This is a genomic window from Saccharopolyspora sp. NFXS83 (assembly GCF_026241095.1).
Lineage (GTDB): Bacteria > Actinomycetota > Actinomycetes > Mycobacteriales > Pseudonocardiaceae > Saccharopolyspora_C.
Map to the genome: position 1 here is coordinate 1 of NZ_JAPFGB010000021.1, position 56,647 is coordinate 56,647.

Annotated in this window: 52 protein-coding genes and 1 tRNA gene; 25 read left to right on the plus strand and 28 right to left on the minus strand. The window is 72.1% G+C overall.

Annotated elements, in window-relative coordinates; translation table 11 throughout:
• Positions 1-99: 99 nt before the first annotated feature.
• Complete coding sequence (locus tag OOZ19_RS21460) at positions 100-1,164, minus strand: NADH:flavin oxidoreductase/NADH oxidase (RefSeq protein ID WP_266091943.1); 1,065 nt, start codon at positions 1,162-1,164, stop codon at positions 100-102.
• 441 nt (positions 1,165-1,605) lie between these two features.
• On the opposite strand from OOZ19_RS21460, the gene OOZ19_RS21465 reads away from it, so the two are divergent.
• Together OOZ19_RS21465 and OOZ19_RS21470 are read left to right on the plus strand one after the other, a co-directional pair.
• Positions 1,606-3,474 (plus strand): ABC transporter ATP-binding protein, encoded by a 1,869-nt coding sequence (locus tag OOZ19_RS21465; protein WP_266091944.1) that lies wholly within the window; start codon positions 1,606-1,608, stop codon positions 3,472-3,474.
• Positions 3,475-3,547: 73 nt separating this feature from the next.
• Entirely contained in the window at positions 3,548-3,745 is a 198-nt protein-coding gene (locus OOZ19_RS21470) for a DUF1059 domain-containing protein (RefSeq protein WP_323055166.1), read from the plus strand.
• Between the two features lie 117 nt (positions 3,746-3,862).
• Here OOZ19_RS21470 and OOZ19_RS21475 read toward each other — a convergent pair whose 3' ends face one another.
• The gene (locus tag OOZ19_RS21475; RefSeq protein WP_266091945.1) at positions 3,863-5,707 is read right to left on the minus strand and encodes a prolyl oligopeptidase family serine peptidase; all 1,845 of its coding nucleotides are present in this window, start codon (positions 5,705-5,707) and stop codon (positions 3,863-3,865) included.
• A 174-nt stretch (positions 5,708-5,881) separates the two neighbouring features.
• On the opposite strand from OOZ19_RS21475, the gene OOZ19_RS21480 reads away from it, so the two are divergent.
• The 4 genes from OOZ19_RS21480 to OOZ19_RS21495 all read left to right on the plus strand — a co-directional run bounded on the left by OOZ19_RS21480 (position 5,882) and on the right by OOZ19_RS21495 (position 9,553).
• Entirely contained in the window at positions 5,882-6,295 is a 414-nt protein-coding gene (locus OOZ19_RS21480; RefSeq protein WP_266091946.1) for a hypothetical protein, read from the plus strand.
• Positions 6,277-6,900 carry a hypothetical protein gene (locus OOZ19_RS21485; RefSeq protein WP_266091947.1) on the plus strand — a complete coding sequence of 208 codons (624 nt, stop codon included), beginning with the start codon at positions 6,277-6,279 and terminating at the stop codon, positions 6,898-6,900. The genes OOZ19_RS21480 and OOZ19_RS21485 overlap by 19 nt, the downstream gene beginning before the upstream one ends.
• 393 nt (positions 6,901-7,293) lie before the next feature.
• On the plus strand, positions 7,294-8,877 hold the full coding sequence (locus OOZ19_RS21490; RefSeq protein ID WP_266091948.1) for an alpha/beta hydrolase: 1,584 nt from the start codon (positions 7,294-7,296) through the stop codon (positions 8,875-8,877).
• A gap of 445 nt (positions 8,878-9,322) precedes the next feature.
• Positions 9,323-9,553: a hypothetical protein gene (locus OOZ19_RS21495; RefSeq protein ID WP_266091949.1), complete on the plus strand. Its 231-nt coding sequence runs from the start codon at positions 9,323-9,325 to the stop codon at positions 9,551-9,553.
• Positions 9,554-10,909: 1,356 nt separating this feature from the next.
• Here OOZ19_RS21495 and OOZ19_RS21500 read toward each other — a convergent pair.
• From OOZ19_RS21500 to OOZ19_RS21515, 4 genes are all read right to left on the minus strand, one after another.
• A tRNA-Pro gene (locus OOZ19_RS21500) sits at positions 10,910-10,983 on the minus strand.
• Positions 10,984-11,032: 49 nt separating this feature from the next.
• Entirely contained in the window at positions 11,033-11,986 is a 954-nt protein-coding gene (locus OOZ19_RS21505; protein ID WP_416309477.1) for a metallophosphoesterase, read from the minus strand.
• Positions 11,987-12,123: 137 nt separating this feature from the next.
• A complete protein-coding gene (locus OOZ19_RS21510) occupies positions 12,124-12,906 on the minus strand; it encodes a siderophore-interacting protein (RefSeq protein WP_266091950.1) in 783 nt (260 codons plus the stop codon).
• Between the two features lie 23 nt (positions 12,907-12,929).
• A complete protein-coding gene (locus OOZ19_RS21515; RefSeq protein ID WP_266091951.1) occupies positions 12,930-15,356 on the minus strand; it encodes a transglycosylase domain-containing protein in 2,427 nt (808 codons plus the stop codon).
• Between the two features lie 246 nt (positions 15,357-15,602).
• Between OOZ19_RS21515 and OOZ19_RS21520 the strand changes: the two genes are divergently transcribed.
• A complete protein-coding gene (locus OOZ19_RS21520) occupies positions 15,603-15,902 on the plus strand; it encodes a WhiB family transcriptional regulator (RefSeq protein ID WP_184483638.1) in 300 nt (99 codons plus the stop codon).
• A 136-nt stretch (positions 15,903-16,038) separates the two neighbouring features.
• Here the strand turns inward: OOZ19_RS21520 and bagB are convergent, their stop codons facing one another.
• From bagB to OOZ19_RS21535, 3 genes are all read right to left on the minus strand, one after another.
• Positions 16,039-17,169 (minus strand): ATPase BagB, encoded by a 1,131-nt coding sequence (bagB, locus tag OOZ19_RS21525; protein WP_266091952.1) that lies wholly within the window; start codon positions 17,167-17,169, stop codon positions 16,039-16,041.
• Positions 17,166-18,167 (minus strand): ATPase BagA, encoded by a 1,002-nt coding sequence (bagA, locus tag OOZ19_RS21530; protein WP_266091953.1) that lies wholly within the window; start codon positions 18,165-18,167, stop codon positions 17,166-17,168. The genes bagB and bagA overlap by 4 nt, the downstream gene beginning before the upstream one ends.
• 239 nt (positions 18,168-18,406) lie before the next feature.
• Positions 18,407-18,658 carry a hypothetical protein gene (locus tag OOZ19_RS21535; protein ID WP_266091954.1) on the minus strand — a complete coding sequence of 84 codons (252 nt, stop codon included), beginning with the start codon at positions 18,656-18,658 and terminating at the stop codon, positions 18,407-18,409.
• Positions 18,659-18,809: 151 nt separating this feature from the next.
• Here OOZ19_RS21535 and sp36 point away from each other — a divergent pair, with 151 nt between their 5' ends.
• The 4 genes from sp36 (at position 18,810) to OOZ19_RS21555 (ending at position 21,812) form a co-directional block, all read left to right on the plus strand.
• On the plus strand, positions 18,810-18,968 hold the full coding sequence (sp36, locus tag OOZ19_RS21540; RefSeq protein ID WP_221315950.1) for a Sp36 family protein: 159 nt from the start codon (positions 18,810-18,812) through the stop codon (positions 18,966-18,968).
• Between the two features lie 2 nt (positions 18,969-18,970).
• Positions 18,971-19,429, plus strand: a complete 459-nt coding sequence (locus OOZ19_RS21545; RefSeq protein ID WP_266091955.1) for a RidA family protein — start codon at positions 18,971-18,973, stop codon at positions 19,427-19,429.
• 410 nt (positions 19,430-19,839) lie between these two features.
• Entirely contained in the window at positions 19,840-20,448 is a 609-nt protein-coding gene (locus OOZ19_RS21550) for a hypothetical protein (RefSeq protein ID WP_184483628.1), read from the plus strand.
• Positions 20,449-20,483: 35 nt separating this feature from the next.
• Positions 20,484-21,812, plus strand: coding sequence for a hypothetical protein (locus OOZ19_RS21555; RefSeq protein ID WP_266091956.1), 1,329 nt, complete (start codon positions 20,484-20,486; stop codon positions 21,810-21,812).
• Between the two features lie 187 nt (positions 21,813-21,999).
• Here OOZ19_RS21555 and OOZ19_RS21560 read toward each other — a convergent pair whose 3' ends face one another.
• Positions 22,000-22,890 carry a Gfo/Idh/MocA family protein gene (locus OOZ19_RS21560; RefSeq protein ID WP_266091957.1) on the minus strand — a complete coding sequence of 297 codons (891 nt, stop codon included), beginning with the start codon at positions 22,888-22,890 and terminating at the stop codon, positions 22,000-22,002.
• A 148-nt stretch (positions 22,891-23,038) separates the two neighbouring features.
• On the opposite strand from OOZ19_RS21560, the gene OOZ19_RS21565 reads away from it, so the two are divergent.
• Positions 23,039-23,878 carry an NUDIX hydrolase gene (locus OOZ19_RS21565; RefSeq protein WP_266091958.1) on the plus strand — a complete coding sequence of 280 codons (840 nt, stop codon included), beginning with the start codon at positions 23,039-23,041 and terminating at the stop codon, positions 23,876-23,878.
• A 5-nt stretch (positions 23,879-23,883) separates the two neighbouring features.
• A complete protein-coding gene (locus OOZ19_RS21570; protein WP_266091959.1) occupies positions 23,884-24,672 on the plus strand; it encodes an MBL fold metallo-hydrolase in 789 nt (262 codons plus the stop codon).
• Positions 24,673-25,013: 341 nt separating this feature from the next.
• On the opposite strand, the gene OOZ19_RS21575 is transcribed toward OOZ19_RS21570, so the two are convergent.
• The 4 genes from OOZ19_RS21575 to OOZ19_RS21590 all read right to left on the minus strand — a co-directional run bounded on the left by OOZ19_RS21575 (position 25,014) and on the right by OOZ19_RS21590 (position 28,386).
• A complete protein-coding gene (locus OOZ19_RS21575) occupies positions 25,014-26,234 on the minus strand; it encodes an MFS transporter (protein ID WP_266091960.1) in 1,221 nt (406 codons plus the stop codon).
• A 767-nt stretch (positions 26,235-27,001) separates the two neighbouring features.
• Entirely contained in the window at positions 27,002-27,676 is a 675-nt protein-coding gene (locus OOZ19_RS21580; RefSeq protein WP_184483618.1) for a Crp/Fnr family transcriptional regulator, read from the minus strand.
• 93 nt (positions 27,677-27,769) lie between these two features.
• Positions 27,770-28,024 (minus strand): hypothetical protein, encoded by a 255-nt coding sequence (locus OOZ19_RS21585; RefSeq protein ID WP_029621632.1) that lies wholly within the window; start codon positions 28,022-28,024, stop codon positions 27,770-27,772.
• Positions 28,025-28,179: 155 nt separating this feature from the next.
• Positions 28,180-28,386 carry a hypothetical protein gene (locus OOZ19_RS21590; protein ID WP_266091961.1) on the minus strand — a complete coding sequence of 69 codons (207 nt, stop codon included), beginning with the start codon at positions 28,384-28,386 and terminating at the stop codon, positions 28,180-28,182.
• On the opposite strand from OOZ19_RS21590, the gene nth reads away from it, so the two are divergent.
• The 4 genes from nth to OOZ19_RS21610 are packed head-to-tail and all read left to right on the plus strand — an operon-like array spanning position 28,385 to position 31,705.
• Positions 28,385-29,122 (plus strand): endonuclease III, encoded by a 738-nt coding sequence (nth, locus tag OOZ19_RS21595; RefSeq protein ID WP_266091962.1) that lies wholly within the window; start codon positions 28,385-28,387, stop codon positions 29,120-29,122. The genes OOZ19_RS21590 and nth overlap by 2 nt on opposite strands.
• Complete coding sequence (locus OOZ19_RS21600) at positions 29,119-29,772, plus strand: TlpA family protein disulfide reductase (protein WP_266091963.1); 654 nt, start codon at positions 29,119-29,121, stop codon at positions 29,770-29,772. The genes nth and OOZ19_RS21600 overlap by 4 nt, the downstream gene beginning before the upstream one ends.
• Positions 29,769-30,464: an NUDIX hydrolase gene (locus OOZ19_RS21605; protein WP_266091964.1), complete on the plus strand. Its 696-nt coding sequence runs from the start codon at positions 29,769-29,771 to the stop codon at positions 30,462-30,464. Before OOZ19_RS21600 ends, OOZ19_RS21605 begins: the two co-directional genes overlap by 4 nt.
• A gap of 56 nt (positions 30,465-30,520) precedes the next feature.
• Positions 30,521-31,705: a MarP family serine protease gene (locus OOZ19_RS21610; protein WP_266091965.1), complete on the plus strand. Its 1,185-nt coding sequence runs from the start codon at positions 30,521-30,523 to the stop codon at positions 31,703-31,705.
• Between the two features lie 133 nt (positions 31,706-31,838).
• On the opposite strand, the gene OOZ19_RS21615 is transcribed toward OOZ19_RS21610, so the two are convergent.
• The 3 genes from OOZ19_RS21615 to acs form a co-directional block, all read right to left on the minus strand.
• Positions 31,839-32,351 carry a phage holin family protein gene (locus tag OOZ19_RS21615; protein WP_266091966.1) on the minus strand — a complete coding sequence of 171 codons (513 nt, stop codon included), beginning with the start codon at positions 32,349-32,351 and terminating at the stop codon, positions 31,839-31,841.
• A 72-nt stretch (positions 32,352-32,423) separates the two neighbouring features.
• Positions 32,424-33,647, minus strand: coding sequence for a Na+/H+ antiporter NhaA (gene nhaA / locus OOZ19_RS21620; RefSeq protein WP_266091967.1), 1,224 nt, complete (start codon positions 33,645-33,647; stop codon positions 32,424-32,426).
• Between the two features lie 201 nt (positions 33,648-33,848).
• Positions 33,849-35,828 carry an acetate--CoA ligase gene (acs, locus tag OOZ19_RS21625; RefSeq protein ID WP_266091968.1) on the minus strand — a complete coding sequence of 660 codons (1,980 nt, stop codon included), beginning with the start codon at positions 35,826-35,828 and terminating at the stop codon, positions 33,849-33,851.
• Positions 35,829-36,098: 270 nt separating this feature from the next.
• Between acs and OOZ19_RS21630 the strand changes: the two genes are divergently transcribed.
• Both OOZ19_RS21630 and OOZ19_RS21635 read left to right on the plus strand, forming a co-directional pair.
• Positions 36,099-36,854, plus strand: a complete 756-nt coding sequence (locus tag OOZ19_RS21630; RefSeq protein WP_184483604.1) for a Fic family protein — start codon at positions 36,099-36,101, stop codon at positions 36,852-36,854.
• Between the two features lie 118 nt (positions 36,855-36,972).
• Complete coding sequence (locus OOZ19_RS21635; RefSeq protein WP_266091969.1) at positions 36,973-37,905, plus strand: nucleoside hydrolase; 933 nt, start codon at positions 36,973-36,975, stop codon at positions 37,903-37,905.
• Between the two features lie 39 nt (positions 37,906-37,944).
• On the opposite strand, the gene OOZ19_RS21640 is transcribed toward OOZ19_RS21635, so the two are convergent.
• The 6 genes from OOZ19_RS21640 to OOZ19_RS21665 are packed head-to-tail and all read right to left on the minus strand — an operon-like array spanning position 37,945 to position 41,653.
• On the minus strand, positions 37,945-38,271 hold the full coding sequence (locus tag OOZ19_RS21640) for a hypothetical protein (RefSeq protein ID WP_266091970.1): 327 nt from the start codon (positions 38,269-38,271) through the stop codon (positions 37,945-37,947).
• Positions 38,268-38,402, minus strand: coding sequence for a hypothetical protein (locus OOZ19_RS21645; protein WP_266091971.1), 135 nt, complete (start codon positions 38,400-38,402; stop codon positions 38,268-38,270). Before OOZ19_RS21645 ends, OOZ19_RS21640 begins: the two co-directional genes overlap by 4 nt.
• Before the next feature lie 16 nt (positions 38,403-38,418).
• Entirely contained in the window at positions 38,419-39,645 is a 1,227-nt protein-coding gene (locus OOZ19_RS21650) for a hypothetical protein (RefSeq protein WP_266091972.1), read from the minus strand.
• A 3-nt stretch (positions 39,646-39,648) separates the two neighbouring features.
• A complete protein-coding gene (locus tag OOZ19_RS21655; RefSeq protein ID WP_266091973.1) occupies positions 39,649-39,777 on the minus strand; it encodes a hypothetical protein in 129 nt (42 codons plus the stop codon).
• Positions 39,778-39,800: 23 nt separating this feature from the next.
• Complete coding sequence (gene murQ, locus OOZ19_RS21660; protein ID WP_266091974.1) at positions 39,801-40,730, minus strand: N-acetylmuramic acid 6-phosphate etherase; 930 nt, start codon at positions 40,728-40,730, stop codon at positions 39,801-39,803.
• Complete coding sequence (locus tag OOZ19_RS21665; RefSeq protein WP_266091975.1) at positions 40,727-41,653, minus strand: MurR/RpiR family transcriptional regulator; 927 nt, start codon at positions 41,651-41,653, stop codon at positions 40,727-40,729. Before OOZ19_RS21665 ends, murQ begins: the two co-directional genes overlap by 4 nt.
• Positions 41,654-41,834: 181 nt before the next feature.
• Between OOZ19_RS21665 and OOZ19_RS21670 the strand changes: the two genes are divergently transcribed.
• Together OOZ19_RS21670 and OOZ19_RS21675 are read left to right on the plus strand one after the other, a co-directional pair.
• Complete coding sequence (locus tag OOZ19_RS21670) at positions 41,835-43,484, plus strand: hypothetical protein (protein WP_266091976.1); 1,650 nt, start codon at positions 41,835-41,837, stop codon at positions 43,482-43,484.
• Entirely contained in the window at positions 43,481-45,295 is a 1,815-nt protein-coding gene (locus OOZ19_RS21675) for a hypothetical protein (RefSeq protein ID WP_266091977.1), read from the plus strand. Before OOZ19_RS21670 ends, OOZ19_RS21675 begins: the two co-directional genes overlap by 4 nt.
• Positions 45,296-45,298: 3 nt before the next feature.
• On the opposite strand, the gene OOZ19_RS21680 is transcribed toward OOZ19_RS21675, so the two are convergent.
• The 5 genes from OOZ19_RS21680 to OOZ19_RS21700 all read right to left on the minus strand — a co-directional run bounded on the left by OOZ19_RS21680 (position 45,299) and on the right by OOZ19_RS21700 (position 51,998).
• On the minus strand, positions 45,299-45,688 hold the full coding sequence (locus OOZ19_RS21680; RefSeq protein WP_266091978.1) for a PPOX class F420-dependent oxidoreductase: 390 nt from the start codon (positions 45,686-45,688) through the stop codon (positions 45,299-45,301).
• A gap of 107 nt (positions 45,689-45,795) precedes the next feature.
• On the minus strand, positions 45,796-47,544 hold the full coding sequence (locus tag OOZ19_RS21685; RefSeq protein WP_266091979.1) for a serine hydrolase domain-containing protein: 1,749 nt from the start codon (positions 47,542-47,544) through the stop codon (positions 45,796-45,798).
• A 21-nt stretch (positions 47,545-47,565) separates the two neighbouring features.
• Complete coding sequence (locus tag OOZ19_RS21690; RefSeq protein WP_266091980.1) at positions 47,566-48,813, minus strand: exo-beta-N-acetylmuramidase NamZ family protein; 1,248 nt, start codon at positions 48,811-48,813, stop codon at positions 47,566-47,568.
• A gap of 4 nt (positions 48,814-48,817) precedes the next feature.
• Complete coding sequence (locus tag OOZ19_RS21695) at positions 48,818-50,623, minus strand: glycoside hydrolase family 3 protein (RefSeq protein ID WP_266091981.1); 1,806 nt, start codon at positions 50,621-50,623, stop codon at positions 48,818-48,820.
• 535 nt (positions 50,624-51,158) lie between these two features.
• Positions 51,159-51,998, minus strand: a complete 840-nt coding sequence (locus OOZ19_RS21700; protein WP_266091982.1) for an HAD-IB family hydrolase — start codon at positions 51,996-51,998, stop codon at positions 51,159-51,161.
• A gap of 695 nt (positions 51,999-52,693) precedes the next feature.
• Between OOZ19_RS21700 and ssd the strand changes: the two genes are divergently transcribed.
• The 4 genes from ssd to OOZ19_RS21720 are packed head-to-tail and all read left to right on the plus strand — an operon-like array spanning position 52,694 to position 56,530.
• Positions 52,694-53,812, plus strand: coding sequence for a septum site-determining protein Ssd (ssd, locus tag OOZ19_RS21705; RefSeq protein WP_266091983.1), 1,119 nt, complete (start codon positions 52,694-52,696; stop codon positions 53,810-53,812).
• Positions 53,797-54,966 carry a TadA family conjugal transfer-associated ATPase gene (locus tag OOZ19_RS21710; protein WP_266091984.1) on the plus strand — a complete coding sequence of 390 codons (1,170 nt, stop codon included), beginning with the start codon at positions 53,797-53,799 and terminating at the stop codon, positions 54,964-54,966. Before ssd ends, OOZ19_RS21710 begins: the two co-directional genes overlap by 16 nt.
• Positions 54,960-55,775 (plus strand): type II secretion system F family protein, encoded by an 816-nt coding sequence (locus OOZ19_RS21715; protein WP_266091985.1) that lies wholly within the window; start codon positions 54,960-54,962, stop codon positions 55,773-55,775. The genes OOZ19_RS21710 and OOZ19_RS21715 overlap by 7 nt, the downstream gene beginning before the upstream one ends.
• Entirely contained in the window at positions 55,772-56,530 is a 759-nt protein-coding gene (locus OOZ19_RS21720) for a type II secretion system F family protein (RefSeq protein ID WP_266091986.1), read from the plus strand. Before OOZ19_RS21715 ends, OOZ19_RS21720 begins: the two co-directional genes overlap by 4 nt.
• The last annotated feature ends 117 nt before the right edge of the window (positions 56,531-56,647 follow it).

A 56,647-nucleotide genomic window follows, 5' to 3' on the forward strand; every position in this document is an offset into this window, starting at 1 on the left:
ACAGCTTTTTCCCTCGTGGCGGAGCCACTAGGGAAAAAGATCCCGCAGCGAGAAGACAGCTGAGGTTCCGCCACCCGACCCCCAAAGCAGAACGACCCCCTACCCCCGACGAGCGCGTTCGTACTGCTTGGGCCACAGGGTCTCGGCCCGCAGGCGGTCCGCGGCGTGCAGCGGCCAGTGCGGGTCGCGCAGCAGCTCGCGGGCCAGCAGCACCACGTCCGCCGAACCCGAGGTCACGACCTCCTCCGCCTGCTCCGGCGAGGTGATCAGGCCGACGGCGCCGGTCGGCACCTCGGCCTCGATCTTGATCTGCCGCGCGAACCGGGTCTGGTAGCCGGAGCTCACCGGGATCTGCGCGTCCGGCACGGCACCGCCGGTCGACGCGTCGACCAGGTCCACGCCGTGCCGCGCCAGCGACCGGCTCAGCCGCACCGAGTCGTCCCCGGTCCAGCCGCCTTCGACCCAGTCCGTCGCCGACAGCCGGGCCAGCAGCGGGCGGCCTTCCGGCCACACGGCGCGCACCGCGTCGACGATCTCCAGCAGGACCCGGATGCGGCCGTCGAAGTCGCCGCCGTAGCGGTCCGTCCGATCGTTGGTCAGCGGCGAGTAGAACTGGTGCGCCAGGTATCCGTGCGCGAAGTGCAGTTCGATCACCTCGAAGCCGGCTTCGTCGGCGCGGCGCGCGGCGTCGGCGAACTGCTGCGGCAACGCGGCGACCTCGTCCTCGGTGAGCGCGCGCGGGGCGGCGAGTTCGCCGAACGCGTTCGAGGTGGAGCTCACGGTTTGCCAGCCGCCCTCGGACTCGGGCAGCGTCGCGCCCCCTTCCCACGGTGCGGTGGTCGAAGCCTTGCGGCCCGCGTGCGCCAGCTGCACGGCGGGCGTGGCGCCGTGCTCCCGCAGGAAGTTCGTGACCCGGCGCCAGGCGGTGACCTGCTCGTCGTTCCACAGCCCCGCGTCGCCCGCGCTGATGCGTCCTTCCGGTGCGACGGCGGTCGCCTCGGCCATGACCAGCCCGGCGCCGCCGATGGCGAACTGGCCTAGGTGCACCAGGTGCCAGTCGCTCGGCAGTCCGTCCACGGCGGAGTACGTGCACATGGGGGAGACCCAGACGCGGTTGCGGATCGCGGTGTCGCCCAGTTTCAACGGGTCGAAGAGATGGCTCATACCTGTACCGACACACTTGCACGCGCAGGTATTCCGCGTCGTGCGTCACTCGGCGTGCGACGTGGCGCACGTCGCTACCGGCGGCGCCTGGGAGCTCGCTCGGCGCCGGGTGGGAATGCGCTGGGAACATCGAATTCCAACCACGTGGCATGTTTTCGCCCAGTCGTTTCCCAGCTGATCGGCAGTGCTTTCACGTCGAATTCGCCGGAATGCCGTCGGTAGGTTCGTCCATGTCGGATCCGAACGGACCCGGCGAAGGAGAAAGAATCACGACCAGGAGGTCGCACGATGGGTTTCCCCGTTCCGGTTCCCGGTAAGCGCCCGCACTTCCCGCGTCCGCACCGCCCCGCTCCGGGTGAGCCACCGCGGAAGTGACCGGTTCCGGAGGCCGGCGGCGTCCGCATCGCCGCCGGCCCTCCGGGCGCTCGAGGGAGGTGGACGATGACCGCTGCGCCGGGAACTCGAGAGGTGTTCGCCCGGTTCCGCCCGTTCTTGCGGCCGGAACGCGGTGGACTGCTGGTGGCGGCGGTGCTGCTGGTGCTGGCCGCGCTGGCCGACACCGCGGCGATCCGGATGTTCATGCTGATCACCGACGAGGCGCTGGCCGCGGGCAGCCTCGACGCGTTCTGGACGCCGGGACTGTCCTGGCTGGCCATCGCGGCGTTCGGAGCGGCGGCCTCGTTCGGCGGGTCCTATCTCGCCGCGCGCACCGCCGAACGATTCCTGGTGCGCTTGCGCGCGCATGTTTTCGCGCACGTCCAACGATTGTCGCCCGATTTCTTCGCGCGCCGGAAAACGGGTGATCTGGTGGCCCGGTTGTCCGGTGACGTGGAAGCGGTGGAAAGGCTCGTCGCCTCCGGAATGGTGGAGACGGGAACGGCGTTGTTCAGCGTCGTGCTGTACGCGGGCGCCGCCCTTTACCTGCGCTGGGACCTGGCGCTGTTGTCCTTCGCGCTCGCCCCCGCTTTCTGGCTGGTGGCGCGCAGGTTCTCCGCCGGGATGCGCACCGCGTCCCGCGAGGAGCGCGCCGGCAACGGTGAGATCGCCACCGTCGTGGAAGAAGGGCTCTCGCACGTCGAGCTGGTGCAGGCCGGCAACCAGCAGCGCAGCCAGGACGCGAAGCTGCACGCCGCCTCGATGCGCTGGTTCCGCGCGAAGCTGGCCGAGGCGCGGCTGTCCGCGCTGTACGCGCCGCTGGTCACGATGGTCGAGACGGTGTGCATCCTGCTCGTCATCGGCGTCGGGGTCTGGGAGATCTCCGCCCAGCGCATCACCATCGGCGGCCTGCTGGCCTTCGCCGCCTACATCGGCTACCTGTACCCGCCGCTGCAGGACCTGGGCCGCATCACGATGGCCGTCACCGCCGCCCGCGCCGGATCGGAGCGGTTGATCGAGCTGCTCGACGCCCGGCCCGCGGTGGCCGACGCGCCAGGCGGCACCGCCGGGCTGCCGCCGCACCGGTCCGGCCGCGCCGTCGAGTTCGACCGGGTCGTCTTCCGCTATCCCCAGGCGGCCGAACCCGCGCTGCGGGACTTCCGGCTGCACGTCCGGCCGGGCGAGTTCGTGCTGATCACCGGGTCGAGCGGGGCGGGGAAGTCGACGCTGGCACGGTTGCTGCTGCGGTTCTACGACCCGGAGGCCGGGCGCGTGCTGCTCGACGGCGTGGACCTCACCGGACTGCCGCTGCACGTGGTGCGCGACCAGATCGGCCTGGTGCCGCAGGAAGCGGACGTGCTGCACGGAACGGTGGCGGACAACATCGCGTTCGCGCGGCCGGAGGCCGCCCGCACCGAGATCGTCGCCGCCGCGCGGGAGGCCGACGCCGATGAGTTCGTCCGCGCGCTGCCCGAGGGCTACGACACGACGCTCGGGGAGCGGGGCGCGTTGCTCTCCGGTGGTCAGCGCCGCCGCATCGCGATCGCCCGCGCGGTGCTGCGCCGCACCCCGGTGCTGGTGCTCGACGAGCCGACGAACGGCCTGGACGCGGCATCGAAGAGCAAGGTCGTCGCCGCGCTGCGCGCGTTGGCCCGCACCCGCACGACCATCCTGATCAGCCACGATCCGGAGCTGGCCGAGCTCGCCGACCGAGTCGTCGTGCTCGGAGGCGAGCCGACGTCGCGGCTCGACGTCCGGGACGTGGCGGCTCGCTCCGCTGCAGGCACTCGCTCGATGCGGCACGACGTCCCGGCGGGCCGCGTGATCAGCGGCGACCTGTCCGCTCCGGCGCCGGACGACGCACCGACGGTGCGGCTGCGCCGGCCGTGGCCTGCCGGGTTCACCGATCTGCTGCACGCGCGCGGACGGCCGTGACCAAGTCCTCTTCCCGCGAACGACCGCCGGGGGCATGGTCAGGGGCAGCGCTCACTCCGGAGAGGAGCCGGTCATGACCAGGAAAGTGGCGGACTGCCGGAAGTACCCGAGCGAGGTGAACTGCACGCTCACCATCAGCGGGGAGGAGGACGAGGTGGTGCAGGCCGCCGCCGCGCACGCGGTCGCGGTGCACGGCCACGAGGACACCCCGCAGCTGCGCGCCGACCTGCGCGAGTTCCTCGAACCGGAGTCGGCGACGCTCGCAGACTGAGTCGAGCGGCGCGGGTCGGCCTCCGCGGGTGAGCGGACTCGGTCTTGCCGAGATCGCCGACGAGCACGGCCCGCCCACCCGCCGAGAGCGGGGGACGGGCCGGTCGGCGGCACCGCCTCAGCCGCGGCCGACGGCGCGACGTGCGAAGTGGATCTCCGCCGCGACCTGGCGCAAGGTCTCCGCCACCACCAGCGAGCCGTGGCCCGCGTCGTAGCGGTAGAACTCGAACGGCACCTCGCGCTCGACGAGCCGGTCCAGGTAGTTCAAGATCTGCTGGATCGGGCACCGCGGATCGTTGTCCCCGGCCAGCACCAGCACCGGAGCGCGCACCTCGTCCACGTAGGTCAGCGGGGAGCACTCCGAGTACACCGCCGGGATCTCCTCCGGCGAACCGCCGAACAACGCGCGGTCGTAGGCGCGCAGCGGCTCCATCTCGTCGGCGTAGGCCGACACGTAGTCCGCCACCGGCACCCCGGCGACGCCGCCCGCCCAGCGCCCCGGCTGCGTGCCCAGCGCCAGCAACGTCAGGTAGCCGCCCCACGAAGCCCCGGCGACCACGCTCAACGCGGGTGTCGTGAGCCCTTCGCGGACCGCCCAGTCGTGCACGTGCGCGACGTCGGCGAGCTCGGTCAGGCCCGGCCTGCCCTCGATCGCATCCCGCCACGCCGAGCCGTACCCCGTCGAACCCCGGTAATTGATCTCCACGACGGCGAAGCCCGCGTCCAGCCACGCGGCCCGGTACGCCGAGAACCGGTCCTCGTCCGCCGCGTGCGGGCCGCCGTGCAGGTTGAACACAGTCGGCACCGGCCCGTCCCCGGCGTCCGCCGGGCGGGACACCAGCGCGTGCACCGCCTCGTTCGGTCCGTACGGGACCGGCACGAACACGTCGGTCACCGGCTGCGACCCCGGCGGGCGCTCACCGGGAGGAGTCAGCAGCACCTCGTCGGCACCGTCCGCGCTCAACGTCCGCACCAGCGACGGCGTGGCCGCCGACGACCACGAGTACTCCACCGAGCGGTCCGGGCGCACCGAGGCGTTGCCGACGGTCCCGGCCGGGGTGGACAGCTCGGTCAGCACTCCCGCTTCCAGGTCGTAGCGGTGCATCGTGGTGCGCGCGTGGTGGGTGTGCGCGATCAGCAGCGCCGTGCCGTCCGGGTACCAGTCCGCGGAGACCTCACCGGGCAGGCCGAGGTCGATCTCCCGCTCGGTGTCCGCCAGCACGTCCCAGATCAGCAGCTCTTCGCGGCCGTGGCGCTCGTGCAGCACCAGCAGCCGCGGATCTCCCGCGACCGGCGCGAAGTCCAGCGCGTCCAGGCCCAAGCCCTGCCCGTCCCACTTGTCCGCGACCGTCTCCGCGCCGTCCACCCGCAGCACCCGCAGCGCCGGGTGCCTGCTGTCGCCGTGCTCGGAGTGCGAGAGCACCAGCAGGTTCTCGTCCCAGGACAGCGAGGACAGCCCGCCGTCCTGCTCGTGCTCGTAGACGACCTCCGGCGCGCCGCCCGAGCGCGCCACCCACACCGTGACGCCGTCGTCGGTGGACATGCCGACTCCGGTGACCGTCGGCCCCAGCTCCAGGCCCGCCGGGTAACCGGCGTGCACACCGGGCAGCGCGGCCTCGGCCTTCCCGCCGGTGGCGGTGAAGTCCTCGCTCACCCACGACCCGAACTCGTCGCCGTCGGTGTCGTCGAACCACCACACGCGCGTGCCGTCGGCGGAGAGCGTGCCGTGGAACGTCCCGTTCGGACGGTCGGTGACCTGGCGGTGCTCCCCGGAATCCCGGTCCCACGCGTACAACTCCCAGGTACCGCTGGAGTTGGAGACGTACAGGTTGCGCCCCGGCGCGTCCCGCGCCCAGTCCGGCAGCGACACCCGCGGCGCGCTGAACCGCGCCCGCCACCGAGCCTCCCGCTCGGCGTCGTCGAACAGCTCTTCCGGAATCTTCGCGTCTGGGTAGGTGCTCACCCCGCCGATCCTGCCCGATCCCACCGACGCCGCGCCGCCCCCTGCCGACCCGACCGGGCGAGGAACTCCCGCGCAGGGCCGTCTCCGGCGAAATCTCCGGGTGCCCGGCGGACAACCCCGTGCCGCGCCCGGCCGTCTACTCGATGTTCGCGAGACGAGAACGAGGGAGCCGCATTGGTACGCAACGCTAGGGCGCTGCCCAAGCTCGCCGCGTTGGGCGGCGTGCTCGCCGGATCGGTCGTCGCACTGGTGCCCGTGTCGTCGGCGATCGCCGAGCCGCTGCCCGCCGTGCCCACCGCGTGCGAGATCCACGAGCTGCCGATGCCGCCGGGCACCACCGAGGGACGCGTCAGCGGCGGCAGCCCGGACGGGCGGACGCTGGTCGGCAGAGCGGTCGGCTACGACCCGATGACCGAGGTCGACGTCGTGTGGCGCGACGGCGCGATCGTGGACACGCCCGAACTGCCCGACGCGCCGGCCGACGTGAACTCCGAGGGCGTCGCGGTGGGCGGATCTTCGACGAGTACGGAGACCGCCGCCCGTACGTCCTGCGTGACGGCGAGGTCCAGGTGCTGCCCGGCCGCGTGATGCCGCGCGGCATCAACGACTCCGGCCGGATCGCCGGGTTCCGGACCGGCGACGCGGGCGCCGAAATCCCCGTCGTCTGGGAACCCGGATCCGACCAGCCGGTCGACCTGCCCGGCCCGCGCGGCGTCGCCAACGACGTCTCCGAGGACGGCACCGCGGTCGGCACGGTCGAGGGCGACACCCCCGACGCCCCGGCCGACGGCTTCGTCTGGCGAGCGGACGGCACCTCCGCTGAGCTGCCGCGCCCCGCGGGCGTCGCGCCGAACGCGCACCTGGAGGCGAACCAGATCAGCGGGCCGTGGGTGCTCGGTGGCGGCCCCGACGGCGCGATCCGCTGGAACCTCGACACCGGCGCGGCGGAGACCATCCCGGACGCCGCCTTCGGCTCGGGCGCGATCAACGCGCAGGGCATGCTGGCCACCGCCACGCGGGGCAGCTCCGGCACGGAAGGTGTCCTGATCGCCGACGGGCGGCGAACCCCGCTGCCGGGCAGCGGCGGATGGCAGCTCGCCCCGCGTTCGATCAGCCCGGACGGCAGCACGATCGCGGGCACCGCCGGACTCCTGCGGGGACCGTCGAAGCCGGTGTCCTGGTCCTGCTCCTGACGCAGGCCGAATGACCCGTCGGGTGGCGGCGAGCGGAAAGCCCTCGGGGGAGGGTCGGTCGCCGCTCCGGGCGTGACGGGGCCTGGTCGTAACTTCTCGCGAAATCCTGACCAGTCCCTTCGTCGTACCGCTGCGCGTCGAGTTCGTCGGGTGTCTCGCGCATCCGATGCCCGTGAACGAGGTGCCCTGCGAGATCTGCCGATCCGGTCGAACTCCGCACCGCGGCAGGAGCTCCCAGGTTGATCGGCCGGGAACTCCGGCCGATCGGACGGCCTCGGGCGGCCACTTGGACGAGGTGCGTTCCGTCGTCGGCTGCGAACGTTTCTCCCGATCGACTTCCGCATCAGGTGGTGCGCCGGCACGGCGCGAGATCTCGACCGAGGGGAAGAACGCATGCAGCAGGGGCACTTAGCGCGTGGAACGGCGGTTCTCGTCGCAGTCCTAGCCGCCGGTTCGCTCACTCCGGCGGCCCTCGCGGGGCCGCCGGCCGCTGACTCCGCACCGGCTCCCCTGCGCACCAACGGGGCGGCCGTTCCAACGCTGGACTGGGCGCCGTGCGAAGGCGGAGCCGGCTACGAATGTGCCACGGCCGAGGTCCCGCTGTCCTATCGCGACCCCGCGGGCCAGAAGATCCAGCTCGCCGTGGGCAAACTGCCCGCCGTCGATCAGGAGCACAAGCTCGGCACGATCTTCTACAACCCGGGCGGTCCCGGCAACAGCGGCAAGTTCGCGCCGGAGCTGACCCCGGAGTTGCACCAGCGGTTCGACATCGTCGGCTTCGACCCGCGTGGCATCGCCGAGAGCGACGGATTGAGCTGCTTCACCGAGCCCGGTGATGATTTCCACTGGATGAGCTCCTTTCCCGCGACCCCGGAGCAGGAACGGGCCGCGACCGAGGAGACCGCGCGCGGGGTCGAGCAGTGCGCCCGGAACGCGGGGCCGTTGCTGAAGCACACCTCGACCGCGAACGTGGCGCGTGACCTCGATCTGCTGCGCGAGGCGGTCGGGGAGGACCGGCTCGACTACTACGGGATCTCCTACGGCAGCCACCTCGGCACGGTGTACGCGAACCTGTTCCCGGAGCGGGTGGGCGCGGTGGCGATCGACGCCGTGGTCGACCCGATCGAATGGACCACCGGATACCGGCCGGGCGAGACGACCGAGCCGATGACCTTCCGGATGGGCGCCCACCGCGGTGCCCAGCAGGCGCTGCGCGCGTTCCTCGACGCGTGCGCCGCCGATGAGCGCTGCGCGTTCCGGGAGCCGGGTACCGATCTGCTCGGCAAGTACAACGCGCTGCTGGACCGGCTGTCGGCCGAGCCCGTCATGCTCCCCCAGCCCGACGGGACTTCGAGGGAGGTGACGTACCCGACGGCGGTGATGCGGACGTGGCGTGCGCTCAACAGCGCCTCGGCCTCGGCCCCCCTCGCCGAGTTCCTGCAGCAGCTGCACGAGCTCTCCCTGCCCGGTGCCGCCGCCGCACCGGAACCGGCCGCATCGGTTCCGGCAGCCTCGGGAGGAGGCGCCCCGGGGATGGAGCAGATGCTCAGCGTGATGTGCAACGACGGCAGCAACCCCGGTGACCCGTCGGTGTGGCCGGACTACGCGCGACGGGCCAACGAGGCCGGCCGCGGTTTCGGCTCGTACTGGACGTACCTGTCGCTGGGCTGCGCGACCTGGCCCGACGGGCCCGACCCGGACCGCTACACCGGACCGTGGGACCGGGAGACGGCCGCACCGGTGCTGGTCATCGGCAACCGGCAAGGTGATCCGGCCACTCCGTACGACGACGCGCGCAAGACCTCCGAGCTTCTTTCCGGCGCCCGGTTGCTCACGCTCGACTCGTTCGGGCACGGCGCCCGTGGTGCGAGTGCCTGCATCGACGGGGCCTTGAACGCGTACTTCACCGACGGCGCGCTGCCCGCCGAGGGCACGGTCTGCCAGCCGGACACAGGCCCGTTCGACCCGGCGCCCTGACCGACCCGGACGTGCTGCCACGGCCCGCTCGACCCGCCCGACCCGCCCGGTCGAGCGGGCCGTGCGGCCGTGCTGCGGTGGCGGGAACCCCGCGTTCCGGACGGCAACCACTGGTCAGTGCCGGATGCCGGCTCCCCCTCTGGTCGAGGCCCCGGACGCCGTCCGGGACGAGCTCCGTAAGGAACGAGCGGGGAGCGCCGTTTCCAAGATCGTCTACCGGATTTCTCCCAAAGGTGGCCGGGTGGGAACTCCCGCCAGCAGTACTCTTCGGCTGTTCCTCCGGTAAGTGGAAAGCGCAGCTACCCGCCTAGCCCGCACGAGGGTTTTCCCTTCCGTCCACGACCACCTGGGTTCTCACCGGTGCCGGAGTTCTCGACTTCCTACCGTGGTGTTGTGGCGAATCACGTAGTCACCAGCAACTGATGTCGATCCACGAGGTCATTTCATGCGTTTTCGGAAGAGCATCTCCGCACTGGTCCTCTGCGCCGCAGGCGCCGGCGCCTCCCTGCTCGGCGCGGGTACCGCGCTCGCGGACGTCGACAAGGAATACGGACCGTACGACAGCGCCGACAAGTGCGCGGAAGCCGGTGTGGAGCACCGCGGCGACGAGGGAATCGTCGGTTACCAGTGCGAGGAGCGGTCGGATGGATTCTACTTGATCGCCACCTACCGGTAAGGATCGTTCGAGAACATCACCGGCGGTTCGCGTCGCATTGCCGTGAACATTCGCGCGCATTCGCCGGACGGCTCGGGCAGAAAGGGTGGGAATCACGGCGACAGCATCGTTCAACGGTGCTGTCGCAAGTTCCGCCGGGCCGTCCGGAAATGCGGAACGGCAACGACCGGAACGCGCGAACCGACCACCGAGTTCAGCATCAAGAACCGGCCACGCGCGCAAGGCACCCCCATGCGACACGGCATGGGGGTGCGTGCGTTCGCCTGGTGGCCCAGGCCTGACCGGCAGGCGGGGGAGCAAGCCTCGGCGGCACCGCGAACCGGCCTCGAACACGAGAACGACCAACGGCCTGGCCGGGCTCCCCGCGATGGCGGAGCCCGGCCAGGGGCCGCCGGTCCACGGGCTCACCCAAGCCAAGTTGTCCCGGCTCCTCGGGGAGTTCGACATCCGATCCGGCAACGTCCGCTTCCTGGCGGCTCCCAAACCAAGGGCTACCGCCGCACCGACTTCGCCGACGCCTGGACGCCGTAGTCCCGCCACGGTGCTTCGCGGCGTTGAGCCGGCGGATGAGTTCCGCGCTGGGGATCTCGCTCTGGTCGCCGAAGATCGTGCGGCAGTCGATGAGCAGCCGGGTGCGCAAGGTTCCTTCGTCGTTAGCCGCCTGATTCACCGGGCTGCGGTGGGGCGAACTCGTCGGGCTGGAGACGGAGTTCGCCCGTACGGGAGCGGTGCGGGTGCAGTGGCAGCTCTACGAGCTGGACAATGGCGAGCTGACGCGGTGCCCGCCCCAGGACGACTCCTACGCACGATCGACGCCCCGCCGTGTGTTCCAGCCGGCGGTGACCGGCTGGAACCCGAAGAAGAGCCCTCAGCCCGCGCGTCCGGTGCCTGTCCTGGCTGAGCCGTGGCCTGGAGTACCGGTGCGCGGTCGCGGCGCGCACGGGCGGGCTGACGCCTGCTGGTTGCCGATCGCACGGGGTCTGACACCGCACGGCCTGCGGCACTCGCACCGGACCTTGATGGAGGAGCTGGGGACGCCCGGAGTGCTGGCCGATGAGCGGATCGGGCACACGGACGCCTCAGTCCAGCGGCGCTGCCGCACGTGACGGCAGGGATGCGGGCGCGACTCGCCGAGGACCTGACGAAGCGAGGGGAAGCAGCGCTGGACGCTCGGCTCACCCTCTCGCCGAGGTCCCCGGTGCTCGTCTTGGACGAGCTTCTGAAGGAGCGAGCGGGGAGCGGCTGGGAGAGCTAATTTCAAGATCGTCTCCCAGAATTCTCCCAAGAGGGGGTCCGAGCATGAGAAAAAGGCCTGGCCGGAACTCCTTGCGGAGTCCTGACCAGGCCCTTTACTTGTCGGGGTGGCGGGATTTGAACCCACGACCTCTTCGACCCGAACGAAGCGCGCTCCCAAGCTGCGCCACACCCCGATCACTCAGCGGGAACTTCTCGGGTACTCGTCCGCCGCTGAGAGGAAGTCTAGCGGATGTTCGCGCGTGCCCCGGAAGGGGGGTTGCCGAACAGGCCGGTGGACTTCAGCGAGCCGCCCTTCGAACGCGGGACCAGCGTCAACAGCGTCGCCTCCGGCGGGCAGGCGAAGCGCACCGGCGCGTACGGGGAGGTGCCGAGGCCCGCCGAGACGTGCAGGTGCATCCGGTCGCCCCACGTCGACGCGCCGCGCGCTCGCGCCCGGTCCAGCTCGCAGTTCGTCACGATCGGCCCGTAGCCCGGCACCCGCAGCTGGCCACCGTGGGTGTGCCCGGCGAGCACCAGGTCGTAGGCGTCGTCGGCGAACGCGTCGAGCACTCGCGGTTCCGGCGAGTGCGTCAGGCCCAGGCTCAGCTGCGACTCCTGCGGGGGCGTGCCCGCGATCTTGGAGTACTTGTCCCGCTTCAGGTGCGGATCGTCCAGACCGGCGATGTGGATCCGGATGCCGGAGATCTCGATGTCGTGCCAGCGGTGCGTCACGTCCACCCAGCCGCGTTCGGTCATGGCCGCCCGCAGGTCCCGCCACGGCAGCGGATCGCCGTGGATCCGCTTCGTCTTCGCCGACGGGAGCAGGTAGCGCGCCGGGTTCTTCGGCTTCGGACCGTAGTAGTCGTTGCTGCCGAACACGAACACGCCGGGCCGGTCCAGCAGCGAGCCCATCGCGCGCAGCGCGGCGGGAACCGCCTGCGGGTGGGCGAGGTTGTCACCGGTGTTGACCACCAGGTCGGGGGCGAGCTCGGCCAGCGCGGCGACCCAGCGCTGCTTGGACCGCTGGTTCGGCATCATGTGCAGGTCGGAGATGTGCAGGACGCGCAGCTCGGGAGCGCCTTCGGCGAGCACTGGGACGGTGGCGCGTCGTAGCGTCCAGTGCCTTCGTTCCACGCCTGCGGCGTAACCGAAGGTCGCGGCGCCCAGAGCACCGCCGGCGAGCATGATCCGACCCAGCTTGTTCACGCCTTCCAGCCTACGGCCGGTGGTGGGCCCGCGACGCTCGGGATGGGGCCCGCCGGGCGAGCGCGCGGGCCGCCGTCGCGCTCGGGGATCGGGTCTCGCGAGCCCTCCGCGACGAGCCCGCCGCCTGATCAGGCCGGGTCGGCGTGGCGCCAGTACGCCAGCGCGTACACCCGGCGACGATCCAGCACGAGCTCCCGCTGGCAGTGCTCGCGGATGTGGTGCACCGCCTCGGCTTCCGCGCCCACCCACACGTCCGGCCGCGGGCCGAGGTCGGCGGCTCGCACGGCGTCCGCCAGCACCGTGCTCCGCCCGGCGGGAACGCCGTCCCGGTGCAGCCAGGTCCACGTCACGTCCGCCCGGGTGCGGACCTCCTGGCGCTCCGCCTCGTCGGCGATCTCGGCGAACACCTGCACCCGAGCGCTCTCGTCCAGTTCGGCGACCATCGCCAGCATCGCGGGCAGCGCCGTCTCGTCCCCGGCGAGCACGAGCCGGTCCGCCGCCGGGTCCGCCTGATACGACGGGCTCGGCCCCACCGCGACGATCTGATCACCGGGCCGGACGGTGCTCGCCCAGGTGGATCCGGGGCCGTCGTGGTCGTGCACCACCAGGTCGATCGCGAGCCGCTGCCGCGCCGCGTCGAACCAGCGAACCGTGTAGGTGCGCTGCTTCGGCTGCTGCTCGCGCGGCAGCGCGAACACCTCCGCCCGGTCGCGGCCCAGCGGTGTCGGCTGGCCGGGTCGCGGCAGGCACAGCTTGATCCGCTGATCGCTGCCCGTGCTGTCGAAGTCGGCGAGCTCCTCCCCGCCGAGCACCACCCGCACCATGCGCGGGGTGACCCGCTCGACCTCGGAGACCCGGAGCAACCGGTACCGGGAGCGCACGCGCCGCGTGCTCACCTGCGTGTCCGTCACAACCGCCGAGTGTAGGCAGCGGGTCACGGCGGGAAGATGCCCGGCGGGATCGGGATGAACGGCTGATCCGGCTGCTGCTCACCCGGTGGCCGTCCCGGCTCGCCCGGAGGGGGCGGCTGCTGCGGGGGCGGCGGTGGCTTCGGGGCCGGCGACGGCGGCGGGACGTAGCCGGTGCTGACCGACAGCGTCACCGTCTCGCCGGGCAGGGCGAAACCGCGCGGGGTCTGGCTGGTCACCGAGCCCTTCCTGCGTTCGCTGTTGACCGACCGCTGCTCGACCTTGTACCCGGCCTTCTCCAGGGCGCGCTTGGCCCGATCGGCGCTGATGCCGACGACGTTGGGCACCTGGAACTCGTCGCCGCCGTTCTCGTACCGGTCGGTGACCTCCGGCAACGGGGCCGTGGGCAGGCCCTCGTGGATCGGTTTCATCGCGTCGAACCAGGTGCGCGCAGGCACCTTGCCGCCGTAGATGTTGCCGCCGTTGGCACCGCACAGCGTCGGTGGCGTGCTGTCGCAGATGCCCTGCGGGTTGTTCCCGTCGGAGAACGTCAGCACCGAACCGGCGAACTGCGGGGTGGCACCGATGAACCCGGCGGACTGGTGGGCTTCGGTGGTTCCCGTCTTGCCCGCCATCGGCCGGGACCAGCCCGCGTTGTTCGCGGCGCCGTAGGCGGTACCGCCCGCTTGGTCGTCCTGGCTCATGCCGACCGCCATCGCGTTCGCGAGGCCCTCGTCGACGGCCTGCTCGCAGGGGTCCTCGGTGATCGAAATCGGATTCCCGTTGCGGTCGACGATCTGGTCGACCGGCGTCGGCGGGCACCAGGTGCCGCCGCTCATCAGGGTCGCGGAGACGTTCGCGAGCTCCAGCGGGCTGGTCGGCCCGAAGCCGAGGGTGAACGCCCCGATCTTCTTCTCCTTGACGACGTCGCCCATCGACGGCCCGTTCGCTCCGTTCGGCGCGATCGGATCACCGCTGAAGTTCGAGTGCAGCAGCGTCTGCCGCATGCCCAGCCGGGTCGCCATGTCGACCGTCTGATCCAGGCCCACTCGTTCCTCCAGCGCGACGAACGCGGTGTTCGGCGAGGTGGCGAGGGCCTTCTGCAAGGTCCGCGGGCCGGGGGTGACCCCTTCGGCGTTGCCGACGGTGTAGGGCGCGGAACCGTTGCGGTACTCGGTCGAGGTGTAGTTGCCGGGAGCTTGGATGGTGTTCTTGATCCCCATCCCCTTCTCCAGGGCGGCGGCTGCCGTGAACACCTTGAACACGGATCCGGCACCGAACTTCGCCACGCCGCTGGGCAGCGCGTACGAGGTCTGGCCGCGTTTCGCGTCGTTGCCGAAGTCGCGGTTGGCGACCAGCGCACGCACCTCGTGCTTGTCCTTGCCGGGTTCGACGACCGCCATCACGTTCGCGATGCCCTTGGTGTCCTTGGGCACGTGCCTCTCGGCCGCGGCTTTCGCCGCGTTGGTCGCCTTCTGGTCCAGCGTGGTGCGGATCGTGTAGCCGCCGGTGCGCAGTTCCTGCTCGGCGAACCCGGCGTTCTGCAGGTAGTCGACGACGTACTTGCAGAAGAAGCCGTCGGCGGGACCGGCTCCGACGCAGTTGTTCGGCAGCGCGTTGACCGGCGAGACGATGCCGAGCGGCGCGGCGCGGGCGGCGTCCGCGGTGCGCCGGTCGATCCGGTGCTGCGCCTGCATCGTGTCGATGACGATGTTGCGCCGCAGGGTCGCCTCCTGCGGGTTCGTCTCCGGGTTGAGGGCGCTGGGGCTGTTGACGATGCCGGCCAGCAGCGCGGACTGCGGGACGTCGAGCTTGTCCGGGGTGGTGTTGAAGTAGGCCCGGGACGCGGCGGCGACGCCGTAGGTCTGGTTCCCGAACGGCACCACGTTCAGGTAGCGGGCGAGGATCTCCTCTTTGCCGAGCCGCTTCTCCAGCTGCAGCGCGATGCGGATCTCCCGCAGCTTGCGCGCCGGGGTCTGCTCGACGGCCTTGGCCTGCTTGATCGGGTCGTCGGCGGCCACCACGTGCACCTGGTAGTTCTTCACGTACTGCTGGGTGAGCGTCGAGCCGCCCTGCGCGATCTCACCGGACATCTGGTTGGTGATCGCGGCGCGGACGGTGCCCGCCCAGTCGACGCCTTCGTGGTCGAAGAACCGGCGGTCCTCGATCGCGATGATCGCGGCTTTCATCGAGTCGGAGATCTGATCCGGCGCCGCGGGCGTCCGGTTCTGATCGAATAGGTAGGCGATCGGCACGCCCGCCCGGTCGGTGACCGTGGTCACGAGGGGCGGGTCCTGCGTCATCAGCTCGGAGGAGATGTTGTTCACCGCGTCACCAGCGCGGTTGGACACCACCCCTAGGGCTCCCGCGGCCGGGAAGAGCATCCCGGCGACGAGAACTCCTGCGAGCACACACAGGCCGAAGAGCTTCAGCAAGCTGTCCCGGACACGCACGACGGCAAGACTAAGTGGTTTTACTGACATCAACACGCCGTCTTTGGTGGGTTCCGCCCGATGTGATGAGGGTCAAAGATAACGGAGCGACAACCCTTGGTTGGTTATGGAACCGGGGGGCTCTAAAGTTCGTCCACGTCCAGCGACAGCATCGTTGCGGCGCGACACGCGTCGTGGCATCCGGTGCCGGGGGGCTCCGGACGAAATTCGGTCGCCGACGATCCAGTGAGGAGCTGGGGGAGCCTTATGTTCGAGCAGGGGGACTGGCGGGTTCAGGCAGCATGCCGGGATGAAAATCCGGACCAGTTGTTCGTCAGGGGAGCTGAGCAGCGCAAAGCGCGAATGATCTGCTTCGGCTGCCCGGTGCGGACGGAGTGCCTCGGAGAGGCGCTCGACAACAAGATCGAGTTCGGTGTCTGGGGTGGAATGACCGAGCGGGAGCGGCGTGCGTTGTTGCGTCGCCGCCCGGAAGTCCGCAACTGGCGTGAGCTTCTGGAAGCCGCGCGAGACGACTACGCGGACATCGACGAGTACCAGGTGGGCTGATTCGCCCGTCGTGAGCACGGGCCGGGCGGCTCGATTCTTCGAGCCGCCCGGAATCCCGGTTCACTCGTTCAGCGGGCCGGTTTTCGGTGGATTGTGATCACCGAGCTGCGGATTCTTGCTGGTTAGAATTTTTGGATTATTCCACTGCGAGTCGGCGGCCGATCTCTCGCAAGCCGTCGAGATCATGCACATCTGCGGGAAGTGCGGGCACGCCCACCAACGACACCTCCGGGTGCGCCCGGGTGAACCGGGCGAGCATCCGGCGTTCCCGGTCGGCGACCGCGACGCGGTCCGCGTGCACCCGCAGCACGGCCGCGGCCAGCGGCGAGTTCCCCGCGGCGTCGAGCTCTTCGGCTGCCGACAGCGCCCTGCTGCCGGTCAGCTCGGCGAACACCGGGTGCGTCCGGTTCGCGACCAGCCCTGCCAGCGGCATGCCCTCCGCGGTGAGCCGCTCCACGAAGAACGAGGCCTCCCGCAACGCGTCCGGCTCCGGCGCGGCGATCACCACGAACGACGTGCCCGGCGAGCGCAGCAGCCGGTAGGTGTGGTCGGCGCGTTCCCGGAACCCGCCGAACGTCGAGTCGAAGGCCTGCACGAACGCCGAGGCGTCGGACAGCAACTGGCCGCCGATGACGGTGGACACGGCCTTGGAGAACATCCCGAACCCGGCGCCGACGATCTTGCGGAGCCCCTTGCCGCCCGCCTTGGCGGGGGAGGACAGCAGCTTGATCAGCCGGCCGTCGAGCACCGTGGACAGCCGCTGCGGCGCGTCCAGGAAGTCCAGCGCGGACCGGCTCGGCGGGGTGTCCACGATGATCAGGTCCCACTCCCCGGAGGCGGCGAGCTGGCCCAGCTTCTCCATCGCCATGTACTCCTGCGTGCCGGAGAACGACGTGGAAATCGTCTGGTAGAAGGGGTTCTCCAAGATCTGCTGGGCCCGCTCCTCCCCGGCGTGCGCGAGCACCATGTCGTCGAAGGTGCGCCGCATGTCCAGCATCATCGCGTTGAGATCACCGGCGGGCTCGAAGTCGTCGAGGACCACTTGGCGCGGCTGGTTGCCGAGTTCCCGCATGCCGAGCGCCTGCGCGAGCCGGCGCGCCGGGTCGATGGTGAGCACGACGGTCTTGCGACCGCGTTCGGCGGCGCGCACCGAGAGCGCGGCGGCCGTGGTGGTCTTGCCGACGCCGCCGGATCCGCAGCACACCACGATCCGGTTCTCCGGGTCGTCGAGCAGCGCGTCGACGTCGAGTGCGGCGGGGGCGGTCATCGTGGTCTCCCGACGCCGTGTTCGGTGAGGATCTCGGCCAGCTCGTAGAGCTCGGCCACGTCGATCCCGGCGGTCAGATCGGGCAGCGCGATGTTCGGCAGGTCGGTGGCGGCGAGCCGTTCCTCGGCCTCCCGCTCGGCCTGGGCGCGCACCGCGTGCTCCACCGTCTCGTCGGTGAGCCCGCTCAGCAGGTCGTCGTCGACCTGCACGCCTGCCGCTTCCAGGCCGGAGCGCAACCGGTCCGCGTCGACCCGGCCCGCCGCTGCCGCCGCCACCGAGCGGGAGGGCAGGTGGCCGGGGCGCACCCGGTTCAGCAGCACCGCGCCGGGCCGCAGATCGGCGGCGTCGAGTTCGGCGACGGCCTCCAAGGTCTCCCGCACCGGCAGGTCTTCGAGCAGCGACACGAGGTGCACCACGGTGTCGGCGGAGTGCAGCAGCCGCACCACGCCTTCGCTCTGCCCGCGGATCGGGCCGACCTTCGCCAGGTCGGCCATGGCGCGGGTGACGTCGAGGAACTTCACGACCCGCCCGGTCGGCGGCGCGTCCAGCACGACCGCGTCGTAGACGTGGCGGCCGTGTTCGTCGGTGCGCCCGACGCACTCCTTGACCTTGCCAGTGAACAGCACGTCCCGGAGTCCGGGTGCCAGGGTGGTGGCGAACTCGATCGCGCCCATCCGCTTGAGCGTGCGGCCGGCGAAGCCGAGGTTGTAGAACATCGACAGGTATTCCAGCAGCGCCGGTTCGGCGTCGATGGCCAGTGCCCGCAGCTCACCCCCGCCGGGCGCCGCGGCGATCGTCTCCTCGGAGTACGGCAGCGGCGCGGTGTCGAACAGCTGCGCAATGCCTTGGCGGCCTTCGACCTCGACCAGCAGCACCCGCCGGCCTCCGGTCGCCAGCGCCAGCGCCAGCGCCGCGGCGACCGTGGTCTTGCCGGTGCCGCCCTTGCCGCTGACGATGTGCAGCCGAGCGTCGTCGAGTTCGGCGTCCCATCCGGTCACACGATCAGCGTAGGCGGGATTCCGGGGTGCTGTCTCCCGCACGTAGCAGCCATCTCCTCGTTCCGCCTCGTCATTTCTGCGTAGGCGCGCATGCGCAGTACTCAGGCGCGGGGCGGTCCGGTCGGCTCCGGACTGAGTAGTTCTGCGCGCACGCCGACGGCTCGCCGCGGTGCTCCGGGAGTGGGACGACCGGCGCGGCCGGTCATGACGCGGTCGTCGCGCGGACGGCTCGGCGGCGGTCAGTCGACGACGAAGCGGACCGACATGATCAGCGCGGTGCCCACGAGCAGCGCCCACACCGCGGTCGCCGGGAGCACGGTGGCGACCAGTGCCACGCTCGCGGCCAGCAGCAGCACGCCGCGGATGCCGGTGCGCAGCCGCCGGGTTCGGCGCCGCACCCGATCTCCGCGGATCTTGCCGACCGAGTCCATGATCAGCAGGGTGCCGATGACGAGCGTCAGCGCGATCGCCACGATCCGCCAGGTCTCCATGGGACGGAAGCTAGCCCGATCCGGCGATCGGCAAGGCGCGAACGTGTGAATCCTCGGTCGCGTTTCGGTCGTGTCCGGGCGTCCCCGGCCCCGAGCGCGGCGGTGCGGGCCAGCGGCGCGTCGCGGGCGGGGCGTCTCTACGCTGGCGGGCATGACCAAATGGGAGTACGCGACCGTGCCGCTGTTGACCCACGCGACCAAGCAGATCCTGGACCAGTGGGGTGAGGACGGGTGGGAACTCGTCTCCGTCCTGCCGGGGCCGACCGGTGAGCAGCACGTCGCTTACCTGAAGCGCTCGAAGGAGTCCTGACCGTGGGCGCCTGGAAGCAGCGGCTGGCCGAGCTGGGCATCGAGCTGCCGGAGGTGGCGACCCCGGTCGCGGCCTACGTGCCCGCGGTGCGCAGCGGATCGCAGGTGTTCACCTCCGGCCAGCTCCCGTTCGTCGGCGGCAGGCTCGCAGCGACGGGCAAGGTCGGCGCGGAGGTCGACGCGGACGAGGCGAAGGAGCACGCCCGCACGTGCGCGCTCAACGCGCTCGCGGCGGTGGACGCGCTGGTCGGGCTGGACGCGATCGTGCGGATCGTGAAGGTCGTCGGCTTCGTGTCCTCCGCGGAGGGCTTCACCGGACAGCCCGGCGTGATCAACGGTGCTTCGGAGGTGCTCGGGGAGATCTTCGGCGACGCGGGCATCCACGCCCGTTCCGCCGTCGGCGTCGCCGGGCTGCCCGTCGGGGCACCGGTCGAGGTGGAGATGATCGTCGAGGTCGCGTGATCGATCGTCTGCGAACCGGTTCCGGTGCGCGGACGATCGTCGTCCGGGGGTCCACAGCGGACTCCCGGCGTCGGCCGAGGAGCCGCGGTGCGTTGGCGCCGCGGCTCTTCCTCGTTCGAGCGTCGCCCGGCCGGACCGATTGATCCGGATCTCGACTGGGGGTTGCACGAGTTTCTTGCCAGGTACGCCCCGAGCCCGCTCTACCAACCAGTACGCTTCGGTCGCCGCTACTTCGAGTGATCACGCGTGGGTCACCCGAATGGCGGTATCAAGACCGGCGAGTGATCGATCGGGCTTGCTCTTCCGCTCCGCGGAGGGAGAGGGTTTGCCCTGATCGAGTGCTCGCGGCGTGAGGGGTGCGAGTGTCGCTCGCACCGGGTGACGAGCGAACGAAGCTGGGAGGGGGCGACGTGGCGGTACGCGAAACGGACCTCTTGTGCCACGAGTTGCTGCTTCGACTTGCCGGGCGGCTGCCGGATCGGCATCTCTGGCGCTATCGGGACTGGCTGGCGGGTGGCGCCGCCGATGTTCTCGCGCGCTCGCTGCCCGCGACGCTGGTGCGAGAGCGCGTCGCGCTGTCCGACGCGGACCACCGCAGGCTCGCCGAGGCGCTGCTGCCGCTGGGGGCCGACCCGTCCGTGGTGCACGCGGTGCTGCCGGGAGCCGACCCGGACCGGTACACCTTCCGCGCGGAGTCCCACGTGGACGACAAGGGCGACCCGGCGGTGCTGGTGCTCGGGGCGACGCTGCGCGGCAGGCAGGGCGTGCGCGAGACCCGCAGTTCCTGGCGCCACCTGCCGGGCACGCGGCCGAAGCGGATCATCCTGGTGACGGGCTCCGCGGATCCCGTCGAGCTCACCAGTGAACTGCAACGCATCCTGCGCGCGCTCGGGGACACCGAGCCGTGCGTCGAGGTGCTGCCACCCGAGGTGGAACCGACCGCCTACCACCGCGCCGCGCTCGCCGAGTCGGCGCTGGTGTGCTTGGGCGCCGACGAACTCGTGGGACATCGTGGCTGACGGTGCCGGTGCAGGCATCGTAGAAGGAGGCATTCGTGGTGGACGTCGCTGAGGGTGCGGGGCCGGTGGAACGCCTGCACAACCTCCTGCTGGCCCTGACCGGCCGGGTGGACGACGACGCCGTCAATTCGGTTCGCGAGATGCTCGGCATCGGTCAGCTCGACTCGGCCGCCGAGTTCCTGATCGGCTGCTTGCTGGCCGGCCGGATCCCGGTGACCTCGACGGAGCAGTACCACCTGCGCCGGGCGCTGGACGAATCCGGTTCGCCGCACGCGCCCGCCGACCGGTTGCACGTCGTGGAAACGGTGCAGGACGAAGGGCACCGGTTCAGCGAGAACCACGAGGCGGACCGGTCGGATCACGAGCTGGTGGACGCGATCGCGCCGATCGCGGGACGCCTGCACGGGGTGCGGGCGCTGTGGTGCACCTGGCGGACGACTCCGGCGGGCGTGACCTACGGCGCGGTGCCGCGACGGGTGCTGCTGGCCGAGGTCGGCGCCGATGGTTCGGTCACCGCCGCCGGCTACCAGCTGCTGGAGGCGTTGCGGCGGGCCGGCGTGGGCTGCTCGGTGGACGTGTTCAGCAGCGGGATGGATCTGCCGCCGTACCACCGCAACGCGCTGGCCACGGCTCGCCGGGTGCACCTGGACCTGGTCGCGCAGGTGGCGATCCCGAACGGTTCCTCGAACCACGCGCGGGCACCGCGGGCCACCGCGGGGAGCAAGCCCGGAGGCGGCGACGTTCCGAGTGAGCCAGTCGCGGGGCCGGGAAGACGCGTCGAGGCCCCGGTTCCTGACAGCGTCTCCCTCGACTCGGCACGCCCGGAACGCGCTCGCCCCGAGCCGGTTCGTCCGGAACCGCCTCGGGCCGAGCACCGCCCCGAGCATCGCGAAGCCAAGGCTCGTCCCGAGCCCGCCCGCCCCGCGCCCCGCCCGGAGCCGGCACCCGAGCAGCTCAGCCCGGAGCCGGTGCGGGAGACCGCGGTCGCCGAAGCGCCCGAGCAGGGCGCCGAGCCGACGCTGCGGCAACGCCCGGTGAACCAGGAGGACCTGCAGGCGCCGGACGCCGAGCAGGCGAAGTCGGGGGAGCAGGCGCAGCAGCAGGGCGGCGGGAAGAACACCCGCGTCCCCGCTGCGGTCGACGCGAAGCTCACCGACCGGGAGCGCAACCTGCTGCGCAAGCTGCACGAGGAGCTGGCACAACGGGAGCAGGACCGCGGTGGCTCGGGCGAGCAGCAGCAGGCGCAGCCGGTGGCCAACGGAGCGGGCGGCGCGCAGGTCCAAGGCCAGGACGCCTGGAACACGACCATGCCCGGCGGCTCGGCCACCGGAGGCTTCCCGCCGATAGACGCCAAACCCAGGTGATCCCGTCCTGTCAGCGGCGAAGCCGCTGAGCAGCGACCACCCGAGCAAGGCGAACACCAGCGGGTTCTCAGCGTTCTTCTCGCGAGGACAGCACTTCTGCGCGTGGCCGAGCCGCTCGGAGAAGTGATCCCGCAGCGAGGAGAACGCTGAGGTTCCGCCACCCGGCCACGAGAGCGGGCCGGGAACGTCAGCTCGCAGCCCGCTGGACGCCGTCCAGGACTCGTTGCAGGTGCAGCCCGCGCCGGACGTCGCAGGGGTGGGCGGTGCGGCCGGAGCGGATCATCGCGAGGAACTCGTCGAGCAGCTGCGCGTAGCACTCGTGCGCGGCGGTGCGCCTGCCGGTGAGCTGGGACTTCCCGTTCGCGCCGTACAGCGTGAACTCGATCAGCGCCGGTTGCACCGGTACGCGCAGCGACAAGGTGAGCGTGCTGCTGGCGCCGCTGGCGTGCTCGAAGGCCATCTGCCAGGTGTCCGACTTGTCCCGCCGGGCGTGGTGCACCCGGTTGATCCGGCCGAGTGCCGCGTCGAGCAGGTCCAGCGCGTGCGGGCCCGCGTCCAGCAGCGTCCCGGTGCGTTCCTGCCGCCACGGCGTCGCCGCGTAGTCCCCGGCGAGCAGCCCGCCCGCGAGCCACTGCGCGGTGCCGCCGGTCCAGCCGCCGAGGTGTCCCAGCCCGGTGAGCCAGTCCCGGACTTCGGGCGCGAACCGGCGGGTCAGCATCAGCAGGGCCGCCACGCCGCTCTGGCGCACTGCGGTGGCCACGGCCTCCGCGGCGGGCACGTCACCGGCCAGCGGCTTCTCCAGGATCAGGTGCTTGCCTTCGCGGGCCGCTCGGACCGCCAGCTCGCCTTGCACGGCCGGTGGCGCGGCGAACGCGACGGCGTCCACGGCGGACAGCAGCGAGTCGTAGCCGTCGGCGACGTCCGCGTCGTACTGGTAGGCGAGCGCTTTCGCGGAGTCGGGGCGCCGCGACCACACGGCGGCCAGCCGCATTCCGGGGTGCGCGTGCAAGCCGGGTGCGTGGACGCGCCTAGCCCACGGCCCCGCTCCGACGATCCCGACCCGAAGTGCTTCGCTCATGCGGTCATCGTCCCCGTGTCCCGATCAACGCGCAGACCGTGGGGGCCGCGATGTGGGCGGGTGACAGGGGAAACGGTGCACCGCGAGCCATTTGTTGATCTTGGTCACAGGGGTGTTCGCGAATGTTCTTCGGTTTAAGGTGACCGGCATGGTGCGACTGCCGGAGGACCTCACGCTGCCCGACGAGTTCGTTCCTCCCGAGCGGCCCGAGCGCCCGGCGACCCCGAAGGACGCCGCGACGGTCGTGCTGCTGCGCGACTCCGCGCACGGGCCGGAGGTGTTCCTGCAGCGCCGGGTCCAGAACATGCCGTTCGCCGGTGGCATGACGGTCTTCCCCGGCGGCGGCGTGGACCCCCGCGACGCGGACGCTTCGGTGGCCTGGAGCGGCCCGCCGCCGCAGTGGTGGGCGCGGCGCTTCGAATGCTCCGAGGAGACCGCCCGCGCCCTGGTGTGCGCGGCGGTCCGCGAGACGTTCGAGGAATCGGGTGTCCTGCTGGCCGGACCCGACGCAGACTCCGTCGTCGCCGACACCCGCCCGTACGCGGACGCGCGGCCGAGGCTGGTCTCCAAGGAGCTGTCGCTGGCCGGGTTCCTCGCCGACTCGGGCCTGGTGCTGCGCGCCGACCTGCTGCGGCCCTGGTCGAACTGGGTGACTCCGGAAGCCGAACCGCGCCGGTACGACACGCGGTTCTTCCTGGCCGCGATGCCCGCCGGACAGCGCGCCGACGCCGTCACCACGGAGGCCGTGGACGCGTACTGGCGCACTCCCGGGGACGCTCTGGGGGACTGGCGGCAGCAGCGCTGCGGCCTGCTGCCGCCGACCTGGGTGACCTTGTCGGAGGTCGGCGCCTGCGGCAGCGTCGACGCCGCGCTGGAACTGGAGCGCCCGCTGGGCAAGGTGCTGCCGCAACTGGTGCACCGCGACGGGGCGTGGCGCGTGGTGCTGCCGGGCGATCCCGGGTACCGCGCCGACCCGGACGAGGAGTGAGACCCGTGACCCACCCCGCTTACGGCGAGCTGCGGCCGGTGACGCCGTTCGCCTCGGTGCTGCTCGCCGCCAACCCGGGCCCGATGACGCTGGACGGCACCAACACCTGGCTGATCGGCACGGGAGACGACCGCGCCGTGCTCGACCCCGGCCCCGACGACGGTGCGCACCTGGAGCGGATCGTCGAGCACGGCCCGGTGTCGCTGATCCTGCTCAGCCACCACCACTTCGACCACGCCGAGGGCGTGGCGGAGCTGGCGGCCCGCACCGGAGCCCCCGTGCGGGCGCTGGACCCGCAGCTGTGCGCCGAGGCGGAACCGCTCACCGACGGCGAGGTCGTCGACGCTGCGGGAGTGCCGCTCACCGTGCTCGCCACCCCCGGTCACACCAGGGATTCGGTGTGCTTCCGCGCCGAGCACGAGGGTGCGTCGGCGGTGTTCACCGGCGACAGCATCCTGGGCCGGGGCACCACGGTCGTCGCCCACCCGGACGGGCACCTGGGGTCGTACCTGGCAACGCTGCGCGCCTTGGCGGCGTTGCCCGCGGGCGTTCCGGCGTTGCCGGGGCACGGCCCGGAACTGCCGGACGTCGCGGCGGCGGCGACCGGCTACCTGGCGCACCGGGAGCAGCGGCTCGGCCAGATCCGCGAGGTGGTGCGGAACAACGGCCCGCGCGTCACCGCCCGGGAGGTCGTGGAGATCGTCTACGCCGACGTGGACCCCGCGGTGTGGCCCGCCGCGGAGTGGAGCGTCGAAGCCCAGCTCACCTACCTCGCGGAACTGGGCGAACGCTGACCGCCCGTTGTTGCTCGTGTGCCGCGTGGCGGTGCGGGTGGCGGAACCTCAGCGCCTGTCCGTGCACTTGTCTTGTCCTGTGTCTTGTCAGCCGGAGCCGCTGACGTTCCGCTGAGCGAGCAACCACGCAGACCAAGTGCGCGGACAGGCTTTCAGCGGCCTCCCGCAGCGGGATCGGTTCTCCCCTGCACGGCGAAATCGCCGTCCTCATGAGGAGGCCGCTGAGAACCCGCTGCGGTGCCGGCGCTTCGGGGGTTCCCGCTCCGCGGCTCCGCCGCTGGCAAGACAACGACCAACGAGCCCGGCAGGCTCCGAGGCGCCCTGGGCGGCGGGGCGTCACGTCACACCAGCGCGGCCTCGCGCGCGGGGAGCAGCGTGCCGCGCCGCAGCCACAGGCCGCCGGCCAGCAGTGCGCCGACCACTCCGGCGACGACGAACGCCGTCGGGGGTCCGGACGTCTCGACGAGCCTGCCGCTGACCGACTGGCCGACCGCCGAGCCCAGCGTCACCGCCGTCACCACCCAGCCGAACGCCTCCGTCTCGGTCCCCGCGGGCGCGGCGAGGTCCAGCGCGACCGAATGCGCCGTCGACTGCGGCGTGATCAGGCATCCGGCCAGCAGCAGCGCGAAGCACAGCCCCCACAGCGACTCCGGCACCGCCAGCAGGGCGACGAGCGCGGCGAAGCCCAGCAGCAGCGCGGGCAACCGCAGGTGCATCGGCCGCGGCCAGGGCCGCATCCCGTACAGCACGCCGAACACCACGGACGTCACCGACAGCGCGCTCAGCAGCAGGCCGCCCGCGTTCGGCGCCCCGGCCTGCACCGCGGAGGCGGGCACGCCGACCTCGACGAAGCCGATGAGGACGCCGAAGCCGAGCGCGGCCAGCGCCACCGTCCGCATCCCCGGCGCCCGGAACGCGCCGAGCATCCCGCCGCGCGGCCCGGTGTGCTGCGGGCGGAGCCTGCGGGCCGCTGGCGTCGCCGCGAAGCCGAGGCTGCCGATGATCATGCAGGCGGAGCCCGCGACGACGCCGGTTCCGGGCCACGGCAGGGCGACCAGCAGCCCGGCCAGGCCGGGGCCCAGGATGAAGAACACCTCCATGCTGATCGCCTCGTACGAGTAGGCGGCGTCCCGGACCGGCCCGGCGGGCAGGAGCTGCGACCACAGCGCCCGGGAGGCCGGGGCGACCGTCGGCTGGCTGAGGCCCAGGGCGAACCCGAGCACCGTCAGCACCGCGACCGGTGCGCCCGCCTCGATGGCGGTGATCTCGGCGGCGGTGAGCAGGGCGAGCGCCGCGGACATCACCAGCATTGGGCGGCTCGGCCCGATCCGGTCGATCACCCGGCTCTGCACCACCGAGCCGCACGCGACGCCGACCAGTTCGCCCGCCGAGACGAGCCCGGCGATGGCGAAGCTGCCGGTCTCCTTCTGCACGTAGAGCATCAGGGCCAGCCCGATCATGGCGATCGGCAGCCGCCCCAGCAGGGAGGTCAGGACGGGAGCGGTGGCTCCTGGTGTGCGCAGCGCAGCTCGGTAGTCGGCCAGCGTGATCGAATGGGACACGCGTACCAGTATCCGCGTAGTGGTACGCAAGTACCAAGTCAATTGATGGTGTTCTCCGTCGCCACCGGCGGTGGCCGGGCGCCCGGCCGGGACCAGGGCCGCTGACATGCGAAAGGACTGGGGCGTCGCCCCCGACGCGACGCTCCAGTCCTTTCGCTTGCGCGGCCCGTCCCCCGACCAACCACGCCTTCCTGCCCTCCGATCGTCGGCCCCGAACCCGGTACCGGAGGTGGTCCGTGCTGTTGTGCGACTTCGCCGCCCTCCCCGATGGGGAGGTCCCGCGAGGGGGCGACGCCGCTGGAATGCGAGTCCTTCTCTAGGTAAGACGTTGCGACCTCAGGTCCGGTTGCACGAGCCGGTGAATTCTTTCCCGATCGCCGTCGTTCCTCGTGACACCAGTGTGCCCCCGGACCACACCGCAGAAACCGGGTACAACGTCCCCTACATGAGTGGTCACCCGGCGTGTCCGTCGTCGGCCGCTTGCTTCCGCGGCTCCGCGGCTGCCGCCGAGCGGGCTCGGGGAAGGCCGCAGGGCCGCCGTGCGGCGCTGCGCCGTCCGCTGCGGGGCGTTCATCGGCCGCATGGGAACGCGGGCGCCCACGGCGTGCGCGAGGAGCGCGGAGGGCGTCCGGCGGGGAGGCGCGGACCGCATGCGGGCATGCGAAAACGCGCGCCGGCTGATGGGTCCGAACTCAGGCGGACCCATCAGGCGACGCGCGTTACGACGAACCGGTCGGTGGACCGGCCGACGCGCGAGCCGTGGGGGCTCAGCGTGCGCGGCGGGCCAACCGCTCCGGGTCGAGGATCAGCACGCTCTTGCCTTCCAGGCGCAGCCAGCCGCGGTGCGCGAAGTCGGCCAACGCCTTGTTCACGGTCTCCCGCGAGGCGCCGACGTACTGCGCGATCTCTTCCTGCGTGAGGTCGTGGGTGACCCGCAGCAGGCCCGCTTCCTGGCTGCCGAAGCGCTGCGCGAGCTGCAGCAGCGCCTTGGCGACGCGACCGGGCACGTCGGTGAAGATCAGGTCGGCGAGCATGCCGTTGGTCCGGCGCAGCCTGCGCGCGACGACCCGCAGCAGCTGCTCGGCGATCTCCGGCCGGGTGCCGATCCACTGCCGCAGCGCGCTGCGGTCCATGGTCAGCGCGCGCACCTCGGTCACGGTGGTGGCCGTCGACGTGCGCGGGCCCGGATCGAAGATGGACAGCTCGCCGAACATGTCCGACGGGCCCATGATCGCCAGCAGGTTCTCGCGGCCGTCCGGAGACTTGCGCCCGAGCTTGACCTTGCCGTTCTGGATGATGTAGAGCCGGTCGCCCGGCTCGCCTTCGGCGAAGATCACGTGTCCACGCGGGAACTCAGACGGTTCCAGCGATTGGGTCAGCGCCTCCGCTGCGGCCGGTTCCACGCCCTGGAAGATTCCGGCGCGGGAAAGGGTCTCGTCCACCTCGTCCCTCCATGTTGAGACGCGGCGGCTCGTTCGATGCGGCACCCGCGTGCGCGGGCACCGGACTGTGCCGCCGATCACTACCAGTTGAGTTTAAGACTGGTCGCGGGAACGGCGAGTTCGCAGCTTGCCGGCGCGTCCCACCCTGCGTAGCTGGAACAGCTCCAGCGCACGTCCAATTCCCTGCCGGAACAGCGCCCGGACCTCGTCCGGCCGGGCGTTCTCCAGCAGCTCTTCAACCTCGTTCTCTTGCACCGCGACGTGCCGCAAGCGTGCCTCCACGCGCTCCATGAAGAGCGTGAAGAACATGATCACTAGCGGAACGACGATAACGAACCAGGCAGTCATGATGCTTGAATCCTCGCTCATGCCTTCGAGACGGACGCAACCGGGGGTGGGTTGCCCGTCGATGGGGTCGGGTTCGGGTGTCGCCGTGGTCCGTACTCTGGTGGAGTGCCGGAGCCAGCCCACGACAGTTCTCAGCCTGGTCGATCATCCTCACATCAGCCTTCGGCGGGCCGGTCGGCGCCCACCCGAACCACGGTCGCCGGGAAGGTGAACACCGGCTCTTCGCGTGCCCGACCAGCGGAAACAACCGGTGGGGCGGCGGCGAGCCGCTCCTCGGCACCCGGCCGGGCGAAGCCCGCGGCCCGTCGTGCCGCGTCCCGCGCGGAGACGCGGACCGGGTTGGTCCGGCGGGCGCGGCGCATGGTCCGCACCCTCGCCGAAGCCTATCCGGACGCGCACTGCGAGCTCGACTTCGGTGACCCGCTGCAACTGGCGGTGGCGACCATCCTGTCCGCGCAGTGCACGGACAAGCGGGTCAACCAGGTCACCCCCGCCTTGTTCGCGCGCTACCCGGAGGCCGCCGACTACGCGGGCGCCGACCGGACCGAGCTGGAGGAGATGATCCGCTCCACCGGCTTCTACCGGAACAAGGCGAACTCCCTGATGGGCCTGGGCGCCGCGCTCGTGGACGAGCACGGCGGGCAGGTGCCGCCGCGGCTGGCGGACCTGGTGAAGCTGCCGGGCATCGGCCGCAAGACCGCCAACGTGATCCTCGGCAACGCCTTCGACGTCCCCGGCATCACCGTGGACACGCACTTCGGTCGGCTGGTGCGCCGCTGGGGCTGGACGGCGGAGGAGGACCCGGTCAAGGTCGAGCACGCGATCGGCGAGCTGATCCCCCGCAAGGAGTGGACGATGCTCTCGCACTACGTGATCTTCCACGGGCGCCGCGTGTGCCACGCGCGCAAGCCCGCGTGCGGCGCGTGCCTGCTGGCGAAGGACTGCCCGGCGTTCGGCGCGGGCCCCGAGGAGCCGCGGGCGGCGGCGAAGCTGGTCCGCGGCCCGGAGGCGCCGCGGCTGCTGGAGCTGGCCGGGGTCGCCGACGAGCTGGACGAGAAGACCGTCGAGCAGGCCGCGGCGAAGGAGCCGGACGCGTGAGCCGGTGGCGGGGTCTGCGCGAGTTCCGCCGCGAGATCCAGTGGACGGTCGTCGTGCTGGTGCTGGCGGGGCTGGCCGTGATCGCGCTGTGGCCGGGCGGTTCCGGCGACGGTGGTGGACCGGCGGGGAGCCCTCCCGGCTCGGAGCAACGCGCGGCGCCCCCGGTCGACCCGGCGCTGCGCGGCGGGCTCGAGCCCTGCCCGGCGCCGCAGCCCGGCGGACCCGCGGAGCTGGCCGGGGCGACCGGCACCTGCCTGGCCGACGGCCGCCCGGTGGACGTCGGCGCCGCCCTCGCGGGACGGCCCGCGCTGGTCAACGTGTGGGCGACCTGGTGCGGCCCGTGCCGCACCGAGCTGCCCGCGCTGCAGGCCTACTCCGAGCGCCCCGGCTCGATCCCGGTGCTGGGAGTGCAGGTGCAGAGCGACGAGGCTGGCGGCCTGGAACTGCTGCGCGACCTCGGCGTGCGGTTCCCCGCCGTGCACGACGCGGACGGGGCGGTGCGGTCGGCGCTGCGGGTGCCGAACGTGCTGCCCGCGAGCTTCGTGATCACCGCGGGCGGTGAGGTCCGGCGGATCGATCCGCCGGAGGTGTTCGAGTCCGCGGACGCGGTCGACGCCGCCGTCCGCCGCACCTTGGGAGGCCGGTCGTGACGGACCGCGTGGTCGACGGAGCGGACGCGCCGGAGTGGCTGCGCCCGCTGGTCCAGCGCAGCGTCGACATCGACCAGGGGCATTTCGGCTGGCCGCGCCTGCGGCCCCCGCGCAGCGCCCGCCCGGCGGCGGTCCTGATCTTGTTCGGGGAGCACGAGGACGGCCCGGACGTCCTGCTGCTGCGCCGCGCGGACGGGCTCAGCTCGCACCCCGGCCAGGTCGCGTTCCCCGGCGGCTCGATCGACGACACCGATGCCGGCCCGGTCGATGCGGCCCTGCGCGAGGCGCAGGAGGAGGTCGGCGTGCTGCCCGCGGGCATCCGGCCGCTGGCGACGCTGCCGGAGCTGCACGTGCCGCACAGCGGTTTCCGGGTGACACCGGTGCTCGCGCATTGGCGGGAACCGTCTCCGGTGGCCCCGGTCGATCTCGGGGAGACTCGGGCGGTGGCGCGGGTGCCGTTGTCGTGGCTGGCGGATCCGGTGAACCGGGTCCTGGTGGGGCTGCGGGACGGGCGGCGGGGACCCGCCTTCCTCGTGCCGGGGATGCTGGTCTGGGGGTTCACCGGCGCGTTGCTGTCCGGCGTGCTCGACCTCGGGGGTTGGTCCGAGAGCTGGGAGGGTGCCGAGATGCTGGAGTTGGACGAGGCGTGGCGGGCCGCGGAAGAGGCTGCCGACGTCGGCTTCGACCGGTGATGGTGAGCTGATCGGGTCGTGCCGGTAGGGGGCGGGACGCGGAGGAAGGGTGTTCGGTGAACTGGGTCGATCTGCTGGTGGTGGCGCTGGCGTTGCTGGCCGCCGTGTCCGGCGCGCGCAACGGCCTGGTCACCGCGTTGTTCTCGTTCCTCGGGGTGTTCGTCGGCGCGATCGTGGGGCTGCGGGTGGCGCCGTTGCTGCTGGAGCGCTTGGACAGCCAACCGGCCCGGATCGGTTTCGGCGTGGGCATCGTCGTGCTGCTGGTGGCGTTCGGCGAGACCTTCGGCATGTGGGCGGGCCGGGAGCTGCGGGACCGCATCACCTCGCCGAAGTTGACCGGCGTGGACAACGTGCTGGGCGCGGTGCTGCAGTGCGTGGCGGTGTTCGTGGTCGCCTGGCTGGTGGCGCTGCCGTTCACCTCGGCCACGGCGATGCCGGGGCTGGCGTCGGCGATCACCCGGTCGCAGGTGCTCAGCCAGGTGGACTCGGTCATGCCGCCGGCGGTGAAATCGTTGCCGGACGAGTTGCGCCGGATGCTCGGCGTGAGCGGGTTCCCGGACGCGTTGGAGCCGTTCTCGCAGACGCCCGTGGCCGCGATCGACCCGCCGGACCAGGCGCTGGCCGACAGCGACGTGGTGCGCAACGCGCAGACCAGCGTGGTGAAGGTGCGGGGCCGCGCGGCCTCGTGCGCGCGGGCGCTGGAGGGCACCGGGTTCGTCGTGGCCCCGAACCGGGTGATGACGAACGCCCACGTGGTGGCCGGGACGGATCGGGTGGCGATCGAGGTGGGCCGCGGTGAGTTCGCCGCGGACGTGGTGATGTTCGATCCGGCGACCGACCTCGCGGTGCTGGCGGTGCCGGACCTGGACGCGGACGCGATGCCGCTGGACCAGGCGGAGGTACCGCCCGGCGCCAGCGTGATCGCGCTGGGCTACCCGCTGGACGGCCCGTACACGGCGTCCGCGGGCCGGTTGCGCCAGCGCATCAACCTGCGCGGTCCGGACATCTACGACGCGAACACCGTGGTGCGGGACGTGTACACGGTGCGCGGCAAGGTGCAGAGCGGGAACTCGGGCGGTCCGCTGATCGACCCGCAGGGCGATGTGGTGGGCGTCGTGTTCGGCGCCGCGGTGGACGACCCGGAGACGGGTTTCGCGCTGACCGCGGACGAGGTGTTCGACGAGGTCGCGGAGGCCTCGTCGTTGACGACGCCGGTCCCCACCGGCGAGTGCACCGGCTGACCCGTCCGGCCGGTCGCTCCGGGCGGAACTCCGCGCCGTGGACGCGCGAAAGGCCAGGGACCCGGTTCGCACCGGGTGCACCTGGCCTTGACGGCGACTCGTCCGACGTCCGCGCGGGACGTCGCGGTTCGCACTAGCTCGTGATGGCCTCTTGGGCCGCGTCCTGCCCGCGACGCTGGGTGAGCTGCTTGGTGTCCTTGAGCGTCGCGATGGTGCGCTTCGGCGCTCGGATCTTGCGCACCCGCAGGTAGCCGAGCAGGCCGAACAGACCGGCGACGAGCAGCATCAGCAGGAACACGATCCCGAAGGAAGCCCAGCGCCAGATGCCCAGCGCGTTGAGGCCTTCGGCGAGCGTGAAGAAGAGGAAGAACATGCTGAAGCCGAGCACGGCCAGCGCGAGGACGAAGTAGACGCTGCCTTTGACGCCCTTCTTGACCTCGCCGGTGACCTCGGCCTTCGCCAGTTCGATCTCCGCGCGGACCAGCGTCGACAGGTGCGCGGTCGCGTCGCGCACGAGGGCGCCGATCGACTGCTCGCTGCCCGCGCCAGTGCCCTCTTCGGACAGCGGGAGGGACGTGACGGCCGACCAGGCTGCGCCGTCGCTGCTGCCTTGCTGGTTCTTCTGGGCGCTGTTCACGCCCGCCATCGTGCCACGCCGCCCGAACCGTGACCGAGCGAGACTCCTCGGGTGTTATCGGTGAGTGATCTCCGAGACTGCTCAGTTCAGCTCCCGGGCGGCCCTCCGGCCTCGCCGCAGCAGCATCGCGGAAGCGACGAGCGAGGCGAGCGCGGAGGCGATGAGCACGGCCGTCTTGGCGCGTTCGGCCGCGTCCCCGGCCAGCGACAGCTCGGCGATGAGCAGGCTCACGGTGAAACCGACGCCGCCGAGCATCGCCAGCGCCGACAGGTCCAGCCAGGTGACTCCGGTGGGCCGGGAACCGAGCCCGAGCTTCACCGCGAGGTAGGAGATGCCGAAGATCCCGATGAACTTGCCGAAGAACAACCCGGCCATCACGGCGATCGGGATCCGGTCGTGGAACAGCGCGCCGAGCGCTTCGCCGTTCACCGGCACCCCGGCGGCGAAGAACGCGAACACCGGCACGATCAGCCCCGCCGACCAGGGCTGCAGCCGGTGTTCGAGCCGCATCGACGGCGAGGCGGTCTCGTCCGGGTCGGTCCTCACCCTGGTGAGCAGCCCGAGCGCGACCCCGGCGATGGTGGCGTGGATGCCGCTGCTGTGCACCGCGACCCAGGTGGCGAGCGCCAGCGGGAGGTAGAGGAAGGGCGTGGTGATCCGCTTGCGCTGGGCGAACCAGTAGGCGGCGCAGAGCACGACCGCCGCGAGCAGCGCGAGCACGCTCAGCCCGTCGGTGAACAGCACGGCGATGATGATGATGGCGCCGAGGTCGTCGACGACGGCGAGGCTGAGCAGGAACACCCGAGCCGCGGTCGGCATCCCCGATCCGGTCAGCGACAGCACGCCCAGCGCGAACGCGATGTCGGTGGCCACCGGGATCGCCCACGCCTGGTCCGCGCCCGGTGCGCCGTGCCCGATGGCGAAGGCCATCGCGGCGGGCACGACCATGCCGCCGAACGCGGCCAGCACGGGCAGCGTCGCGGTCTTGCGGTCGGCGAGCTCCCCGACGACGAGCTCCCGCTTGAGTTCGAGCCCGGCGACGAAGAAGAAGATCGCCAGCAGCCCGTCCTTGACCCACTCGCCGACGGTGAGGTCGAGATGCAGCGCGTGCGGTCCGATCGGGAAGTCCCGCACGCCTTCGTAGAGGCCGCTGATCGGGGAGTTCGCCGCGATCAGCGCGAGGGCCGTCGCGACCAGCAGGACCATGCCACCGACGGTTTCGGTGCGCAGGTACTCGGCGAAGTCGAAGACCTTGGCGCGCGCCGTGCCGCCGTGCGCGGCGGGGTCGGATTCGGGTTCGGTCATCGGTAAGCCTTCCGGTCGCGAGCACGTTGACGCCTCGCCGACCAGACTTCCCGGCACACCCTGCGAGGGACCCTAACAGCCACGGTGCGGGTCATCGCCGTGTCGAACATCTCGATGCCTCGCGGAGGCGGCGCACCGCGGGCGTCCGCGCGCGGAGAAGGCCCGACCCCGTGGGGCCGGGCCTTCTCCGCGGTGCCGATGTCACTCGTCGGAGGACTTGTTCAGGCCCTTCGAGATGAGGTCCATGACCGAGGAGTCCGCCAGCGTCGAGACGTCGCCGACCTCGCGGTTCTCCGCCACGTCCCGCAGCAGCCTGCGCATGATCTTGCCGGAGCGCGTCTTCGGCAGCTCCTGCACGACCATGATCTGCCGCGGCTTCGCGATCGGGCCGATCTCGTGCGAGACGTGGTCGCGCAGCGCCTTCAGCGCCGCTTCCCCGCCCGAGCCGTCGGCGGCGTTGCCGCGCAGGATGACGAACGCGACGATGCCCTGCCCGGTGGTCGGGTCGCTCGCGCCGACGACCGCGGCCTCCGCGACCGTCGGGTGCGACACCAGCGCCGATTCGACCTCGGTGGTGGAGATGCGGTGCCCGGAGACGTTCATGACGTCGTCCACCCGGCCCAGCAGCCACACGTCGCCGTCCTCGTCGTACTTCGCGCCGTCACCGGCGAAGTAGTACCCGAGGTCGGCGAACTTCGACCAGTAGGTGTCCTTGAAGCGCTGGTCGTCGCCCCAGATGCCGCGCAGCATCGCCGGCCACGGCTTGTCCAGCACCAGCAGACCGCCTCCGCCGGGGCCGACGTCCTCGCCGGTCTCGTCGACGACCTTCGCGGAGATGCCGGGCAGCGCGACCTGCGCCGAACCGGGCTTGGTCGCCGTGACACCGGGCAGCGGCGAGATCATGATCGCGCCGGTCTCGGTCTGCCACCAGGTGTCCACGATCGGGGCCGTGCCGCCGCCGATGTTGTCCCGGTACCAGATCCAGGCCTCGGGGTTGATCGGTTCGCCGACCGAGCCGAGCACGCGCAGCGAGGACAGGTCGTACTTCGCCGGGATCTCCGCGCCCCACTTCATGAACGTGCGGATCGTCGTCGGCGCCGTGTAGTACAGCGTCACGCCGTACTTCTGCACGATCTCCCAGTGCCTGCCCTCGTGCGGGCTGTTCGGCGTGCCCTCGTAGATGACCTGCGACGATCCGTTCGCCAGCGGCCCGTACACGATGTAGGTGTGCCCGGTGACCCAGCCGATGTCGGCGGTGCACCAGTACACGTCCGACTCCGGCTTCAGGTCGAAGACGTTGCGGTGCGTGTAGGCGGCCTGGGTGAGGTAGCCGCCGGAGGTGTGCAGGATGCCCTTCGGGCTCCCGGTGGTGCCGGAGGTGTAGAGGATGAACAGCGGGTGCTCGGAGTCGAACACCTCCGGGGTGTGCTGGTCGGACTGCGGCTCGACGACGTCGTGCCACCACTTGTCCCGCTCGTTCCACTGCACGTCGGTGGCGGTGCGCTTGACCACGAGCACGTGCTCGACGCTCGGCGTGTGCTGCACGGCCTCGTCGACGTTGGCCTTCAGCGGCGCGGCCTTGCCGCGGCGGTACTGGCCGTCGCAGGTGATGACGACCTTCGCCTCGGCGTCGTTGATCCGGGCGCGCAGCGCTTCCGAGGAGAAGCCGCCGAACACGACGCTGTGCAGCGCGCCGAGGCGCGCGCAAGCGAGCATCGAGAACACGGCTTCGGGCAGCATCGGCAGGTAGATGGCGACGCGGTCGCCCGCGCCGACGCCGAGCGAGGCGAGCGCGTTCGCGGTGCGGCTGACTTCGCGCTGCAGCTCGGCGTAGGTGATCTCGCGGCTGTCGCCGGGCTCGCCTTCCCAGTGGATCGCGACGCGGTCGCCGTTGCCGTCGTCGACGTGGCGGTCCACGCAGTTGTAGGCGACGTTGAGCTTGCCGCCGACGAACCACTTCGCGAACGGCGCGTCGGACCAGTCGAGGACCTGCTCCCACTTGGTGTCCCAGTGCAGGTGTTCGGCTTGGTCGGCCCAGAACCCCTCCCGGTCGGCCGCTGCCCTGTCGTACATCTCCGACGTGGCGTTGGCCGCTGCGGCGAACTCCGCCGGCGGCGGGAACGTCCTGCTCTCGGTGAGCAGGTTGTCCAGGGTCTTGCTCGGCCCGTCGGGCTGGCTCATTGCGGGGAACCTCCCTGCTGGCGGACGGCTGATGTCTTCTAGACCGTAATGCGATGGGGCTCACTCCGACAGAGCCGGCAAATTCGGTGTGGACCAATTCGGCGGAGGAGGTGTTCCCCCCGAGCCCCGCACCAGGGAGTCAGTCTCAAGCCGAAAACGTTGCAATCGAGTTGCCAAACGATCGGGCGACCCGCCGTGACGAGGGGGCGAGCGGCGTCCGAGCACGGGTTGTCCGCTCGCCGTACCGACCGGCAGGTAGCGTCCAGCCTCGTGAGTGCCCAAGAGTCGTTGCTCCCGCTGCTGGAGCTGCCCGGTGTCACCGACGCGGTCGCCGCCGCGCGGACGGCGATCGACGAGATCCACCGGCACCCGGCGAACCGCCGCGGCTGGCCCGCGACCAGCGCCGAGGCCTCGGTGCGAGCCGCGCGCGCCTCGGCCGCCGTCGCCGGTGGCGCCACCGAGATCCCGGACAGCGGCGAGGTCAGCGACCCGCTGCTGGCGGGCGCGTTGCGCGTGGCGGAGGCGCTGGGGCCGTTGCTGCCCACCTGGCAGCGCGCGCCGCTGCAGGCGCTGGCGCGACTGCACGTGCTGGCCGCCGCGGACCTCCCCGGCGACCCGGAGCGGCTGGGCAGGCCGCGGGCCGACGAGGCGGTGTCCGGCCGGCTCGACCTGCTCTCCCAGGTGGTCGCGGACGCGGGCGGCAAATCTCAAGGCGTCGTGCCGGGGCCCGTGCAGGCGGCGGTGGTGCACGGCGAACTGCTCGCGCTGGCCCCGTTCGGCGAGGTCGACGGCATCGTGGCGCGGGCCGCCGCGCGGCTCAGCGTGATCGGCAGCGGACTCGACCCGAAGGGCCTGGTCGTCCCGGAGGTCGCCTACTTCCGGCGGCAGGCCGACTACGAGGCCGCGGCGGCGGCCTTCGCCACCGGCGAACCCGACGGGGTCGCGCGGTGGATCGTGCACTGCTGCACGGCGCTGGAGACCGGCGCGCGCGAGGCGAAGTCCATCGCCGACGCCGTCGAAGCCTGACCTTCGCGGTCGGCGCGAGGAGTCCTCGCAGGACGATTCCTCGGTCGTCGTCTCGTCCGCGGCGGAGCCGCCGGGGGCTGCGCCGCGCGAACAGTTCTGGAAATGCCGAGGAGCGGACGTGCCCAAGAAAGTCCTGATCGACTGCGATCCGGGTATCGACGACGCGCTGGCGATCGCGTTCGCGCACGGCCGCCCGGAGCTCGAACTCGTCGGGCTCACCACCGTCGCGGGCAACGTGGGGCTGGAGCACACCACGAACAACGCGCGGTGCCTGGCCGAGTTCTACGGCATGGACGTGCCGATCGCGGCGGGAGCCGACCGCCCGCTGGTGCGGGAGCGCGTGCTCGCCGACCAGGTGCACGGCGGAAACGGGCTCGGCGGAGTCGTGCTGCCCGCCGCCGCGACACCGGTGGTCGACCGGCACGCGGTCGACTTCATCATCGACGAGCTGGCCGCCGCGCCCGGGCAGATCAGCCTGCTCGCCGTGGGGCCGCTGACGAACATCGCGCTGGCCGTGCGCAAGGAACCCCGGATCGTCGAGTGGGCCCGCGAGTTCGTGATCATGGGCGGGTCGTACACGCGCGGCAACCGCACCCCGGCCGCCGAGTTCAACGTCCTCGCCGACCCCGAAGCCGCCGCGGTCGTGTTCGACGCGGGCTGGCGCACCACGATGATCGGCCTCGACCTGACCGCCCAGGCCCGCGCCACCGCCGACGTGCGCGGCCGGTTCGCCGTGCTGGGCCGGTTGGAGTCGGAGCTGATCTCACCGATCCTGGACTTCTACGGGCGGCACCCGCAGTACCGGGAGCACGGCCCGGCGGTGCACGACGCCTGCGCGGTGGCCTACGCGCTCGACCCCGGTCTGTTCACCACGGTGCCCGCGCGGGTCGACGTGGAGATCCACGGCCGGTTCACCTCGGGCATGACCGTCACGGACTTCGCCGCCCCGGCCGCACGGCACAACGCCGAGGTGGCGACGGTCCTCGACGCGGAGCGCTTCTGGAACCGCCTCCTGGAGGCCTTCAGCCACGTCGCGACCAGGATGCCCTGACATGCGCGGAGCGCCGGACTCGACGGGTCGGCTTCCGCTTCACTCCGGGTAGGCCAGGTCGAGCCAGACCCAGCGGGCGACGGCGGCGACGAGCACGAGGCCTGGGACGACGAACCACCACCAGCGCAGCCAGTGCAACGCCACCGGCAGCGCGCGCAGCAGGCCGCCGAACACGGCGAGCACGATCGCCAGCAGGGCGCTCACCGAGATCGCGGTGAGCACGTCGTCGTCCCACGCCGCGCGCGGCACCATGGACCAGGACGAGACCACGGCGAACACCGCCACGACGTCCACCGCGACGCAGAGCACCGCGCTCAGCCAGGTGCCGATCACCCGGCCGGTGCGGCGGGGGTCGTTCTCGTTCACTCCATCGCCTTCCTCGCCTGCGGCAGGTTCTCGACCAACGTCTTGCCGTAGTCCTGCGCCGCCGCGCTGTCCTTGCCCTCAGCGCCATCGTTGTACAGCGCGCCGATCTCGGCGTAGTGCTCCTCGGTCATCTCACCGGCAGGGACATCAGCGGATCCGGACTGCGCCTTGAGATCGGCGACGTGCTGGGCGCTGATCAGGATGTTCGTCGTCGGGTCCTCGGAAGCGGCGATGACCTCTTCCCGCTTGTCGTCGGTCAGCGACTCGGGGTCGTAGCCGAGCACTTCGGCGCTGCGCCGGACCTGCACGGACAACGGGCCGTAGGAGGTCTCGTCGACGTCGCCACCGGCTCGGCTGGTTCTCGGGGCTGATCGGGGACCAGTCCGGCTCGGCCAGGTCGCGTGCGGTTCCCGTGGCGTCGTCCCACACGCGGCCCTTGCCGCCCACTTCTTGCCAGGCGATACCGGCGACCAGTTCGGCGGGCAGGCCCGATTCGCGCGCGGCGGCTTCGATGGCGGCCTTGTTGTCGCCGATCCACTGCTCGCGGAACTCGTCGGAGTTCTCGCTAAGCCAGTACGGCGTGTTCTTCCCTTCGGGAAGCGTCCCGGCCAGGTCCCGGAAGCGCTGCAAGGTCGGGGACACCGCGTCCGTTCCGTTGAACGTCTCCAGTTCGGTCTTCGGCCCGCCACCGGGCAGCGCGACGTTGGCGTCGCCCGCCGCCTGCTGCGCCTCGGAGCCCACTTCGGCGATTCCCGCGAGGATCACGGCGGTGTCCGCGGACTGCGCCCGGAAGTCGGGCAGCCCCTCGTACGCCGCGTTCAGCTGGCCGAGGCAGGTTCCGCGGGCCGCTGACTCGATCTGCTCGGCTTCGCCGAACTTGCCGCCTGCCTGGTCGTAGTACCGCTGCGCGGCGTCCCGGATGGAGTCGACGTCCACGCCGAGTTCGGCGAACCAGTCGAGCACCCCGGTGGTGCTGCTGATGTCCTCCCACTGCCGCATCGGCTCGGCCTCCTGCGCCGTCCGGGTGAGCGCGGTCGCGACCTTGCCGATCTCCTCGCTGAGCTTCTGCTCGCTGAGCTGACCTTCCTGGACCAGCCGTTGCGCCTCGGCCAGCTCCGGGGCGTACCCGTCGAGGGCTTTGCACGCGGTGTCGAAGCCGACCGCGAGCTCGTCCACGAGCTGGGCGACCTCCTGCAACCGCGCGTCGTACTGCTCCCGGCCGGTGCCTTCCCATTCGGTCTCGTCGCGGACCCGGTCGACCGTCGGCCGGGTCGACGAGAGCAGGTCGTGCATGCGCCGGAATTCGTCGGCGTTGCGCTCGACCATCGAGGGCACGACCTCGCTGAGGAACTCGACGTCCGCGTAGTAGGTCACGGATCACCGGTCCTCGGGTGCGATGAAGGCCCCCTCGGACAGGAATCGGCTGAGTTCGTCGCGGACTTGGCCGTCCACGGTGACGTGCTCCTCGCCGACCGCCTTCAACTTCGTGGACAGCGCGGCCAGCAACGCGGCGAGGTCCGTGTACTGGTTCAGCCGGTGAGGGAGCGCAGGGCTTCGCGGACCTGGCCGTCGGAGACCGCGAGCGCGGCGGCGGCGCGTTCCACGTCGGCGCCGGTGAGCAGGTGCACCAGCGCGGTCTTGAGATCGCCGCCCGCGGCGCCGAGCGCGTGCGCGCACTCGTCCTCGGAGGCGTTCGTGGCCTCCCGCAGGATCCCCACGGTGCGTCCGCGCAGCTTCGCGTTCGTCGCGAGGAGGCTGACCATCAGGTTGGAGTAGGTGCGCCCCATCCGGACCATCACGGCCGTGGAGAACGACGTGAGCACCAGCTTCTGCGCGGTGCCCGCCTTCATCCGGGTGGAGCCCGCGATGGGCTCGGGGCCGGTGTCCACCGCGATCGTCAGGTCGGCGGGGGCGTCGGCGGCCGACTCCGGGTTGGCCGACATCAACGCCGTGCCCGCTCCGATCTCGCGGGCCGCGCGCAACGCGCCCAGCACGTACGGCGTGCGGCCGGAGGCGGTCAGCCCGAGCACGAAGTCCGAGCTGGTCACCGCCGAGCGGATCGCCGACGCACCCGATTCGGTGTCGTCCTCGGCATTCTCCACCGGCTTCTGGAACGCGCCGCTGCCACCGGCCTGGTGCGCGACGACCCAGTCCGCGGGCACGTTGTAGGTGGGGATGAGCTCGGCCGCGTCGAGCACCGCGAGCCGCCCCGAGGTGCCCGCGCCGACGTAGTGCACCCGCCCGCCGCCGCGCAGCGCGGTGACGGCCAGGTCCACCGCGCGCGCCAGTTCGGGCAGCGCCCGGCCCACCGCCTCCGGCACGGTGCGGTCCTCGGCGTTGAGCACCTGCAGGATGTCCAGCGTCGGCAGCAGGTCGATGTCCCTGGTCCGGTCGTTGGTGCGCTCCGTGGGCGCGTTCACTCTCACGGCGGGCTCGTCCGCCGGTGTGTTGCGGCTCATCGACCGTCCTCCTTGTGCCTGCGGCGATCGGGGCGGGCACCGAGCCGGTGCGCGCCGACCGCCTCGTAGGTGACTTCCAGCGCTGCCTTGGTGTCGTCGATCCGGCGTTGCGCCACGCCGATGAACAGGCAGTCGATCACGGTGAGCTGGCCGATGCGGCTGGCCATCGCCCCGGAACGGTAGGTCGTCTCGCGCACCGCCGTGGTGAGCACGTGGTCGGCGATCTCGGTGATGGGGGAGCGGCTGAAGTTGGTGAGCGCCGCCGTGACCGCGCCGCGGTGGCCCGCTTCGCGCAGCGCCTCGATGGTCTCGGTGGTGGCGCCGGTGTGCGAGATGCCGAGCGCCACGTCGCCGTCGCGCAGCAGCGCCGCCGAGGTCAACGCCGCGTGCGTGTCCGACCAGGCGAAGCAGGTCAGCCCGATGCGGTGCAGCTTCTGCTGCAGGTCGAGGGCGACGAAGGCGCTGGCGCCGACGCCGTAGACGTCGATCCGGCGGGCTTGCGCGACGGCGTCGACCACCGCGGACAGCGCGTCCGCGTCGAGCTGGCCGGCGGTCTCCTCCACCGCTTTCGCGTCTGCGTACGCGACCTTGTCGATGATCTGGTCCAGCCGGTCGTCCGGCTCGATGTCGCCGCCCAGGTCGCGGTCCCGGTTGGAGGTGCGCGCGGTGTCGGCGGCGAGGGCGATGCGCAGGTCCGGGTAGCCGCCGACTCCGATGGCCTTGCAGAACCGGGTCACGGTGGTTTCGCTGGTGCCCGCGGCCTCGGCCACGTCGGTGATGCTGCGCCGCGCGATGGAGGCGGGCGCGGACAGCACGATGTTGGCCACCCGCTGTTCGGCTTTGGCCAGACCGGGGAGCAGGGAGCGGATGCGGACCAGGGGGCTGGTCGCACCGGCTTCGGCGGAGGCTTCGTCAATGGCCATGTGGGAAACTTACTAACGTCGATCTGCGCAGGTCAATGCGGGTATCTCCGGGGTGTGCGGGATCTTGCCGGTTTGGGCGCGTGGGAGCCTGTCATCGGGGGGACGGTGTTCGGCGCCCGCCGGGTTGCACCGCGGATTCGCTACCCTGCGCAGAGCCGCCGACGGTGCGAAGCGGGGTGACATGAGCGGGCCAGCGGACCTCGGCTCCGAGTTGTTCTGCGCGACCGGGTCGGTCTCGACGTCCGTCGCCGAGCACGCAGAATTCCTGCTCCAGCAGCACGAGACCGGAGCCCTGCGGCTCTACGACCGCGGTGCGCTGGACCCCGCGGACCCGGCGACCCCGCTGCGCCACCGGATGACGTGGCTGCGCGACGGCGACCCGGTCTCGGCCGTGCTGGTGCTGCTGGCGCGGGACGAGCAGGTGCGGTTGTGGTTCGCCGCCCGCTGCCCCGCCGGGTGGGGGCACGGCGTGCCGTCGCCGCTGATCCGGGCCGGTCTGTCGCGGTTCCCGCTGGCCGATCCGCGCAGCGGCCTCGCCGTCACCGGTTCCACGCTGCGCGACGACCCCGAGGACCTGGCGGGACTGCTCGCGGCCACCCGGGATCGGCGCGGGGAGACGGCGGTGCTGGTGCGCCACGTCGACCGGGAGCCGGGGAGCCCGCTGGTGGTGCCGCGCCGGTCGGCGGAGTTCCGGAAGGCGACGATGGGCTGCGCGTCGATGGTGTTCATCGGCGACGCCGTGGCGTGGCGGCTCGCCGCGGAACTGCCCGAGCGGCTGCGGATCCCGTGGCGGGGCGCCAGGTTGTTCCTCCCAAGCGCCTGGTCCGCCGAGTGCGACGACCCTCGAATGTCCGAAGTGGACGCCGAGGGTGCCGGGTCGTGGCCGGATGCGGTCGACCTCGCGCTGCGGGTGTCGCGGAGCAGGGAGAGCGGCACGGCGGACGCCGAACTGTGGTCGATGCTGTTCGCCACCGCCTGGCACGACGAGCGCGTCGCCGACACCCCCGCCGGGCCGGGGGAGCGCTGGTTCGCGGTCGCCGGTGGAGCGGACAAGTCCGACCTGCGCCAGCGCATCCAGGGCTCCGGCGCGCGGCAGGCGGAATCGAAGGAGGTCGCGGCCCGGCGCGCGGACGCGGTGAGCGGGCTGAACGCGGAGATCGACCAGGCCACCGCCAGGCTCGCCGGACTGGACCGGTCCCGGCGCGCTCTGGCGGGCGCCGCGCTGCGGCTGCGCGCCGAACGCGACGCCGCGCGGGAACGGCTCGCAGGCACCTCCCTCGGCGTCGCTCGCCGAAGGCAGGACGTGGCGGTGCGCTCGGCGCGGGCCGGGGCGCGGCGGCTGGCCGACCGCGAGCGGGACCTGGAACGGTTGCGGGATCGGGAGGATCGGCTGCGCAGCGAGCTCGGCCGCGCCGCGGCGCCCGAGGTGATCCGGCCGGTGGAGCCGGCGGGGGTGCGCTTCGGTCCGGGAGTCGGTGCGGAGATCGAGCGCCTCGGCGACGCGCCGGCGCGGCGGTGCGGGCAGGTGCTCGACCTGCTCGCCGCGCACGCCGCCGCCCCCGGCGCTTCGCTCGCCGAGCGGCTGCGCGCCGCGGGGATCTCGCCGGTGGGGGATCCGCGCCCGTGGCCGGTCGAGCACCTCGCCGCCGTCACCTTCCGGGTGCCGATCGAGGTCGACCCGTCCGGGTGGGCGCCGTTTCCCGAGTTCGCGCGGCTGGACCACGCTGGTGATCCGAGGTTCGTGCTGCACTACCTCGACGACACCGCTGGGGCGACCGGCGTGGTGCACGTCGGCCACGTCGGTCCCGAACTCGCGGTCGGTGCGCCATGAACGAGGACGCCGGCGGTCCGGCACCGCTGCGCCGCACCGCGTTCTGCGCGGCGGGGCACGCCGACACCTCGCTGCGGGATGCCGAGCGGTGGCTCGTCCGGTCGCACGAATCAGGGGAGCTGCGGCTGATCGACGCGGGTAGCGAAGCCGGTGGTGACCTGCCGCGACGCTGGCGGGTGAGCTGGGGTCAGGGCTCCGCCGCGGTGCGCGCGGCGCTCGTGGTGTCCCGCGGCGCGGACGGCGGGAACGCGTTCTGGGTGTACGCGGAAGCCGCCCGGCCCTGGTCGATCCGGGACCAGGTCACCCCGGTGCAGAAGCTGGGCCTGCTCGAATCAGGGCTGCGGGATTCGCGCGGGGCGTACTCGCTGACCGAGCAGAACCCGTTGGTGGGCTTGGACGACGTGGACTTCCTGGTGCACACGTTCGCCGAGGGCATGCGGGATTCGCCGGTGCTCGTCTACAACGACGACTTCGGCCGGTCGCTGCCATCGGAGCTGGTGCGCTTCCGCAACGCCACCCGCGGATTGTGCGGGCTGCTGCCCGCCGACGACTCGGTCCGCGACCGCGTGAACGCCTTGCTGCCACCCGAGCGCCGCATTCCCGCCCGCGCCGCTCGTCTGTACCTGCCGCCGTGGTGGGTGGACCGCGAAGCAGACCCGGTGATCCCGCAGGACCGGTTCAACCGGCCCGGCGACTGGCGGAAGCTGGTGGACGCGGTGCTGCGGGCGAGCACGTGGCGCGCGGGCGGCGCCATCCGCATGACCGGCCAGGCGTGGCAGGCGCTGCTGTTCGATCCGATGCACGACCGGCGGGTCACCGAGGACGCCCGCGGCGGGGTGCTGCGCTGGCTGCCCGCCGCGGACGACGGCGGAGCGCGGGTGCTGCGCAACCGGCTCAGCGCCGCCGCCGAGCAGGAGGACGCCGCCCGCGACCAGGCGGAATCCGCCGCCGAAGTGCTCGCCGAACGGCGTGCCCGCGCGCACCGGCTGCGGGGGCGGGAGCAGCGGGAGCAGCGGTCCCGGCGGCGGCTGGCGGAACTGACGGTCCGATTGCGGCGGGAACGCGACGAGGCGGACGAGGCGCTGCGGTCCGGTTCGGTTCCGGCGGCGTGGCGCGCGGCGCGCGACGCCGAACTGGAAGCGGAGCTGTACGCGGCGGAACTGGACGACGTCGAGGACGAGCTGCTCCGGCTGCGCCACCGGGTCGCCGCGTTGGAACGCGCCGCCCGCGTGGACGAAGACCCCGGCGTGAGCGGGAGTCCCGGTGAGGGCGGGGATTCCGGCGACGCCCCACCGGCCGGAACACCCGACCCAGCCGACTTCGCCGACCTGCTCACCGCCGTCCGCCGGGACCTGCCCGCGCTGCGCATCGGCCCCCAGGTTGAACCGTCCGAATTGAACGGTCACCGCCGCAGCGCGCAGTGGTTGCGGCGCACCTGGAACGTGCTGGTCCTGCTGGACTCCTACGCCCACGACCGGGCCGCCGCCACCGATCACGGCCGTCTCGACCTGCGCGGCTTCGCGCACTACGTGCGGGTGCACGGGGGCGTGCGGGGGATCAGCGCGGCATCCGTCGCCTCGGGCGAGACGGAGATGGTGGTCAACACCCCGCGGTTCCGCAACGCCCGCACCTTCCCGGTGCCGCCGGAGGTCGACGCCTCCGGCCACGCCTTCTTCGGCGCCCACGTCAAGATCGACCGCAGCGGCGGTGTCGCTCCCCGGCTGCACTACTTCGACGACACCCGCGGCCCCACCGCCGCCGTCCACATCGGCTACCTCGGCCCGCACCTGCCCAGCCCGGAATCCAACTGACCGTCAGCCCGGCACGTGCTCCGGCTCGACGAGCACGACCACGCGCTCATCTCCGGGCTGCCCCCACTGGTAGACGTCCTCGCCGGTGTACTTCTTCGCCATCTTGTTGATGAACGCGTTCTCCGGGTCCGGTTCCGCTCCGACGACTCGGCCGCGGATCTCGACGTAGAGGTACGGGTTGTCCGGGTCGTGCGCGGACAGCGCGATGCGCGGATCCCGTTGCAGGTTCCGGAACTTCTGCCTGGTCGTGGTCTGGCTGAACTTCAAGTGCGTGCCGTCCCAGTCGATCCACACCGGGCTGGACTGCGGCTCGCCACGCGGACCGAGCGTGGCGATGTGCGCGAAAGCGCGCTTGCCGAGGATCTCTTCCAATTCCCGGGGAATCGCGGACATGGCACTGCCTCCCGACGCTCGACTGCGAACACCAGGAACGACACCGCGCTCGCGACCGCTATTCCGGATCGCGGCGCGGTTCCCCCGTTCGGGAAATGGGGGAGCCGTCAGCGGTCCACCCGCCGCCATCCCCGCGGGACGAGTCCGCCCGGTTCGCGCTCATCGTCGAGCAGCGTGCGCTGCTGGTCGGCGACGGAGATGCCGTCCAGCAGCACTCCGCGCCCGACGTACTGGTCGTCCGGGGAGTAGCGCCAGCGCAGCTGCACCCGCTGCCCCGGCCGTGCGTCCACCGTGCCGCGGACCTGCCACCACGCGCGGTGCCCGGACCCCGCCAGCTCCTGCTGCGGGCCGTCCGGCGCGCCCTCGCCTTCCGCCGCCACCGGCACGGGACGCCACGACCTGCCGCCGTCCACACTGGACTCGACGGTGAGCGGGTCGGCGCCGTCGCCGTCCCGCTGGGTGTCCACGAACGAATCGAAGGTCACCTCCGCGGGCCCGGCGACCGGACCCAGCTCCCGCGTCGTCAACGTCGCCGGAGCCGATGCGGGAGCCGCCCACTCCCGCGAACCGCGCGCCGGGCGCACCGCCAGCGACTCCGCCATGCCCTGCGCGAGCGCCTGGCGGGCTTCGTTGTTCGAACCCCACTCGCGCGACGGGTGCACCCGGTTCGTCAGCAGCACCACCACCGAACGCGACAACGGGTCCAGCACCAGCGACGTCCCGGTGTAGCCCGTGTGCCCCGCGGTCCGGGGACTACTGAGCCCGGCCATGTACCAGCGCTGGTCCAGCTCGAAGCCCAGGCCGTGCGAGTTGCCGGGGAAACCGCCGTTGAAGTCGGTGAGCATCTGATCCACCGAGTCCTCGTCCAGCAGCTCGGCCTCGCCGTAAGTGCCGCCGTTGAGCAGCGCCTGCCCCAGGATCGCCAGGTCGTGCGCGGTGGAGAAGATCCCGGCCTCCCCGGCGACACCGCCCAGCGACCACGCGTTCTCGTCGTGCACCTGGCCGCGGACCATGCCGCGCGGAGGGTCCGCCTGGAACTCCGTGGCCGCGATCCGATCCCGCTTGTCCGCGGGCGGGTTGTAGCCCGTGTCGACCATGCCCAGCGGCTCGGTGATCCGATGGCGCACCACCTCGTCGAGCGGCTCACCCGCCACGCGCGCCACCAGCAGACCCAGCGTGATCATGTTCGGGTCGGAGTACTCGTACCCCGAACCCGGTGGGTGCTGCGGCGTCAGGTTCATGACGTGCGGAATCCGCTCCTGCGGCGGCAGCTTCCACAGCTGTACCTCGGCCTGCAGCCCCGAGGTGTGCGTGAGCAGCTGCCGCACGGTGATCGCTTCCTTGCCGTGGGCGCCGAACTCCGGCAGGTACCGGGCGACCGGCGCGTCCAGCTCCACCGCACCGTCTTCGACCTGCTGCAACGCGGCGATCGAGGTGAACAGCTTCGTGATCGAGGCGACGTCGAAGATCGTGTCCGGGCGCATCGGCTCCTGCTGCTGCGGTGGCAGCTCGGTGCCCCGGCCGTCGGCGTAGCGGACCTCCCGGCCGAACGCGTCCTGGCGGACCACCACGCCGTCGTGCGCCAGCAGCGCCACCGCACCCGCGTACATCGGGTGCCGGCGCCCCGGAGTCACCTCCGTCCACGCCGCGATGCGCCGCATCGCCGCGTCGATCGGTTTCGCGTCGAGCCCCGCCTCCTGCGCGGAACCGGGCCGCAGCACGGTGTCCGAGGCCGCGAAGCCCTCCTGCGGACGGTCGAACCGGCCCCCCGCGCCCTCCGGTGCCGAAGCGCACGCGGGACTCGCGGTGGCCGCGGCGACCGATGCCAAGACCAGCGCCGACAGCGTTCTGCGCATCACGACCTCACCCCTCGAACGTCACCGGTACAGCGAATAACGTCCCCGCGACCGGCGGAACCCGGCCAGCTCGGCGTCCCACGAGCCGACGATCTCGTCCGCCCCCGCGCCCGCGTCGATCATGGTGCGAACCCGGTCGGTACCGGCCAACTTGTCGAACATGCCGTCCGGGCGCCAGCCGAACACCTGCGGGTACAGCCGCTTCACCGAGACCAGCATGGTGATCGCCACCCGCACCGGGTCCAGCTCGCCGTGCCGGTACAGCTGCACACCGCCGCAGGTCGCGTCGGCGTGCTTGGAGAACGTCGGCACGAAGTAGGTCTCGCGGAACCGCACGCCTTCCAGCCCGGCCGCGTTCAGCTCCTCGGCCCACCGCCAGTCGATGCCTGGCGCGCCGATGATCTCGAAGGGCCGCGTCGTGCCCCGACCCTCGGACAGCAGCGTGCCCTCGAACAACCCGGTTCCGGGATACACCATCGCGGTGTCCGGCGTCGGCATGTTCGGGCTCGGCGGCACCCACGGCACCGCGGGCTCCGCGCCGCGACCGCGCCAGCCCTCGACGCGCACCACCTGCAACCGGTCGCCCAGCGGCGCGTCGAGGAACTCGGCGTCGAACATCTTCGCCAGCTCGCCGATCGTCATACCGTGCTGCTGCGCGATCGGCAGCAGCCCCACCCCGGAGGCGAACCGCGGATCGAGGACCGGCCCCGCCACCTGGTGCCCGCCGATCGGGTTCGGCCGGTCCAGCACCACGAACTCCGCGCCGACCTCGGCGGCGGCCCGCATCGCCTCGTACATCGTCCAGATGTAGGTGTAGAAGCGGGCGCCGACGTCGGCGATGTCGAACACGACCCGCTGCACCCCGGCCTTGCGGAACATGCCGGCCAGCGCCGCCACGTCCGCGCCGTACGCGTCGTACACCGGGATCCCGGTGCGCGGGTCGGTGACGTCGCCCTCCGAACCGCCGGCCTGCGACGTTCCCCGGAAACCGTGCTCGGGGCCGAACACCGCCGCGATGTCCACCCCCTCGGTCCCGTGCATCGCGTCCACCACGTGCTCCAGCGATGCCAGCACCCCGGTCGGGTTGGTGACCACTCCGAGCCTGAGCCCGGTCAGCCGCTGCCAGCCCTCCGCGGCCAGCACGTCCGCGCCCGTGCGCACCTGCCCGGTCGCCGGATCGTCCGGTGCCGCCGCGCACGCGCTGCCCGCGCCCAGCAGCGGGGCGGTGAGCGCGGTCGTCGTCAGGAATCCCCGCCTGTTCAGCGGCATCGGGTCACCAGCTCAATCCGTGGCCGAACGGGAAGCGCTCCGTTCCGGGGGCGTCCGGATCGGGCACCGGAACCGGCAGCTTCCCGGTGGGGCCGACCTCGCCGAGCAGCACCCGCGCCAGCGACTCCATCGCCACCGGCTTGTCCGAGTACGTCGCCACCCAGGTGGGCACCGCTTCCACGTACGCGGCGTCGTACGGGTCCCGCACCGGGACCGCGATCACCCGCGCGCCGGAGGCCTGCAACTCGCGCACCAGCGCGCGTTGCGGCGCGTTGTCCTCGTTCCACGCCGCGTTGGTGAGCACCACGGTCGTGTCGTGGCCCTTGGCCGCGTCGACCGCCCGCGCGATCTGGGCGGACGTCGGCGCCATGCCGGTGGGCAGCGCGGTCGTCCGAGGCCCGCGCGCCCCGATCCGGTCCGCGAGCGACTTCGCCGCCTCGTCCCCGGCGCCGGTGACCAGCACCCGGCCCGGGGCCCGCAGCGGCAGCTCGTTCGCGTCGTTGCGCAGCACCGTCGTCGTGCGGTCGGTGATCCGCTGCGCCTGCTCCCGGTGCTCGGCGTTGCCGACGAGCTCGCCCACCTTCGCCGGGTCGACGAACGGTGCGTCGAGCACGCCGCGCACCCGCTTCATCTCCAAGATCCGTTCGACGCTGGCGTCGATGCGGTCCTCGGTCAACGCCCCTGAGCGCACCGCGCCCAGCACGCCGTCGATCGCCACCGGCAGGTTCTGCGGCATCAGCAGCTGATCCGCGCCCGCCTGCAGCGCCAGCACCGGGATCTCCGCGTCCGAGTGCTGTTGGCGCACCCCGTCCATCTGCAGCGAATCGGTGGAGATCACGCCCCGGAAGCCCAGCTCGTCCCGCAGCATGCCGGTGAGCACCGCGGGCGACAGCGTCGAGGGCTCACCCGAATCGTCCAGCTTCGGCACCACGATGTGCCCGCTCATCACGACGTCGGTGCCCGCGGCGATCGCCTCCCGGAACGGGGGCGCGTCGAGCTGCTCCCACTGCTCGCGGGTGTGCTCGATGACCGGCAACGAGGTGTGGCTGTCCTGGTTCGTGTCGCCGTGGCCGGGGAAGTGCTTGATCGCCGCCGAGACCCCCGCCACGCCCGGATCCTGGTAGCCGCGCACCGCGGCGGCCGACAGCTGCGCGGCCAGCGCCGGGTCGGAGGAGAAGGAGCGCACCCCGATCACCGGGTTCGCCGGGTTCACGTTCACGTCCCCGCTCGGCGCGAAGTCCTGGTTGAGCCCCATCGCGCGCAGTTCCTCACCGGTGATCCGGGCGGACGCCGCGGCGTCCTGCGGGCTGCGGCCCGCGCCCAGCGCCATGTTGCCGGGCAGCTGCGTCGCGGGCTCCCCGATCCGGGTCACCTGGCCCTGCTCCTGATCGGTGGAGATCAGCAGCGGCACCTCGGCCCCGGAGGACACCGCGGCGCGCTGCACGCCGTTGGAGTGCTCCGCGATCTGCTCCGGGTCGTGGAGGCTGTCGGTCCAGTTGAAGTGGATCAGTCCGCCCAGGTGGTAGCGCTGCACCACCTGCGCCGGGGTGTCCACGCCGAACTCGACCTTGTTCTCGGGGTGCGCTGCGTCGGCGGAGCGCCCGTAGGCGTAGGTGGTGAACAGCTGGCCGACCTTCTGCTCCAGCGTCATGGCCTGCACCTTGGCCTTGACCGAGGGGTCCACCTCGCTGTGCACGGTGGGCGCGGCCGGTTCCTGGGCGCCGGCGGCGGACAGGCCGCCGCCGACGGCGAGCACCGCGACCGCGCTGCCGAGGACCGCCGTGATCCGGCGGGACTGTTTCGAGCCCACGGGGGACCTCCTGGGGCTGTTGCCCACAGTCCCGTGGCGGGGCGCCGGTTCGGGGTCGGCGGGCGAGGGCGGAAAGTCGTCCACCACAACGCGGGTGGAATCCGGAAGCTACCCACATGCCCGTGCCCGGTCAACGCCATCCGGCGGCGGTGGCGGGGAAAATCCCTGATCAGCTCATCGGGGTGACGTTCCCCGCGCCGGGGAACGGGGCCCGGCGGCCTGGCGCAAGAACGGCGGCGCCCGCCTTGGCGAGCGCCGCCTTTCGCGTGGTGGACGGGTTACCAAGCGTGCACGAATGTCGTAACTTCCGGGCTAGGCGTCCGGCGTCCCGGTACGCAACCCCGTCGACGACCGGCCTCACGTGGCGGCAGCGCGTGGGTGCTCCGTCTCTACGCACGGAGCCCGGTCCGGGGTGGACGGTGCTTCTCCTCCGCACCGTCCCTGGCCGAGCCAGGGTCCGCACCTCCTTTGTAGCCCTAGGCGCGGACCGCGGCAATCCCTGGCCCGTGGTTGTTTCGGGTGGTGTTCCCGCTGCTCAGCGAGCCCGGCGGAAGCGACGCAGGCCCCACCAGGCAGCACCGGCCGCGGCGACGGCGCCGACGCCGACTCCGGCGGCGGTGACCGCCGCGCGGGACGGGGTGGGGAAGCGGGCGCGCAGCGAGATCGGCTGCTCGAACGCGAGGGACGGCCAGCCGCGCTGCGCGGCCTCCTTGCGCAGGCCGCGGTCCGGGTTGACGGCGGTGGGGTGGCCGACGGCCTCCAGCAGCGGCAGGTCGGTCACCGAGTCCGAATAGGCGTGGCTGGCGGTGAGGTCGTAGCCGTGCCGCTCGGCGAGTTCGCGGGCCGCCGCGGCTTTGTTCTCCGCCGAGCAGTAGAACTCCACTTCGCCCGTGTACCTGCCGTCGGCGACCACCATCCGGGTGCCGGCGGAATGGTTCGCGCCGAGCAAGGTGGCGATCGGAGCTACGACTTCTTGCCCGGAAGCGGAGAGCACCACAATGTCGTGCCCCTGCTCTTTGTGCTCGGTGATCAGCTGGGTGGCTTCCTTGTAGACCAGCGGATCGACGATGTCGTGGAGGGTTTCCTCGACGATGGCGTTGACCTGCTCGACGTCCCACCCGGCGCACAGCGAGGTGATGTGCGCCCGCATCCGGTCCATCTGGTCGGCGTCGGCACCCGCCAGCATGAAGACGAATTGCGCGTAGGCGCTTTTGAGCACCGCCCTGCGGTTGATGAGACCTTCTTGGAAGAACGGCCTGCTGAATGCGAGCGTGCTCGATTTCGCGATGACCGTTTTGTCCAGGTCGAAGAACGCTGCCGCCCGAGGCTCGGTGGCGGCCGGAGGGTTCGCGGGCGCTGTCACGCCGCACAGCATACGAAACCCCGGGGGTGTCCGGACGGCTGCACGTTCCGCCGAATGCATCAGTCACGCTGGGTGTCGAGCAGGGTTCCCGGTCAGGGTGAGCCAGGCGTGCGCGTTGGCCCGATGCCCTGCACGCGGAGTTTCCAGGGGTGCGACCGGAGTCCGACGTTCCTCCTAATGGACGGGGCGCGTGTGGGGGTCCTGGGGCGCTACAGTTAGAGGGTCCGGGAGCCCCGGATGAGTTCAGCTCGACCCCCCGGAGCTGAACTCTCGACGACCCCCGTCCCTCCCCCCTGACGGGGGTCGTCCTTATTCTCCCGTCCCGCCGACCGGTTCGGCGCATTCGGCGGCCTCTTCCGCTCCGGCCCCTCCGGCGCTTCGCCCGAACCGCTTCGCGCCTTTGCCCGAAGTGTGCCGCGGGCGCTTCTCATTTCGTTCGTCACCGGTGTCGGCGTGCTGCGCGTGACATTGTCCGGCAGGTGTGCATGTGCGATTTTCGCTGACCAGAGGTTCGTTTTCGACAACTCTCAACCTTCGGCTTCACCGAACCGAGGGACGGGTTATCCACAGGCCTTCGATTCATCCACAGATTTGCGAATTGGGGATCGACGACGCGTTCCGGCTGGGTCACCGTTGAAGGCGAGCGGGAATTCACCGGATTCACACTTCCGGCCCCGCGATCATCGTGATTCGAACGGGGTCCGCGCATGTCCACGACCACGCCCTTGATCATCACCCAGGACGACGCGCTCGCCGAGGACGTCACCCGGCTCGCCGCCGTGGCGGGCTGTGAGCTGCGCAGACGGGACGGCGCCAACGGGGCGGGCGGCCACTGGCGGGACGCCGCGCTCATCCTGCTCGACGGCCCCGCCGCCGCGGAGGCGTTGGCAGCGGGATTTCCGCGAAGAACGGGTGTCGTGCTGCTGACCAGAGGACAGGTGGAATCGCTGTGGCGACCGGCGTTCGAAGTGGGCGCCGACGCGCTGCTCGACCTGCCTGGCCAGGAATTCCGCCTCGTCGACATGTTCACCGACATCGTCGACGGCGTCCGGGCATCGGCTGCCGGGCGGGTGCTGGCCGTGCTCGGCGGGACCGGTGGCGCCGGTGCCTCCACGCTCGCCGCCGCGACCGCGGTGGCCGCCGCCCGCGGTGGTGCCCGGTCGCTGTTGCTGGACTGCGATCCGGCGGGCGGTGGGCTGGACCTGACGGTGGGCGTCGAACGCACCTGCGGCCTGCGCTGGTCCGGGCTGACCATCAGCGGCGGCCGGGTCCCGTCCGGTGCGCTGCACGAGGCGCTTCCCGGCCGGCGCCTGGGGGCGGGTCGGCTCACCGTGCTGTCCTGCGATCGCGACGGCCCGTCGGACGGGTTGACCGCGACCTCGGTCCGCGCCGTGCTGGACGCGGGCCGCCGAGCGGGGGAGACCGTGGTGTGCGATTTGCCGCGAGCCCCGTCCGAACCGGCGTCGGCGGTGCTGCGCCGGGCGGATCTCACGATCATGGTGGTACCGGCGGAGGTCCGCGCGTGCGCCGCCGCCGCGAGCACCGCCGAGCTGGTGCGCGAACACTCCGCTGGGCCGGTGTGCGCCGTGGTGCGCGGCCCGGCGCCCGGCGGCCTCCTGGTCGAGGACATCGAGCGGGCCGTGGGGGTCGACGTGCTGTCGGTGCTGCGCGCGCAGCCGAGCCTGGCCTCCGCCGTCGACCGGGGCGGGTTGTGCGCGACGAGGTCCGGCAGTCGCGGTCCGATCGTGCGCACCGCGGGTGACATCCTCCGCGCGCTCGACGAGCTCGCGTCCGGACGGGCGGTGGCGTCGTGCACACCGAGCTGATCGAGCGGGTGCGGCGCCGCCTCGCGGGCAGCGGTGCGCCGGTGAGCCCGTCCGCGGTCGCCGCCGCGGTGCGCGAGGAGTCCGGCGGGCTGGTCGCCGACACCGACCTGCTCACCGCTCTTCGCGCGCTGCAACAGGAATTCCTCGGTGCCGGGGTCCTCGAACCGCTGCTGCGGGATCCGCGGGTCACCGACGTGCTGGTGACCGCGCCCGACCAGGTGTGGGTCGATCGAGGTGACGGCCTGCGCCGCTGCTCGGTCGTGTTCCCCGACGACGACGGGGTGCGCAGGCTCGCCCAGCGACTCGCGGTGGCCACCGGCCGGCGGTTGGACGAGGCACAACCGTGGGTCGACGCGTGGCTGCCCGGCGCGGAGGCGGGTGAGGCCGTGCGCCTGCACGCGGTGCTGCCGCCGATCGCCGCGGGCGGCACCTGCCTGTCGCTGCGCGTGCTGCGCCCGGCCTCGCACGACGTCGCCGCGCTGCGACGGCTCGGGGCGTTCGACGAGGAGCTCGCCGAGGTGCTGCGGGAGATCGTGCGCCACCGGTTGGCGTTCCTGGTCACCGGTGGCACCGGCGCGGGCAAGACGACCTTGCTCGCCGCGCTGCTGGGCGAGGTCCCCCGGGACGAACGGATCGTCTGCGTCGAGGAGGCCGGGGAGCTGCGGCCCGAACACCCGCACGTCGTCCGGCTGCTCACCAGGCCGCCGAACGTCGAGGGCGCGGGTGAGATCCGGGTGCGCGATCTGGTCCGCCAAGCCCTGCGGATGCGGCCGGACCGGTTGATCGTCGGCGAGGTGCGCGGCGCCGAGGTGTGCGAGCTGCTCGCGGCCTTGAACACCGGCCACGACGGGGGCGGCGGCACCGTGCACGCGAACTCGCCCGCCGAGGTCCCGGCGCGGCTGGAAGCACTGGCCGCGTTGGGCGGGCTGTCCCGGCAGGCGCTGCACAGCCAGCTGGCGGCGGCCGTGCAGGTCGTGCTGCACGTCCGGCGTTCCACCGGCCGGGGCAGGTACCTCGCGGCGGTCGGCGTCCTGCGCCGCGAGCACGAGCTGGTGCGGGTGGTGCCCGCTTGGGACCGGGACGCGGGTTGGGGCGATGGGCGGCCGGACCTGCTGGCACTGCTGCGGTCCAGGGGAGGTGCGGTGCCGTGCTGAGCTTGCTGTTGCCCGCGGCGGCCTTGCTGAGCTGGCCGGACCCGCGCGCCCGAACCCGCCTCGCCGCGGTGCGGCCCTCGAACGTGACGGGGTTCGGGTCCGGTTCGCCGCGCGTCCGAGCGGTACCGATCGCCGTGCCGTGCGGAGTCGTGGTCGCCGCGCTGCTCGCCGGGGTCGGGGGCGCGTTGGCGTCCGGAGTCGCTGCTGCGGTGGGGCTGTGGTGGTGGCGGGGGCGTGGCGCCGATCGGCGCCGCCTGGCCCGCGCGGCTGCGCTCGCCGCCGGACTCCGGCTCCTCGTCGCGGAACTGCGCGCCGGGTCGCATCCGGCCTCCGCCGCGGAAGGCGCCGCGGCGGAAGCGGATCCCGCGGTGAGCGGGGTGTTCCGGGACCTCGCCGCGACCGCCCGGCTCGGTGGCGACGCGGCGGCGGTGCTCATCTCGGCCGCCGGATCCGGTCCGGTCGAGCGGGGCGGGGATCCGCTGGCACGAGCGGGCCGGGCCTGGGCCTTGGCCGATCGCCACGGCGTCGCGCTGGCGGAACTGCTCGACTCGGTGCGCCGCGACCTCGAGCACCGGGTGGCCTTTGCCCACGACGTCGAGGCGAAGCTGGCCGGCCCGCGCTCGACGGCCGCGGTGCTGGCCGGGTTGCCGCTGCTCGGGCTGGCGCTCGGGCAGGCGTCCGGGGCGGATCCGCTGGCAGTTCTGGCGAACGGGCTGCTCGGGCAGGCGTTGCTGGTCGCCGGGGTCTCGTTGCTGTGCGCCGGTGTGGTGTGGACCGTGCGGCTGACCGAGTCGGTGGTGCGGCCATGAGCGCGCACCCGGGGCTGCCGTTCGCGGCGTTCCCGCTCGGCGGGCCGTTGCTGCCGTGGGCGATGGTGTTGTTCGGGGCCGCGCTGCTCGCGGTTCCGCGTCGTCGACCTCGGGCCCGATTGCCGCCGAGCCCCGACGGCCCAGGACGGTTCCCGGGCAGGTGGCTCGACAAGCGGCGGGCGGTGGTTCCCGCGGCAGCTGCCGCGGGCGTGCTCGGCGCGCTGGTCGGCGGGCCGGCGGTGGGCTTCGCGGTCGCGGCCGGAGTGCTCTGGTGGCTGCGCCGCGCCGCGCGCCAGGTCCGTCCGGACCCGGTGGATCCGCTGGTGCTGGCGGCCGGCTGGGATCTGCTCGCCGCCGGCATGCGAGCGGGCCTGCCGCCGGTGGTGCTGGTGCGCGCGGTGGCGGCGGAGTTCACCGGTACCGCGAGCGCGGCCTTGCGGGAAGTGGCGGGGCTGCTCGAACTCGGGGCCGACCCGGCCGCCGCGTGGGAACCCGCGTTGCGCCATCCCGGCACCGCGGAACTGGGGCGGGCGGCTCGGCGGACTGCCCGCACCGGCAGCGCGCTGGCCGAGGTCGCGACCGAACTCGCGGCCGAAGCCAGGACGGCGTTGGCCGACCGCGCGCAAGCGCGGGCGCAGCGGGCGGCGGTGTGGGTCGCCGCTCCGCTGGGGCTGTGCTTCCTGCCCGCGTTCCTGTGCTTGGGCGTGCTTCCGGTGGTGGTGGGCATGGTGCAGCGGCTGCCGATGTCCTGGTGACGGGCGTCCGCAAACAGTCCACTGTGGACTTGGCGAAGGTCTGGATCCGGGCGCTCGCGTCCGGAAACAACAGCGAGGCCGAATTCGGCGACAGAGGACCGGCCGCACCGGCCGGTG

Coding starts and splice junctions, on each gene's coding strand:
- OOZ19_RS21460 (WP_266091943.1), bottom strand. CDS start 1,164: ATGAGCCATCTCTTCGACCCGTTGAAACTGGGCGACACCGCGATCCGC.
- OOZ19_RS21465 (WP_266091944.1), top strand. CDS start 1,606: ATGACCGCTGCGCCGGGAACTCGAGAGGTGTTCGCCCGGTTCCGCCCG.
- OOZ19_RS21470 (WP_323055166.1), top strand. CDS start 3,548: ATGACCAGGAAAGTGGCGGACTGCCGGAAGTACCCGAGCGAGGTGAAC.
- OOZ19_RS21490 (WP_266091948.1), top strand. CDS start 7,294: ATGCAGCAGGGGCACTTAGCGCGTGGAACGGCGGTTCTCGTCGCAGTC.
- OOZ19_RS21495 (WP_266091949.1), top strand. CDS start 9,323: ATGCGTTTTCGGAAGAGCATCTCCGCACTGGTCCTCTGCGCCGCAGGC.
- OOZ19_RS21520 (WP_184483638.1), top strand. CDS start 15,603: ATGTTCGAGCAGGGGGACTGGCGGGTTCAGGCAGCATGCCGGGATGAA.
- bagB (WP_266091952.1), bottom strand. CDS start 17,169: ATGACCGCCCCCGCCGCACTCGACGTCGACGCGCTGCTCGACGACCCG.
- OOZ19_RS21535 (WP_266091954.1), bottom strand. CDS start 18,658: ATGGAGACCTGGCGGATCGTGGCGATCGCGCTGACGCTCGTCATCGGC.
- sp36 (WP_221315950.1), top strand. CDS start 18,810: ATGACCAAATGGGAGTACGCGACCGTGCCGCTGTTGACCCACGCGACC.
- OOZ19_RS21560 (WP_266091957.1), bottom strand. CDS start 22,890: ATGAGCGAAGCACTTCGGGTCGGGATCGTCGGAGCGGGGCCGTGGGCT.
- OOZ19_RS21565 (WP_266091958.1), top strand. CDS start 23,039: ATGGTGCGACTGCCGGAGGACCTCACGCTGCCCGACGAGTTCGTTCCT.
- OOZ19_RS21585 (WP_029621632.1), bottom strand. CDS start 28,024: ATGACTGCCTGGTTCGTTATCGTCGTTCCGCTAGTGATCATGTTCTTC.
- nth (WP_266091962.1), top strand. CDS start 28,385: ATGGTCCGCACCCTCGCCGAAGCCTATCCGGACGCGCACTGCGAGCTC.
- OOZ19_RS21590 (WP_266091961.1), bottom strand. CDS start 28,386: ATGCGCCGCGCCCGCCGGACCAACCCGGTCCGCGTCTCCGCGCGGGAC.
- OOZ19_RS21615 (WP_266091966.1), bottom strand. CDS start 32,351: ATGGCGGGCGTGAACAGCGCCCAGAAGAACCAGCAAGGCAGCAGCGAC.
- nhaA (WP_266091967.1), bottom strand. CDS start 33,647: ATGACCGAACCCGAATCCGACCCCGCCGCGCACGGCGGCACGGCGCGC.
- acs (WP_266091968.1), bottom strand. CDS start 35,828: ATGAGCCAGCCCGACGGGCCGAGCAAGACCCTGGACAACCTGCTCACC.
- OOZ19_RS21645 (WP_266091971.1), bottom strand. CDS start 38,402: ATGACCGAGGAGCACTACGCCGAGATCGGCGCGCTGTACAACGATGGC.
- murQ (WP_266091974.1), bottom strand. CDS start 40,730: ATGAGCCGCAACACACCGGCGGACGAGCCCGCCGTGAGAGTGAACGCG.
- OOZ19_RS21665 (WP_266091975.1), bottom strand. CDS start 41,653: ATGGCCATTGACGAAGCCTCCGCCGAAGCCGGTGCGACCAGCCCCCTG.
- OOZ19_RS21670 (WP_266091976.1), top strand. CDS start 41,835: ATGAGCGGGCCAGCGGACCTCGGCTCCGAGTTGTTCTGCGCGACCGGG.
- OOZ19_RS21675 (WP_266091977.1), top strand. CDS start 43,481: ATGAACGAGGACGCCGGCGGTCCGGCACCGCTGCGCCGCACCGCGTTC.
- OOZ19_RS21680 (WP_266091978.1), bottom strand. CDS start 45,688: ATGTCCGCGATTCCCCGGGAATTGGAAGAGATCCTCGGCAAGCGCGCT.
- OOZ19_RS21685 (WP_266091979.1), bottom strand. CDS start 47,544: ATGCGCAGAACGCTGTCGGCGCTGGTCTTGGCATCGGTCGCCGCGGCC.
- OOZ19_RS21690 (WP_266091980.1), bottom strand. CDS start 48,813: ATGCCGCTGAACAGGCGGGGATTCCTGACGACGACCGCGCTCACCGCC.
- OOZ19_RS21700 (WP_266091982.1), bottom strand. CDS start 51,998: ATGCTGTGCGGCGTGACAGCGCCCGCGAACCCTCCGGCCGCCACCGAG.
- ssd (WP_266091983.1), top strand. CDS start 52,694: ATGTCCACGACCACGCCCTTGATCATCACCCAGGACGACGCGCTCGCC.
- OOZ19_RS21720 (WP_266091986.1), top strand. CDS start 55,772: ATGAGCGCGCACCCGGGGCTGCCGTTCGCGGCGTTCCCGCTCGGCGGG.